Annotated in this window: 44 protein-coding genes and 3 pseudogenes (1 of these 47 running past the window's edge); 29 read left to right on the top strand and 18 right to left on the bottom strand. The window is 58.4% G+C overall.

Features of this window, described 5'->3' with window-relative positions; genetic code table 11:
* Nucleotides 1-362 carry the 5' end (the start) of a glycoside hydrolase family 1 protein gene (locus tag H6650_14310; GenBank protein ID MCB8953175.1) on the bottom strand. The gene continues 964 nt to the left of window position 1, outside the view, so the window shows 362 of its 1326 coding nt (coding positions 1-362); it begins with the start codon at nucleotides 360-362; its stop codon lies off the left edge, out of view.
* 707 nt (nucleotides 363-1069) lie between these two features.
* On the opposite strand from H6650_14310, the gene H6650_14305 reads away from it, so the two are divergent.
* The 5 genes from H6650_14305 to H6650_14285 all read left to right on the top strand — a co-directional run bounded on the left by H6650_14305 (nucleotide 1070) and on the right by H6650_14285 (nucleotide 8464).
* Nucleotides 1070-1660: a 4-vinyl reductase gene (locus tag H6650_14305; protein MCB8953174.1), complete on the top strand. Its 591-nt coding sequence runs from the start codon at nucleotides 1070-1072 to the stop codon at nucleotides 1658-1660.
* A 276-nt stretch (nucleotides 1661-1936) separates the two neighbouring features.
* Entirely contained in the window at nucleotides 1937-2788 is an 852-nt protein-coding gene (locus H6650_14300) for a response regulator (GenBank protein MCB8953173.1), read from the top strand.
* 39 nt (nucleotides 2789-2827) lie between these two features.
* Nucleotides 2828-3574 carry a polyprenol monophosphomannose synthase gene (locus H6650_14295; protein ID MCB8953172.1) on the top strand — a complete coding sequence of 249 codons (747 nt, stop codon included), beginning with the start codon at nucleotides 2828-2830 and terminating at the stop codon, nucleotides 3572-3574.
* A gap of 188 nt (nucleotides 3575-3762) precedes the next feature.
* Nucleotides 3763-7824 carry an oligosaccharide flippase family protein gene (locus H6650_14290; GenBank protein ID MCB8953171.1) on the top strand — a complete coding sequence of 1354 codons (4062 nt, stop codon included), beginning with the start codon at nucleotides 3763-3765 and terminating at the stop codon, nucleotides 7822-7824.
* Nucleotides 7825-8107: 283 nt separating this feature from the next.
* On the top strand, nucleotides 8108-8464 hold the full coding sequence (locus H6650_14285) for a serine hydrolase (protein ID MCB8953170.1): 357 nt from the start codon (nucleotides 8108-8110) through the stop codon (nucleotides 8462-8464).
* On the opposite strand, the gene H6650_14280 is transcribed toward H6650_14285, so the two are convergent.
* Nucleotides 8461-8661 carry a hypothetical protein gene (locus tag H6650_14280; GenBank protein ID MCB8953169.1) on the bottom strand — a complete coding sequence of 67 codons (201 nt, stop codon included), beginning with the start codon at nucleotides 8659-8661 and terminating at the stop codon, nucleotides 8461-8463. The genes H6650_14285 and H6650_14280 overlap by 4 nt on opposite strands.
* A gap of 1186 nt (nucleotides 8662-9847) precedes the next feature.
* On the opposite strand from H6650_14280, the gene H6650_14275 reads away from it, so the two are divergent.
* From H6650_14275 to surE, 4 genes and pseudogenes are all read left to right on the top strand, one after another.
* Complete coding sequence (locus tag H6650_14275) at nucleotides 9848-10699, top strand: serine hydrolase (protein ID MCB8953168.1); 852 nt, start codon at nucleotides 9848-9850, stop codon at nucleotides 10697-10699.
* 112 nt (nucleotides 10700-10811) lie between these two features.
* Complete coding sequence (locus H6650_14270) at nucleotides 10812-11066, top strand: type II toxin-antitoxin system HicA family toxin (protein ID MCB8953167.1); 255 nt, start codon at nucleotides 10812-10814, stop codon at nucleotides 11064-11066.
* Nucleotides 11063-11570: pseudogene (locus H6650_14265) on the top strand (toxin-antitoxin system HicB family antitoxin). Before H6650_14270 ends, H6650_14265 begins: the two are co-directional and overlap by 4 nt.
* Before the next feature lie 351 nt (nucleotides 11571-11921).
* Nucleotides 11922-12722, top strand: a complete 801-nt coding sequence (surE, locus tag H6650_14260; GenBank protein ID MCB8953166.1) for a 5'/3'-nucleotidase SurE — start codon at nucleotides 11922-11924, stop codon at nucleotides 12720-12722.
* Here the strand turns inward: surE and H6650_14255 are convergent.
* Nucleotides 12717-13958, bottom strand: a complete 1242-nt coding sequence (locus tag H6650_14255) for an MFS transporter (GenBank protein MCB8953165.1) — start codon at nucleotides 13956-13958, stop codon at nucleotides 12717-12719. The two genes, surE and H6650_14255, sit on opposite strands and share 6 nt — an antisense overlap.
* Nucleotides 13959-14042: 84 nt before the next feature.
* Nucleotides 14043-15869 carry a hypothetical protein gene (locus H6650_14250; protein MCB8953164.1) on the bottom strand — a complete coding sequence of 609 codons (1827 nt, stop codon included), beginning with the start codon at nucleotides 15867-15869 and terminating at the stop codon, nucleotides 14043-14045.
* A gap of 437 nt (nucleotides 15870-16306) precedes the next feature.
* Between H6650_14250 and H6650_14245 the strand changes: the two genes are divergently transcribed.
* The 3 genes from H6650_14245 to H6650_14235 all read left to right on the top strand — a co-directional run bounded on the left by H6650_14245 (nucleotide 16307) and on the right by H6650_14235 (nucleotide 20882).
* Complete coding sequence (locus tag H6650_14245) at nucleotides 16307-17059, top strand: ABC transporter ATP-binding protein (protein ID MCB8953163.1); 753 nt, start codon at nucleotides 16307-16309, stop codon at nucleotides 17057-17059.
* Nucleotides 17060-17066: 7 nt separating this feature from the next.
* The gene (locus H6650_14240; protein ID MCB8953162.1) at nucleotides 17067-19616 is read left to right on the top strand and encodes an FtsX-like permease family protein; all 2550 of its coding nucleotides are present in this window, start codon (nucleotides 17067-17069) and stop codon (nucleotides 19614-19616) included.
* 129 nt (nucleotides 19617-19745) lie between these two features.
* The gene (locus H6650_14235) at nucleotides 19746-20882 is read left to right on the top strand and encodes a hypothetical protein (GenBank protein MCB8953161.1); all 1137 of its coding nucleotides are present in this window, start codon (nucleotides 19746-19748) and stop codon (nucleotides 20880-20882) included.
* Nucleotides 20883-21020: 138 nt separating this feature from the next.
* On the opposite strand, the gene H6650_14230 is transcribed toward H6650_14235, so the two are convergent.
* On the bottom strand, nucleotides 21021-24059 hold the full coding sequence (locus tag H6650_14230) for a trypsin-like peptidase domain-containing protein (protein ID MCB8953160.1): 3039 nt from the start codon (nucleotides 24057-24059) through the stop codon (nucleotides 21021-21023).
* Entirely contained in the window at nucleotides 24056-24433 is a 378-nt protein-coding gene (locus H6650_14225; GenBank protein MCB8953159.1) for a hypothetical protein, read from the bottom strand. Before H6650_14225 ends, H6650_14230 begins: the two co-directional genes overlap by 4 nt.
* A gap of 662 nt (nucleotides 24434-25095) precedes the next feature.
* On the opposite strand from H6650_14225, the gene H6650_14220 reads away from it, so the two are divergent.
* The gene (locus H6650_14220) at nucleotides 25096-26568 is read left to right on the top strand and encodes an NADH-quinone oxidoreductase subunit N (protein MCB8953158.1); all 1473 of its coding nucleotides are present in this window, start codon (nucleotides 25096-25098) and stop codon (nucleotides 26566-26568) included.
* A gap of 45 nt (nucleotides 26569-26613) precedes the next feature.
* Here H6650_14220 and H6650_14215 read toward each other — a convergent pair whose 3' ends face one another.
* Both H6650_14215 and cofE read right to left on the bottom strand, forming a co-directional pair.
* Complete coding sequence (locus H6650_14215; protein ID MCB8953157.1) at nucleotides 26614-27876, bottom strand: hypothetical protein; 1263 nt, start codon at nucleotides 27874-27876, stop codon at nucleotides 26614-26616.
* 418 nt (nucleotides 27877-28294) lie between these two features.
* Nucleotides 28295-29044 carry a coenzyme F420-0:L-glutamate ligase gene (gene cofE / locus H6650_14210; protein MCB8953156.1) on the bottom strand — a complete coding sequence of 250 codons (750 nt, stop codon included), beginning with the start codon at nucleotides 29042-29044 and terminating at the stop codon, nucleotides 28295-28297.
* A gap of 622 nt (nucleotides 29045-29666) precedes the next feature.
* On the opposite strand from cofE, the gene trxA reads away from it, so the two are divergent.
* Nucleotides 29667-30008, top strand: a complete 342-nt coding sequence (gene trxA, locus H6650_14205) for a thioredoxin (GenBank protein MCB8953155.1) — start codon at nucleotides 29667-29669, stop codon at nucleotides 30006-30008.
* A gap of 209 nt (nucleotides 30009-30217) precedes the next feature.
* Nucleotides 30218-31156 (top strand): TIGR03560 family F420-dependent LLM class oxidoreductase, encoded by a 939-nt coding sequence (locus H6650_14200; GenBank protein MCB8953154.1) that lies wholly within the window; start codon nucleotides 30218-30220, stop codon nucleotides 31154-31156.
* A 318-nt stretch (nucleotides 31157-31474) separates the two neighbouring features.
* On the opposite strand, the gene H6650_14195 is transcribed toward H6650_14200, so the two are convergent.
* The 6 genes from H6650_14195 to H6650_14170 form a co-directional block, all read right to left on the bottom strand.
* The gene (locus tag H6650_14195) at nucleotides 31475-31981 is read right to left on the bottom strand and encodes a hypothetical protein (protein ID MCB8953153.1); all 507 of its coding nucleotides are present in this window, start codon (nucleotides 31979-31981) and stop codon (nucleotides 31475-31477) included.
* 193 nt (nucleotides 31982-32174) lie between these two features.
* A complete protein-coding gene (locus H6650_14190; GenBank protein ID MCB8953152.1) occupies nucleotides 32175-34247 on the bottom strand; it encodes a molybdopterin oxidoreductase family protein in 2073 nt (690 codons plus the stop codon).
* 78 nt (nucleotides 34248-34325) lie between these two features.
* On the bottom strand, nucleotides 34326-35381 hold the full coding sequence (locus H6650_14185; GenBank protein MCB8953151.1) for a hypothetical protein: 1056 nt from the start codon (nucleotides 35379-35381) through the stop codon (nucleotides 34326-34328).
* A 125-nt stretch (nucleotides 35382-35506) separates the two neighbouring features.
* The gene (locus H6650_14180) at nucleotides 35507-35995 is read right to left on the bottom strand and encodes a hypothetical protein (GenBank protein MCB8953150.1); all 489 of its coding nucleotides are present in this window, start codon (nucleotides 35993-35995) and stop codon (nucleotides 35507-35509) included.
* The gene (locus H6650_14175) at nucleotides 35992-37101 is read right to left on the bottom strand and encodes an AAA family ATPase (protein ID MCB8953149.1); all 1110 of its coding nucleotides are present in this window, start codon (nucleotides 37099-37101) and stop codon (nucleotides 35992-35994) included. The genes H6650_14180 and H6650_14175 overlap by 4 nt, the downstream gene beginning before the upstream one ends.
* Before the next feature lie 143 nt (nucleotides 37102-37244).
* Nucleotides 37245-38057 carry a metallophosphoesterase gene (locus H6650_14170; protein MCB8953148.1) on the bottom strand — a complete coding sequence of 271 codons (813 nt, stop codon included), beginning with the start codon at nucleotides 38055-38057 and terminating at the stop codon, nucleotides 37245-37247.
* Nucleotides 38058-38262: 205 nt separating this feature from the next.
* Between H6650_14170 and H6650_14165 the strand changes: the two genes are divergently transcribed.
* From H6650_14165 to H6650_14150, 4 genes are all read left to right on the top strand, one after another.
* Nucleotides 38263-39504 carry an amidohydrolase family protein gene (locus H6650_14165; protein MCB8953147.1) on the top strand — a complete coding sequence of 414 codons (1242 nt, stop codon included), beginning with the start codon at nucleotides 38263-38265 and terminating at the stop codon, nucleotides 39502-39504.
* A gap of 3 nt (nucleotides 39505-39507) precedes the next feature.
* On the top strand, nucleotides 39508-40005 hold the full coding sequence (locus H6650_14160) for a YfcE family phosphodiesterase (protein ID MCB8953146.1): 498 nt from the start codon (nucleotides 39508-39510) through the stop codon (nucleotides 40003-40005).
* 1103 nt (nucleotides 40006-41108) lie between these two features.
* The gene (locus H6650_14155; GenBank protein ID MCB8953145.1) at nucleotides 41109-41681 is read left to right on the top strand and encodes an NUDIX domain-containing protein; all 573 of its coding nucleotides are present in this window, start codon (nucleotides 41109-41111) and stop codon (nucleotides 41679-41681) included.
* Between the two features lie 18 nt (nucleotides 41682-41699).
* On the top strand, nucleotides 41700-43553 hold the full coding sequence (locus tag H6650_14150; GenBank protein MCB8953144.1) for an SUMF1/EgtB/PvdO family nonheme iron enzyme: 1854 nt from the start codon (nucleotides 41700-41702) through the stop codon (nucleotides 43551-43553).
* Between the two features lie 5 nt (nucleotides 43554-43558).
* Here H6650_14150 and H6650_14145 read toward each other — a convergent pair whose 3' ends face one another.
* The 3 genes from H6650_14145 to H6650_14135 are packed head-to-tail and all read right to left on the bottom strand — an operon-like array spanning nucleotide 43559 to nucleotide 45878.
* Nucleotides 43559-44194, bottom strand: a complete 636-nt coding sequence (locus H6650_14145) for a histidine phosphatase family protein (protein ID MCB8953143.1) — start codon at nucleotides 44192-44194, stop codon at nucleotides 43559-43561.
* 58 nt (nucleotides 44195-44252) lie between these two features.
* Entirely contained in the window at nucleotides 44253-44864 is a 612-nt protein-coding gene (locus H6650_14140) for a CDP-alcohol phosphatidyltransferase family protein (protein ID MCB8953142.1), read from the bottom strand.
* A 15-nt stretch (nucleotides 44865-44879) separates the two neighbouring features.
* Nucleotides 44880-45878: a ribose-phosphate pyrophosphokinase gene (locus H6650_14135; protein ID MCB8953141.1), complete on the bottom strand. Its 999-nt coding sequence runs from the start codon at nucleotides 45876-45878 to the stop codon at nucleotides 44880-44882.
* Between the two features lie 85 nt (nucleotides 45879-45963).
* Here H6650_14135 and H6650_14130 point away from each other — a divergent pair, with 85 nt between their 5' ends.
* The gene (locus H6650_14130; protein MCB8953140.1) at nucleotides 45964-47130 is read left to right on the top strand and encodes an aminotransferase class V-fold PLP-dependent enzyme; all 1167 of its coding nucleotides are present in this window, start codon (nucleotides 45964-45966) and stop codon (nucleotides 47128-47130) included.
* Nucleotides 47131-47173: 43 nt separating this feature from the next.
* On the opposite strand, the gene H6650_14125 is transcribed toward H6650_14130, so the two are convergent.
* The gene (locus tag H6650_14125; GenBank protein ID MCB8953139.1) at nucleotides 47174-48103 is read right to left on the bottom strand and encodes a hydroxymethylglutaryl-CoA lyase; all 930 of its coding nucleotides are present in this window, start codon (nucleotides 48101-48103) and stop codon (nucleotides 47174-47176) included.
* A gap of 24 nt (nucleotides 48104-48127) precedes the next feature.
* Between H6650_14125 and H6650_14120 the strand changes: the two genes are divergently transcribed.
* From H6650_14120 to H6650_14080, 9 genes and pseudogenes are all read left to right on the top strand, one after another.
* Nucleotides 48128-48673 (top strand): DUF1684 domain-containing protein, encoded by a 546-nt coding sequence (locus tag H6650_14120; GenBank protein MCB8953138.1) that lies wholly within the window; start codon nucleotides 48128-48130, stop codon nucleotides 48671-48673.
* Between the two features lie 103 nt (nucleotides 48674-48776).
* Nucleotides 48777-49175: a VOC family protein gene (locus tag H6650_14115; protein MCB8953137.1), complete on the top strand. Its 399-nt coding sequence runs from the start codon at nucleotides 48777-48779 to the stop codon at nucleotides 49173-49175.
* Nucleotides 49176-49360: 185 nt separating this feature from the next.
* A complete protein-coding gene (locus H6650_14110) occupies nucleotides 49361-49744 on the top strand; it encodes a nuclear transport factor 2 family protein (protein MCB8953136.1) in 384 nt (127 codons plus the stop codon).
* 661 nt (nucleotides 49745-50405) lie between these two features.
* Nucleotides 50406-51119: a hypothetical protein gene (locus tag H6650_14105; protein MCB8953135.1), complete on the top strand. Its 714-nt coding sequence runs from the start codon at nucleotides 50406-50408 to the stop codon at nucleotides 51117-51119.
* Between the two features lie 433 nt (nucleotides 51120-51552).
* On the top strand, nucleotides 51553-53115 hold the full coding sequence (locus H6650_14100) for a type I restriction-modification system subunit M (GenBank protein MCB8953134.1): 1563 nt from the start codon (nucleotides 51553-51555) through the stop codon (nucleotides 53113-53115).
* Entirely contained in the window at nucleotides 53112-53714 is a 603-nt protein-coding gene (locus H6650_14095) for a restriction endonuclease subunit S (protein MCB8953133.1), read from the top strand. Before H6650_14100 ends, H6650_14095 begins: the two co-directional genes overlap by 4 nt.
* Nucleotides 53715-53875: 161 nt before the next feature.
* On the top strand, nucleotides 53876-54145 hold the full coding sequence (locus H6650_14090; GenBank protein MCB8953132.1) for a hypothetical protein: 270 nt from the start codon (nucleotides 53876-53878) through the stop codon (nucleotides 54143-54145).
* 3 nt (nucleotides 54146-54148) lie between these two features.
* A pseudogene (locus H6650_14085) lies at nucleotides 54149-54318 on the top strand (restriction endonuclease subunit S).
* 8 nt (nucleotides 54319-54326) lie between these two features.
* Nucleotides 54327-57230: pseudogene (locus tag H6650_14080) on the top strand (type I restriction endonuclease subunit R).
* Nucleotides 57231-57671 lie beyond the last annotated feature (441 nt).

The raw sequence follows: 57671 nt of genomic DNA, 5'->3' as shown, positions 1-57671 counted from the left end.
GGATTAGAGAAGTGGTGCAGCGTGACCATGGGATCGATGCCCCGCTGGCGCATCCCCTGGATGATTTCGCGGTAGCGGCCTAGCGCATCTTCATCAAAGACACTCGGCTCCGGTTCGATGCGGCTCCATTCCAGAGATAGGCGGTGAGCGTTCGTACCCATCTCGGCGGCGCGGTCCAGATCAGATTCGGCGTTCCGCCACCAGTCGCAAGCAAGGCCAGAACGATGGCCGGCAAGAATACGCCCTTCTTGTTGTTCGAACGACCACCAGTCGCTGTTGGTGTTGTTGCCTTCCACTTGCAGGGAAGAGGTAGCCGTGCCCCAAAGAAAGTCGTGTGGGAAATACATTGTTGCCCGGGCCATGGCGGCTCCTTAATCGGATAAGGGGTGAGTCACAAGTTACGAGGAAGTGCGTTCGCGTTGGCTTTCCTCATACAACAACAAAAAATTGCAACTACTGACGCTCTCTGGAGATGGGATCAATTTCAGGCGCTCAATAACCATTTCCACCAGAGAAAATGGGTCCAATCTGACTTAGCAGGTGCAAAAAATTGACATAAAGAGTGAGGAAACAACTTCGTTGTCTGACTTAATTCCGTTCCTAAGGGTTCGCTCGGAATGAACTTTGGCCTATCCGACAAGCGAGAACCCTTCCGGCGCATCCGTTCTTTCCTTGAATACGGGCGCGCCCTAATTGTATCACCGCCGCGCGGTTTGTGCGTGGGGAGTTTGGGCGGCCAGCACGGGGAGGATGGCGCATGGCGCATATGACGATGGTCATGATTTTACATAACGGTTATTGACAGAGGCATGGGCGTGTGGTACTCTTTGCTATCTTATCGTGCAGGTCGCAACTGGCAAATGTGCTGCCGTTTCAGAGGGAGGCCGCGGGGGACAGAAGGATGCCGGCATCCTTACTCAAGTCCTGTAGGCTTCTCCGTCAACCTGCTGACAAATCACCATCACATCCTTATACTTGTGACAATGCGACGTAATGCCAGACAAACATTTGCGTGGAGGTCTCCGTGAGAAACTTAGTTCCACCAAGTGGATACTATTATCCTAACAAAATGGGCCGTATCCTCCTCATAGCCATGGAAGAGGTCATGGGGCGCAACGGCCTGAACGCTTTGCTCAACCTGACCGACGTCCGCCAGTTTATTCACGACCTTCCCGCCGACAACCTGTCCCGCGAGTTTGACTTCAGCTACATCACCAACCTGAACAAAGGCTTGGAAGACATCTACGGGCCGCGCGGTGGGCGTGGGTTAGCCTTGCGCGGTGGGCGAGCCTTGTTTGCCCGCGGTCTCAAGGGATTTGGCGCGTTAGCGGGTGTAGGCGACCTGGCCTTCAAGGTACTGCCCCTTTCCACCAAGCTAAAAATCGGCGTCCCCGCCGTCGCCCGCATCTTTACGCAGTTCAGCGACCAGACTTCGCGCGTCGAGGAGTACGACGACCATTTTCTCTACTACATCGAACGTTGCTCAATGTGCTGGGGACGCGAATGTGATCGCCCGGTTGGCTACATCGCCGTGGGCATCTTGCAGGAATCGCTGCGCTGGCTCAGCGGCGGCCTGGAATTTCGCGTCGAAGAGCTAGAATGTATCGGCGTGGGCGACCGTCAGGGCGTCTTCCGCATTGACAAGGAGCCTATCCAGTAGCACCCCGTCACGCGCACCGGCCCCTCATTTTAGATTGGTTCATTCGCCAAAAATGAACCAATCTTGGCGAGAACTACATTCTTGACGCTCACTTATGTCTCTGGTTGGCAATGCCGGCATTTTTTCCACGCCGCCCCGCCCACCAGGCACTGCCCCAGGGGTTCGCCCAAAATCAACTTTGGATCATCCAACAAGCAAGAACCCTTCCGGCGCACCCGTCAATTCCCGAGCGAAGCCTCTATAACGGATGTGCCCTAGTCATTCAAGGAAGTACCCGTGCCCACCCCCAAACAGCGCATCTTGATCGTCGAAGACAACCTGGACCTGGCGGAAATGATGAACGCCTATTTTCGCGTACAAAACTACGAAGTGATGCTGGCAACGTGGGGAGAGGATGGTTTGCGACTGGCGGCGGAGCAAATGCCGGCACTCATCCTCCTCGATATCCGCCTGCCAGACATTGATGGGTATGAAGTATGCCGGCAACTGCGCCAATCCCACCGCACCCGCGCCATTCCCGTCATCTTCCTCACCGAAAAACGCGAACGCGAAGACAAACTAGTCGGGCTAGAACTGGGCGCAGTTGATTACATCACCAAACCTTTCGACATTACGGAACTCGACCTGCGCATGCGCAACGCACTGCGGCGCGTCCAGACCAACACCACCCGCGACAATCCCGTCACCGGCCTGGCGGAAGGCATCCAGGTTGAAGAAAAACTGCGAGAGATGCTCACCCAGGAGGATTGGGGCGTCGTCCTCGCCGGACTCGACGGAATTGACCGCTTCCGCGACCAGTATGGATTCGTGGCCGCGGACGATGTCGTCCGCGCCGTGAGCGTCATGCTGAAGCACGCCATGGAAGAAACGGCGGGCAGCGGTGACTTTGTGGGACATGTAGATGCCGGCACTTTCCTTATCATCACCCCCGCCGCCCGCGCCCATAAACTCGCCGACAACTGCCTCGCCCGCCTCAACGCCGCCATCCCCTACTTCTACCCCGCCGCCTCCGACCGCCAAAACAGCCCCTCCGCCAGCGGTCAACTCACCGCCCGCGTGCGCGGCCTCACCGCCCGCGACGGCAGCTTCCGCGGCCTGGCCGACCTGCGCGCCGCCCTCGCGCACTAGAAACGGCTCCCCCAGAAAGAGGATGCCGCCCCCCCTTACATGGAAAAAATAATCGTCGTCATCCCCACCTATAATGAAGCCACCAACCTCCCCCTCATGGTCGCCGAATTGTGGGCGCTCAACATCCCCAACCTCTCCATCCTTGTCGTAGACGACAACTCCCCCGACGGCACCGGCCAGATCGCCGACGAACTCACCCAACCCCGCCCCGGCCAACTGCACGTCCTGCACCGCGTCAAAAAAGAGGGATTGGGGCGCGCCTACGTAGCCGGCTTCAAATGGGCGCTGGCCCACGGCTACGACACCATCATCCAGATGGACTGCGACTTCTCCCATTCGCCCCAGCACATCCCGGAGATGCTCACCCACATCCGCGACGCCGACGTCGTCGTTGGCTCCCGCTACGTACGCGGCGGCAAAATCGACGAACGCTGGGAAACAGGCCGCTACCTCCTTAGCTGGTGGGCCAACGCCATCTACACCCGCCTCCTCCTCAACCTCAAAGTGCGCGACGCCACCGCCGGCTTCAAATGCTGGCGCGCCAGCGCCCTGCACGGCATCAACCTGGACGAAATCAGCTCACAAGGCTACAGTTTCCAGTTTGAGATGGCCTACGTCGCCGAAAAGCTGGGATACCACATCATCGAAATCCCCATCTACTTCGAAGACCGGCGCATCGGACAATCGAAACTCACCATCCCCATCAAATTGGAAGCGGCGCTGCGCGTGTGGGAAATCATCTGGCACTACCGCAAATTCACGCCGGCGAATAGGATGGATCAATAACTAATGGGTGAATCATTGAATTGTTGAACTGAAAAAAGGCCAAAAACCGGGTTTTTACACATGAACCACTCTGGTAATTTCCGCCGGACAATCAAAAAACCCGGTTTTTTCAGTGAACTCACCATTGATCATTCAACAGTTCACCAATTCACCAATTAATTATTCCTCCCCCTCCTCCATCAACAAGCATGAAACGCATTCCCATCAAAAACGCGCGCCTGAGCATCATCATCCTCGCAGGCTACCTCGTCCTGCCTTTTTTGTTCTATGGTAGCGTCACCATTGGCGGCAAAACGATGTTGCCGGCAGATAACCTCTTCCAATGGCAGCCCTGGGCCGACCACGCCGCCGAATTGGGCATCGAACACCCGCAAAACCACCTCCTCAGCGACCTCATCCTGCAAAACTACGCCTGGAAAAATTTCATTCAAGAGAGCCTGCGACAGCGCACCATTCCTCTCTGGAATCCCTACCTGTTCGCCGGCGTGCCCTTCCTGGCCGCCGGCCAACACGGAGCCTACTACCCGTTTGGCATTGTCTTTCTCCTCCTGCCGCTGGCCCGCGCCTACGGCTGGTACACCGTGCTGCAACTGTGGCTGGCTGGACTGTCCGCCTATTTCTTGGGCCGCGTGCTGGGGCAACGACGCGGCAGCGCCTTTCTCGGCGGGTTGGTGTTCCAAAGCTGCGGCTTCATGCTGGTGAGCGCCGCCGTCTTTCCCATGATCATCGGGGCGGCGGTGTGGCTGCCCTTCCTGCTCGGCTGCCTGGAAATGGTGATACGGCGGGCGACGGATGAGGAGAGAGGGGGCGCAACCCTTCCCTGGGTCGTCGTCGGAGCCGTGGCTCTCGGCTGCCAGGTCCTCGCCGGCCACATCGAAATCACCTACTACACCCTGCTGGTGATGGCCGCCTTTGCCGCCTGGCGGCTGGCTCCGCGCCTGTGGCGCACCTGGCGCGCGCCACGCCCGCCGCGCCGCCGCCTCTTCGCCCTGCTCAAGCCGCCCGCCTGGCTCCTCAGCCTTGTCCTCCTCGGCCTCATGCTGGGGGCCATCCAGTTCCTCCCTTTCGCCGAAGTGGGCCAGACCAACTTCCGCGAAGGCTCCGCCACGCTGGCGGAGATTCGCGGCTGGGCTTTTCCGCCGCGCCGCATCCTCACCCTGGCCTTGCCCAATTTCTTCGGCAATCCCGCCCACCACGACTACACGGACGTTTTTAGCGGGCAGCGCATCCCGTTCACGGTGAACAGCAGCGGCCAGCCCAACCCCAACGGGGCGCAAAGCAGCGATTGGGGCATCAAAAACTACGTGGAAGGGGGCATCTACCTGGGCATTTTGCCGTTGCTGCTCGCGCTCCTGGGGGTCTGGTCCGCCGTGCGGGAGCGACGGCGGCGCGGTCCGATCAGCTTTTTCGCGCTGCTCAGCCTGGCGTCGCTGGCCTTTATTTTTGGCACGCCGCTGTATGCGCTGCTCTATTATGGGCTACCGGGCATCAATCAGCTTCATTCCCCGTTCCGCTGGGTTTTCCCGCTCTCCGTGGCGGTGGCCGTTTTAGCAGGATATGGCGCGGATTTCGTGGGGGAAAATGCCGGCATCTCCTCCCCCAAAAACATCATACGTTGGCTGGGCGGTCTGGCGATGGGCGCGGGCGGACTGCTGCTGCTTGGCCTCGCCATCTCCCGCCTCTTCTACAACACCCTCGCCCCCATCGTCGAGCGCGTCTTCCGCGGGCTGGCGCTGGCCGCAAACGCATTCGCCAACGCCCGCGCCTTTTACAGCTATGAATTCTGGCAACTGCTGATCCTGGGGCTGGTCCTCGTCGTCGCCGGCGGACTGCTCTGGTTCAGCCGCTCGTCGGGGCGCGCCCGCCGGCTCCTGTGGCTGGCCGCCGCCGCCGCCCTCATCGGCGCGGACCTGTACAGCGCCAGCGCCGGTTTCCACGCCGCCGTCGATCCGCAACTGCTCACCTTCCAGCCGGCGCTGCTGCAATGGCTGACCAAGCAGCCGGGTGTGTGGCGCTTTACCACGTTCGACCCACAAGGGCAAAAGCCACTCAACGCCAACGCCGGTTGGTCTTATCACCTGCAAGATGTGCGTGGCTACGAGTCGGTCATCCCCAAACAGTACACCACCTACATGGCGGCCATCGAACCGCAAAACGAACTCCCCTTCAACCGCGTGCAACCCATCAAGGATTGGCAGGCGCTGAATTCGCCGCTGCTGGACCTGCTGGGCGTGAAGTATATCGTCACGGCGGAAACGATAGACCTGCCCAAACTGCAACGAGTCTGGGAAGGGGAAAGGCTGCGCGTGTACGAGAATCTGGCGGTCGCCCCGCGCGCGTTTACGCTGCCCCAAACGGCAACGGTGCGCACGCCGGACCCGCTGGAGCGGATGGCGGCCTTCGACCCGCGCCAATACGTGCTGGTGGCGGCGGCGACGGAAGAGAGCGACGCGACCCCGGCGGCGCTCGCGCCGGCGGAGATGGTGGCGTACGGCAGCATTGAGGTGATTGTGCGGGCTGCCGTGGATGAACCCTCCTGGCTGGTGTTGGCGGACAACTACGCGCCGGGGTGGGATGCGTTTGTGCGCCCGCTGGCGGCGGATGGGGCAGAAACGGAGACGGAGATCACGCGGGTGGATGGCAATTTCCGTGGCGTGCGGCTGGCGGCGGGTACGTGGGAGGTGCGTTTCCGCTACAGTCCGCTCAGTTTCAAGTTGGGGGGGCTGGTCAGCTTCATGGGGGGGATCATTTTGTTGTTTGGCGTGGCGGTGTGGGGGTGGCGGCGTTTCTATCCGCGGCAGCGGGAGTTGACGAATACGCGCAGCATCGCCAAAAACAGTCTGGCGCCGATGGTGCTGAATTTGTTCAACCGGGCGATTGATTTTGTGTTCGCGGCTTTTTATTTGCGCCTGTTGGGTCCGGGAGATGCCGGCAGTTACGCCACCGCGATCACCATTGCCAGCCTGTACGAAATTATCGCCAATTGGGGACTAAATACCCTCATCATCCGCGAAGTGTCGCAGGATAAAAGCCAGGCGAGCCGCTACCTGTTCAACACCAGCCTGCTGCGCCTGGGCACAGGCTTCATGGGCAGCCTGCCCGTGATCATCTACCTGTTGGGGCGCGCGCTGGGGGGCAATTCGTTGGATGGGGCCACGCAGGGGGCGATCCTGCTGTTGATGGTGGGCATGGTTTTTTCCGGGATGGGACAAGGGCTGACGGGGTTGTTTTATGCGTATGAGCAGGCGGAAATGCCGGCAGCCGTCACCACCGTCACCACCATCCTCAAAGTCGCCTTCGGCGTCATCGTCCTCCTGCTGGGCTGGAGCTTCGTCGGGCTGGCCGGCGTCTCCATCGTCGTCAACCTGATCACCCTCCTCATCCTCACCGCCGCCGCCCTGCGCCAGTTCCGCCTCACCGGCCCCTGGCGCGTAGACATCCCCTTGCAGCGGCAAATGCTCAGCGCCAGCTACCCCCTCATGCTCAACCACCTGCTGGCAACCGTCTTCTTCCTCATCGACGTGCCCCTGCTGCAACAGTTCAAAGGGGATGAGCAAGTCGGCTGGTACGACAGTGCCTACAAATACGTGCGCGCCTTCAACATCATCCCCTCCTTCTTCACCTTCGCCCTCTTCCCCGTCATCTCCCGCCAGGTGCAAAGCGCCCTGGACGACGCCCGCCGCACCTTCCGCATGTCCGTCAAGCTACTCATGTTGGTCGCCCTCCCCCTGGCCGCCGTCACCACCCTGCTGGCGGACGTGCTGATCGGGCTGCTCGGCGGCAGCGCCTTCCTGCCAGACGGGGCCATCGCCCTGCGCATCATGGTCTGGTCCATCCCCTTTGGCTGGCTCAACAGCGTCACCAACTACGTCCTCATCGCCCTCGGGCAAGAACGCATGCAAACGCGCGCCTTTGCCATTGGCGTCGGCTTCAACCTGCTCGCCAACTTGATTTTCCTACGCCTGTATGGGTATCGCGCCGCCGCGGCCATCACCATCGCCTCCGAAATCGTGCTACTGATCGTCTTCCACGTCTACCTGGTGCGCAGAATGCCCGACGTGGGCTGGCGACAGCTTCTATGGAAGCCGGTACTGGTCACGTTGCTCATGCTGGCGGCCATGTGGCTGGGCGCGCAAGTGAACGTGTGGCTGGGTCTGGCGGCAGGGCTGGTTGCCTACCCCCTCGGTTTGCTGGCGCTGCGCGTCTTCGGCGAAGAGGAACGGCACATCTTAATGAGCCTGCGCAGGTAAGGGCACATCCGCTAACGGATGCGCCCTTGGCCCTGGCTTCGTTCAACAAGAATCATGCGGCTTCACAGCCGCATGATTCCTTTTTCGTTAGCCCGCCCTTCCAACCTCTACAACTATCCAGAAATTTTGTCGTATATCCCCACATCAGAATCTAAAACAACTTATGACTCTACTGAAAAAAGACCAAAAACCGGGTTTTTACACATGAACCACTCGGGTAATTTCCGCCGGACAATCAAAAAAACCCGGTTTTTTCAGTGAACTCACTTATAGGAGTCGACAAATGTCTGTGAGATCATCAAAAAAGACTAAAACTTTGTGGAAGGTGCTTTCCATTTTGGTTATCAGCGGATTGCTCATTGGGGGCATTTGGGTTAATGGAAAACTTGACAGCGTAAAAAGCGAACTATCGGACTTTATCTTGTCAAATCCAGAATCAAATGCTGTAGTTGCCTACACATTCGACGAAAATGGGGATTTAGTGGCAGATGAACAAACGATATTTTACAATGCTGATGAGCCGCTTGTTGTGGCATCAGTCATGAAAACAGTTGTATTAGCCGCCTACGCAGACGTAGTTTCAAATGGAGAGATGGATCCTGACGAAATAATCCCAATTGGAGATGTTGAAAAATACTAGTTCAATCGTTTTTTGTGGCTACACCTAAACCCCTGATTAGATGAGGCAACCAAGAGGTTTTCTAGCCAGTTTTCTCGATAAACAAATCCATTCAGCTTGTGAGCAGGTGACTGATACTCCTTGCTCACTTTTGATCGCGGACAGTAAGGGCGAAAGTTGTGCAACAACGCCCACGCACGTGTCCTCAGGTCAGCCACTTGTAGATTCCCATGAAAATATCGTCCACCCGCTAGCCAGCGAGCCATAAGCCCCATGTGGCGGTCAAGCATATTGCTGGTACGGTGGGCTGTAGGATGGTCAAATGCGAGACAGTATTGGTCAGCTCGCTGACATAGTTTGTCTATGGCCTCGATTGCATAACCACTTAACTTGTCTCGATTGTGCATCACCCACTGCTGAAGCATGGTAATGCCCTGTTTGAAATCGGGACGACTTGTCGCCTGGTAGATACCCCACACTTGCTGTTTGATTTGGGTGTAGGTGTTACCCAATCGCTTGCATCGCCCCCGTATTTTGATGAAGGCATGTAAAAAGCACAGGATAATTGTGATGGCTGGAAACAGGGTCTGCCATGCCTTACTTGTCGCTGCCCATCCATCTACATTGACCGAATCGGGTTTGTAACTGGGGTTTAGCTGCTGTGCTTCTTCTTTGAATACCTCGTAAGCAGCGGTCAACCCTTCTGCATCGGCGCTCTGGGATACAGCCGCCCCCAGTACGCAATCCTGGGCTACTGTCGTGGCTACGTACCATTTGCCGCCATGGGCTTTGGCATGTTTTTCATCTGCTAACAGATCAGTTGGCAGCTTTTCTGCTTCTTTCACGGTCGTTCCCACTAGACTGAATCGACCAAACGACTCGGTAAGACGGTACCAATAGCTATCGTTGCGCCCAAACACGTAAGTCAACGCCCAATCGGGAACACCGAACTGCTTCAAGAAGAGCGCCTTCTCTACTTCTGTTACCGTTCCTACCAGATAAGGCAGCAGGTCGCATGGGGCAATGGTGTAGGCCAGCTTTTGCCCCGCTTCATTCTCTATCTGTAACCGAATGCGGCGCAAGTGTACTTCTGGCATTTTCTTCGATGGCCTTGTCCATCCGTGCAGTTTGTATCCGGCTTGCATAGCTGGTGGAAACAATTCGGGATGGCTTGCCATTTGTTGTTCAATGTAGGTTTTGGCTTGTTGTGGGTCGGTCATCGTTTCTTGGTACTCTTCGTACTGCATTGGAATCACAATCCGTCGTGATTCCCACCGAGCGTTGTTTTTGTCTGTGCTATACTTGCGTTGCTGAGGGATTGTTGGTTCTGTCACAAGCCCAACAATGCCTCAGTTTCCTTTCAGACACAAATTCCGTTTGAACTAGGAAAAATATTACCTGCCAATGACGGACGGCGGCGCACACGCCATGGGTTTGGAAAGTCTTGGATTAGAAACCGATGATTATGGATTTGCCCGCAATAAAACAGAATCGGTAACTTTGGATGATATAGCACGCATAATGATTCACTACAGCGGAAATGCAGAAACAGATTATTTAATAGAGCGACTTGGGCTTGACAGGATTTCACTCGTAATGCAAGAATGTGGGCTAAAAAACCATACTTCCATTTACTACGCGCTTGGGTTTGCTCTTGCAACTTTCAATCACGAAAATCCCTCTTTTTCTATTGACCAAATTCAATCGTTGGTTGAACAAGTTTCGAGTGGCGACATTAGTCAAATGGAAAAACTTGTAGAACTCTACCTATATGATACAGAATGGCACTCACAACAAATAGCGTTTATGAATTCGCTGAAAGATAATTCCTTAAACGGTTTAGAAATGTGGAACTATCAGATACGAGCAGCTCAACTTCTACCAAAAGGAACTGTCAGAGAGTATGCACATATGATGGCGAAAATCGCCAGCGGAAAATTGATTTCGCCCGAAGCCAGTAAAATTATGCAAGAAAAATTGGAAAGCGTTCAATCGGATTGGATATTGCGGGCTTTTTATTATGACCGTTTTGGGGCTAAGGACGGCATGACCGCTGGTGTTCTCTCGCTTGCATCTTATGAAATACCTAAGCATGGAGAGTTACGTAACCTTTCGCGTGTTGTTGTAATAATTGCAAATCAAATGCCACCCGAAAAATGGGCAGAACAAGCACAATATCAAGGTCATTATTTGCTGCCAATAGATTTAGCGCAGGCAACAGGAGAATATTATAAATTCGGCAGGACTACAGATTAGCGTGGAGTGATTCGGGTCGGATGGCAAAGCAAAAAAGCAGTTCGCGCACGGACAAAACCTCCTCCGTCAGGCCAGCCGCCAGGGCTGGCGTTCCCCCCAAAGTCGCATGGACATGAAAGAAATTGTACACACACCCCGTCCAGAACATCGCCGCCTCCAACTGGAGCCGATGACGGGATGGCGTAGCATTGAATCTTTGCTCGTTGCTTTGGAATGCCAGGTGATTGAGGGCTGTGGTTTACGGGTCACATTCATTTTGAATGGGCAACGCGCCGATTTTCATCGGCCCCACCCTGGGAAAGAAGTGCTGCGTTATCGTGTGAAAGATGTGCGCAAATTTTCGCAGAGGGCAGGTGTAACCCCATGAACGTAATGACTTACCAAAATTATTCCGCGAAAGTCGAATACGCCCCTGTAGATAAAATCTTTGTCGGACACATTATCGGGATTCGAGACATCGTTGGCTTTCATGGCAGCACCGTTGAAGAACTGGAAGCAGCATTTCATGATGCTGTAGATCACTATCTGGAAGTATGCGAAAAAATCGGGCAACCGCCACAGCGGTCATATTCGGGCAAATTGACCCTGCGGATTCCGCCAGAGATTCATATGGCAGTGGCAACAGCAGCAGAAATCAACAGCAAGAGTATTGTGGGCTACTGATGTTTTGAAGCAAGCCGCGATGCCTGAAGCGGCTTCATGGTTTTCAATCAAGATAGGGGCAGCCGTTTTGAGCAGACGTATTAGAAATTGCTGCTCAGAAAGAGAAGAAGTCCTAACACGCCATGCAGCCGACACTGGCGCGATGCCTCGGGCGGTTACTTATTTGGTGATTGGCAAAGGCGTTGGTGACCCGCGCCAGCGCGGTTGACGGTGGTGTTGGGCGCACCCTAAAGGTGGTTGGTGGTTGGTAACAAAATGATAACGAGAAGCTAAACGAGGCTTAATCACGTCGATGTAGGATAGCGGGAAAGCGTCTATTCACGACCACCTTCCCGGAAGTTATCTTGATGCGAAATGATCGGAATGATGAGGCGTTTTGGGCTTGACATCAAGCTTCCGGGAAGGTCTCCAGGCCGAATAGATACGAGACGGAATCGTGACTCTACTGAAAAAAGGCCAAAAACCGGGTTTTTACACATGAACCACTCTGGTAATTTTGGCCGGGCACTCGAAAAACCCGGTTTTTTCAGTGAACTCAATCGTTATGAGCGAGAAAAGAATGCACATTTTGGTAACGAACGATGATGGCGTGATGGCCCCGGGGTTGTTGGCGCTGGCGCAGGCGATGCGCCAGGTGGGGGAGGTGAGCGTGGTAGCCCCGGACCGCAACTGGTCGGGGCGGGGGCATGTGAAGACGCTGCATAATCCGCTGCGGGTGCGCGCGGCAACGCTGGCGGATGGGTCGGAGGCGTTGTGCAGCGATGGCGCGCCGTCAGACTGCGTGGCGCTGGCGCTGATGGGCGTGGTGCGCAGGCCGGTGGACCTGGTGGTGTCGGGCATCAATCCGATGGCGAACCTGGGGCACGATGTGACGTATTCGGGGACGGTGACGGCGGCGATGGAGAGTATTATTGCGGGCGTGCCGGCAATTGCCTTCTCCACAGACGCCGGGGAAAAGGGGCACGGACACCTGGACTACAGCACCGCTGCCCGCGTCGCCCGCCTCATCGTGCGCACAACGCTCACGCATAGCCTGCCCAAAGGGGTGTTCCTGAACGTAAATGTGCCCTACCTGCCCATTGAGGAGGTCAAGGGCATTCAACTGACGCGCCAGGGGCTGCGCATTTATCGGGATGAACTGGAAAAGCGGCAGGACCCACGCGGCCAGGACTATTACTGGATCAGTGGCGAAGCGCCCACGGGTGTGCCGGAAAAAGGCACGGACATTGGCGCGCTGGCGGAGGGGTATGTCTCCGTGACGCCGCTGCAGCTTGATTTGACGGCCTATCACCACATGCTGGGGCTGACGGAGTGGGGATGGCGGAATGGGAGCTTGCCGCCGGAACCCGCCGCGCTATGAGTGGCCGACGGGCACGGGTCGGGGGGTCAGGTGGCCGCGGCGGATGTATTGGAGGAGGAAAAATGCCGGCACAGCCACCGCCACCGACAGACTCCCTCCCAACCAGTACGGCGTCGTCGCATGGACGGCAAACAGACTCCCCGCCACCGCCGTACTCAAAATCGTGGACAGACTCAGCGCCGACTGATACAGTCCCAACACCCCTCCGCGCAATTCATCCGCCACCGTCCGCGTAGACAGCGATTGCAGCGGCGGCATCGCTAACCCCACCCCGGCGGCAAACAACAACGAGCCAATCGGCCCCAACCAGGGCGTTGTAATCAGCGCAAACACAAACATCCCCATCCCCCGCGTCAGCGTCCCTACAATCACCAGCGCCCCATCCCCATACCGCCGTAGCAGTCGCGGCAGCAGCCAGATTTGCGTCGTGAACTGGCCGATACCGTTCACTGCCAGCAGCAACCCTACCCCCAGGTTGGTCAACCGGGCGCTGTATTCCACAAACAACACCGCTCCGCCATAGAGCGCAAACGTCGATTGCAGCAGCCCCAGGGCAAATTGCCCCACAAAGGCAATCGTCAAGATGAACAGGAGGGGCGTATTATGCACCACGCTGCCCAGGTCCATACGGCTCTGCGTAAACCGCTTATTGTGTTCCCGCTGTTCCGTGGAGAGGGATTCATCCAGCGCCCACCAGGTGATCAGGACGGTGAGCGCGGCCACGGCGGCGGCAATCAGGAACGGGATTTGCGAGCCAAACAGCGCCGACAGCACGCCGCCCGCCGCCGGACCAAAGATAAAGCCCAACCCAAAAGCGGCAAAAACCAGCCCCAACGACTGCGTGCGCCGCTCTGGTGGCGTCACGTCCGTCACGTATGCCTGCGCCACGATGATGTTGCCCCCCGTAATGCCGTCGAGAATGCGCGCGGCAAACAACATCCACACCGTATGCGCGTAGGCCAGCATGATGAAGCTGATCACCGTGCCCACCTGGCTCACAATCAACACGGGCAGCCGTCCATATTTATCAGAGAGGCGACCTAATGCCGGCCCGGCGAAGAACTGCGCCGCGAAATAGGAGGAGACGAGCAGTGTGATGACCTGCGGGGTCATTTTGAACTGGCGCTGCGCGTACAGGGGGAGAATGGGCAGGATGAGCGAGGCGCTTAATATCTGCACAAACACGATCAGAAGAATGGTCAAAAGACGACGATCAACTTGCCGAAAGGCTTTCATGAATTCATTCCTAATTGCATACTATCATCAATTTTGGAGACGCAGACAGGCGCGGCTTTTTCCGCGCCCTTATGGGAACCGCGCTCAAGCATCCTGGGTAAGCAGACGCAGTGAATCGACTATTTTGTTGATGGTGGCTTCATCGGGGGCGCGGATGATGGTGATGGTATCGGGGAGTTGGTAGAGGCAAACGCGATCATCACCTTGCCAGCAGGAGGCGTTGCCGGCATTAACAACCGCCGCACCATAAGCCAAAGCATATTCCGCATAGGCACGCACGAACTCAGCCGCATCTTGCGGCGTATCCCAGCGCGTCTGGTACACCATCACCAGCGCCTCATCCCCCGCCCGCGCATAAACCGCGTAGGCATCCCCCCCCCAGCCGGTCGCCGCCGTGTCCACCGTTTTCGTATCCAACTGCTGCCCCAGGTATTCGCGCAAGAAAAACTCGCCGAACACATCCTCATCCAACTGCCGCCAATCCAGCCCCAACGTGTCCGTGAGCGGGGGCAGCGTGACGATCTGGGGCAAATCGCCCGCCAGGTAGCGGTCCGGGTGCAAGATTTGCTCGCTGGAGCGGGGCGGATTTTGCCAGGCGGCGTCCACGGCGGCAAAGCCCCCCTGGTCGTAAAGGGCGTTCACGAAGGTGAAGCCCTGGTCGTAGGGGAAGGCGAAACTGTTTTGCAGCACGGCCGGCATTTCCGCCCCCACCTCCTCCGCCCCATTTTGCAACGTATCGTAAATCTCATTCACCTGCTTCTGTGAAAAATAGCCATCAAACAGATACAAAAGCTGCACCTGCGTCGCATCCCCCTCCGCCAGCGCCCGCAACGCCATGCTCGCCTCCGCATCCAGCGTCGCGTCACTCAGCGCCTCAAGCTGATAATGCTGGTCTTGCAGCGCGTGGACGAACTCGTGCGCGTGCGTCCACTGCTCGTTGGCGTCCAACGCCTCATCATCGCTGATCACCACGAATTCCGCCGTCTCCGGGTCATAAAAACCGAGGATTTGCTCGCTGTAGAAGCTGGCGTACGCCTCATACAGGTCCACGTCGGGCGAGACAAAATCAAACGCGCTCAGCACCAGGGCATCCTCGTGCGCGTCCGTCGGCGTGTAGTCCGCCAGGTCCGCCTCTACCCGCTGCCGCAGTTCCTCCGCCGTCAGCAGGGTCGGCGTGATCGGGTGCAAGGGAGCCAGGCCACGAATTTCGGCCACATTGGCTTCAATTTGCGCCCGCAGGGGGGCATTGGCATCGGCGGTGGCATCCACGACAGTCAGGGTGCGTTCCACGGGCGCGCTGCTGACGCCGGCGGTGTTGATGGCGGTGGCGCTGAGGGTGTAAATGCCGGCACGATCCGGATCCCACAACTTCCGCACCGTCACCAACACCTCATCCTCCGGCGAATAAGAAACCAACGACTCCCCATTCGCCGTCAAATTCACCGCCGCTAACCCCAGCGGATCGCCGGCGGAAAGTACTATCGTAACCGATTGCCCCAACGGGATGCTCGCCTCCGGCTGCGGCGCGAAAAAAGCCACCGCCGGCGGGCGCGTCCGCCACGCGGAAACGGTGGCCTCCTGCGCATCCAGCCGCGCATTTGCCTCCGTCAGCGAATTCGACAGCGCCGTCACTTCATCCCCCAAGGCTTCTCGCGTCGCCTCCACCGCCGCCAACGTCCCCTCCAGCGCCACGCCCCCTGCCGCCGTCGTCGCCAGCGCCGCCTCCCGCGTCGCCAACTCCGCTTCCGTGGACCAGAGCGTGTCGCCGAGCCGCTGTTTATCCCCCTCCAGTTGCGTCGCCGTGTCGCGCCAGGCCGCGCGTCCCTGCCAGAGAAAAATCACGGTGGCACTGAGAACGAGGAGCAGGGAGAGAAAGGTGAGCAGCGTTCCGATGATGGCGGTCTTTTTCATGGTTTGATCTCAGTAACTTGAGTCTAGTTAGCTCATTCTCCAAGAATGAACCAATCCTGGCACATCGTGATCGGCGTCGCGGCATTGGCCAGATAATGCCGGCATTGGCGTGTATGGTAACGAAAGGCGGGCACGGGGGCAACTCCTGCGAAAGTTTGAAGGAGCGGCATAACGGCCAGGCCAGCTTGGACCAATTTTCCCTGGTGGAAATGGCCCTTGAGCGCGCGAAATCGGCCCAATCTCCAGAGAGCGATAGTCGTTACGGAGCGGCAAGGAAACAACTGCGTTATCTTATCTAGTACCCGCTTCTAAGAAACGGGTGAGCGGCTACCGGCAGAATTTGCCGTGATGAGGGTGGATGCTATGCTACGGAAGCAGGCCACGCGCAATCACTTTTCACGCGGCCATTCAACCCCATTGTCTCCCAGGAGAAATTCATGCAAATGCTGAAGCCCACGATTCCCATTGTCTGGCTGGACAACCTGAGCAAGTCGTTTCAAGAAGGCGGCCAGAGCCGCCTGGTGTTGGACAACGTATCCGCGCAGTTTCAAGAAGGGGAGTTTGTGGTGTTGTTGGGCAAGAGCGGCAGCGGCAAAAGCACACTGCTGAACCTGATCAGCGGGATTGAAGCGCCGGACAGCGGCGGGGTAACGGTCAATGGCGTGACCATTACATCCCTACGCGACCGGGAGCGCACGCTGTTCCGCCGCGACCATATCGGCTTCGTCTTCCAATTCTTCAACCTGATTCCCACGTTAACGGTGCTGGAGAATGTAACGCTGCCGCAAGAATTGGCGGGGGTGGCGCAGCAAGACGTGGCTCCCAGGGCGTTGGCCCTGCTGCAGCAGGTGGGATTGGCGGAGCGGGCACGCACATTTCCCGATAGACTGTCCGGGGGCGAGCAGCAGCGGGTAGCAATTGCTCGCGCCCTGGCGCATGACCCGCTGCTGGTGCTGGCGGATGAGCCGACGGGCAATCTGGATGAGGAGACGGGGGAGGTGGTGCTACAATTGCTGCTGTCTTTGACGCGAAATGCCGGCAAAACCCTCATCATGGCCACCCACAGCCCCGAAGTCGTCCCCCTGGCCGACCACGTCTACCACATCCACGAAGGCAAACTCATCGCCGAACCGGAACCCGCCGCCACGCACACCAACGGCCACAACCGCCGCTGGTCCGTCACCCGATAATTCCCCCATGAACCTGGCCCTCTTCCGCACCGGCTGGCGGCGCATCCGGCGTCGCCCTCTGGAATACATCTTGTTTGTCCTCGGCGTGGCTTTGGGTGTCGCCATGATGGTCTCCATCGACCTGGCGAACGGCTCCGCGCGCCGCGCTTTTCAACTGTCTACGGACGCGATTGCCGGCAAAACCACGCACCGTATCTCTGGCGGCCCCACCGGATTGGACGAAACCATCTACCTCAACCTGCGCCGTCAACTTGGCTATAACCTTGCCGCCCCCATCGTCGAAGGATACGTCACCTCACCCGCATTCGGCGGGCAGTCATTACGACTCGTCGGCATTGACCCCTTCGCCGAAGCCCCTTTCCGCGCCTACCTGGGCCGTTCCCCCGATCTCAACACGCTCGCCCCCTTCCTCACCGAAGCAAACGCCATTATCCTCTCCGCGGACACCGCCCGGCAGTCTGGTCTGCGCCTCGACGACACCCTCATCCTCGACCTGGCCGGCGAAACAACCCAGGCGCGCATCGTCGGCCTCATCCAGCCCGGAGACGAAATCACCCGCCGTGGCCTCAGCAACGTGATCTTCACGGACATCGCCAGCGCGCAAGAACTGCTGCACATGACGGGCCGCCTCAGCCACATCGACCTCATCATTCCCGACACAGCCACCCTGACCCACATCGGGGACAACCTCCCCCCCGGCATCCTCCTGGAAACCGCCGCCGCCCGTAGCAACGCCATCCAGCAAATGGCCGCCGCCTTTGAACTCAACCTCACGGCGATGAGCCTGCTGGCCCTGGTCGTAGGCATGTTCCTCATCTACAACACCGTCACCTTTAGCGTCATCCAACGACGCCCCCTCTTTGGCGTCCTCCGCTGCCTCGGTGTCACCGGCGGCCAACTCGCCGGCCTCATCCTGGCGGAAGCCGCCGCGCTAGGGCTGGTGGGGGCGGTGCTGGGGGTGGGATTGGGTGTGCTGTTGGGGCAGGGCATGGTGCGCCTGGTCACGCAAACCATCAACGACTTCTACTTTGTCGTCAACGTGCAGACGGTCGCCATCCCCTTTCTCACCCTGCTCAAAGGGCTGGTCATTGGCGTGCTGGCCGCCGTGGCCGCGTCGCTGCCCCCCGCCTGGGAAGCGATGCGCACGCCGCCAAACAGCACCCTGCGCCGCTCCACGCTGGAAAGCAAGGCGCGCCAGATTGTCCCCTGGCTGTGGCTGGGCTGGCTGGCGCTGTCCGCGCTGGGCGCGTTCCTCCTCTGGCTGCGCGGCGTCAACCTCATCGTCAGTTTCATCGGCCTGTTCGCCATTCTCATTGGCTGCGCCCTGCTGACGCCGCCGCTGACTCTGTGGCTGATGGAACGATTGGCCCCACTGGGCGGGCGACTGCTGGGACCATTAGGGCGCATGGCCCCGCGCGACATCGCCCGCTCCCTCAGTCGCACGTCCGTAGCCATTGCCGCCCTGATGACGGCGGTCTCCGTAATCATCGGCGTTTCCATCATGATTGGCTCGTTTCGCGGTACGGTGGAGCAGTGGCTAAACGCCACGCTGCAGGCGGACATTTACGTCTCGCCGCCAGGAGCGACGGCGAACTCGGTGCAAGGGGCGCTACGCCCGGATGTGCTGGCGGCGGTGGCCTCGTGGCCGGGTATGACCCGCGCCGTCACGGGGCGCAGTGTGCGCATTCTGGCCCCGGATTTTGGGCGGGAGGTGGATGTGCTGGCGGTGAGTGGGGATATTGCCGGCAATTCCCGTCCCTACGTCTGGCTCTCTGATTCACAAGCCCACATCTGGCAAGCCGTGGCCGCCGGCACAGGCATCATCATCTCCGAACCGCTACTGCTGCGCCAAAACCTATCCATCCCCCCCGCCCCCATCACCTTAATGACGCCCACCGGGCCGCGTGCCTTCCCCGTCCTCGCCATCTTCTATGACTACGCCTCCGACCAGGGCACGATCTGGATGGGCAGCCAGCTTTATCAGGAGACGTGGGACGACCCGCAAATCTCCACCGTGGCCCTGTTTGTCGCCCCAGGCGTGGACGTGGACCAGACGGTGCGGGCGATGCAAACGGCGCTGGCGGAAAAACAACAGTTGACGATCAACTCCAACCAGGGGCTGCGTAATGCCTCACTGGACATTTTCGACCGCACCTTTGCCGTGACGGCGGCGCTGCAACTGCTGGCAACCCTCGTGGCCTTCATTGGCGTCCTCAGCGCCCTGCTCAGTTTGCAGTTGGAGCGGGCGCGGGAGTTGGGCGTGCTACGCGCCACGGGGATGACGTTGGGGCAGTTGTGGCGGCTGACGCTGCTGGAAACGGGCCTGATGGGCGGCCTGGCGGGCCTGCTGGCCATGCCCACCGGTTTTGTACTCGCCTGGGTGCTAATTTATGTGATTAACGTGCGTTCGTTTGGCTGGACGCTGCAAATGCGTCTGCAGCCGGGCTATTTTGCGCAGGCGTTTGTGGTGGCGGTGGTGGCGGCGTTGCTTGCCGGCATCTACCCTGCCCTCCGCCTCGGCAAAATGATGATCGCCACCGCCATCCGCCAGGAATAAAAGCGTTGTCAGTGGATAGTTGTCAGTTGTCAGAAACGCCACCCTCAAACATCATCAAGACAAATCTGCGTCATCTGCGCAATCTGTAACTCTTTTTATGACGACGCGCCCCGACTCATGGTAACTCCTATGAAACGCCTCCTCCCCCTCCTCCTCATCCTGGCCCTGGCCCTCATCGCCGCCCTCTTTGCCTGGCGCGCCCTGCCGCGCACGGAAGCCGCCCCCTCCCTCATCGGCCTCCTCGCCAGCGACGACACTGACGGCTATGCCCGCGCCACGCGCTCCGACGCCGTGCAGTTCCCGCGCGACCTGGGACCGCACGACGACTACCAGACGGAGTGGTGGTACTACACGGGCAACCTGCAAACGGCGGATGGGCGTCCCTTTGGCTTCCAGCTTACCTTCTTCCGCAGTGCCCTCACCCCGCCCGCCGCCGCACCCGCCGCCGACGGCTCGCCCTGGCGCACCAACCAGGTCTATCTGGCCCACTTCACCATCAGCGACATCGTTAACAACGCCTTCTACCCGGCGGAGCGATTCAGCCGCGGCGCAGCGGGGCTGGCCGGGGCCGCCGCCGCCCCCTATCACGTCTGGCTGCAAGATTGGACCGCGCAGGAAGTCGCCGCCGGCCAGGTGCGCCTGTTCGCCCGCGCCGACGCCGTCGCCCTCGACCTGACTCTTACGCAAACGCTGCCACCCGTGCTGCACGGAGATGGCGGCCTCAGCCAGAAGGGACCGCAGCCGGGCAACGCCTCCTATTACTACTCCATCGTGCAGCAGCAGGTCCAGGGGCAGGTGCGCATCGGGGAGCAGGCATACGCGGTGACGGGCCTGGCCTGGACGGACCACGAATACAGCACGAGCGCCCTCAATCCCGGCGCGGTAGGGTGGGATTGGTTCTCCATCCAGCTAGACGACGGCGCGGCGCTGATGTTCTTCCAAATTCGACGTCAGGATGGCTCGTTGGAACCCTACTCGAGCGGTAGTTTCATCGCCGCCGACGGCGCGGTGACGCCGCTGCGCCTGGGGGAATGGACATTGACCACGGGGCGCACCTGGACCAGCCCCACCAGCGGCGTCACCTACCCCGTTAGCTGGCAAATCGCCGTGCCCGCGCTGGACCTGCGCCTCGCCGGGGCGGCGCTGATGCCCAACCAGGAGCTAAACGTCTCCACCACCTATTGGGAAGGGGCCGTCTCCTACACGGGAACCCGGGCCGACCAGCCCATCACCGCCCAGGGGTACGTGGAGATGACGGGGTATTAGGCGCAGCACAGATTGGTTCAATCTCCGAAGATTGAACCAATCTCATGTTTGTAACGACCAACGCCGTTGCCTGAGCCTGTCGCAGGCGGCAACATGGGCTTCGACAGGCTCAGCCCGCGGGAGATTTCGCGGCGGTGGTTAGTCGAGCGCCGCCAGCAGGTCGGCGGCGTCCACCTGGCCCCAGTGGTAGCCCATCTCCCGCGACATCGTTTGCGCGCGGGTTGCTTCCTGGCGGGCGGCGGCGGGGTCGCCCGCCGCCCGCTGCGCCCAGCCGAGGGACACGCGGATGTCCGCCTCGTAGATACGGTAGCCACCATCCGTGGCGTAGCCGAGGGCTTCGCGCAGGTCGGAGAAGGCTTGCGGGAGACGGAGACCTGGCAGGTTTTGAAAACCTGCCAGGTCTGACCGCGCCGCCCACCGCCCCCGCGCCAGCAGCGCCTCGATGAGGACATCGCGCACGGAAATGCCGCGGGCCAGGATCAGCGCCGCATCAAAATGGTCGCGCGCGGATTCCTGGCTGCCCGCGGCGGCGTCCAGTTCGCCCAGGACGCGACGGCACATGCTGATATAATACGTCCAGCGGTTGCGCTCGCAAATCTCCAGGTTGGCGACTGTCACCCGCCGCGCATACGCCGCCTCCCCCGCCCGCCGCAAATGCGCCGCGTGCCTGATGCCACGCCCGGTATAGAGATATTGCCTACTGCCGTCCACTTCCCGTCCCAGCGCCTCCGCCTCGCGGAAGGCCGTCGCCGCCGCCGCCGTCTCGCCGCGCAGATGCGCCGCCCAACCCTGACACGCCAGCGCTTCGCACTCATTCCGCTTATTTGCGGAGCGGCGGGCCAGTTCCAGCGCCCGCCCGGCCGCGGCCGCACCCGCCGCCAGCCGCCCCAGGGAGACGTTCAGATGCGCCAGGTTCTGGTAGCCGGTGCTGGCGTTGTGCCACTCTTCCCGCTCTACGGCCATTTGGTTGCCGCGCTCGTAGAAGGGAACCGTCGTTCCTAATCGCCCCAGACCCATATGACATGTCCCCACCGTATTCAATATCCAGCCTTTAACGCGCGCCTGGCTCACCTGCGGTTCCTGGCCGGCATCCCCACCGGGGAAGAATTGCAGCATGATGTTCAATGACGTTTCAAATGCGCCCAGAACATGTTGGAGATAATGACGGTTTCGTTGACCGATTCGCTCGTCATATATTTCATACGCCTCGTCGTACGCCCCGGCGCGGCAGGCATGGTAAACGACCTCAATCAGCGGCGCCAACTGCGCCAGCGTCGGGTTGTGGGGCGTGTCACCCGCCAGTTCCAGGTAATACGCCTTCACCTGGTCGTGAGTCTGCGCCGCCTGCCCGCTGTGCAGCAACTGGTTCAGGTAATGGCTGCGCACCAGCGGGTGCGTCGTGTACGTCCCCGCCTCCGCGTTATGCCGCAGCAAGCGGTAGCCCGTCAACCGCGTTATCAACCCATCAAATGCAGCCGCATCCATCCCCGCCAACGCCGCCCGCAACGGGTTGTTCTCTGCCTCATCCGTGGATCGAAAAACCCTGCCCAACGCCTCCGCCGTCACGGGCGTACGGAAGGCGCTGAATAACGTCATAAAGGCGCGTTCCGCCGCCGTCAAATGCTCATCATACCGCCGCAGCACGCGATGTACGTGACTATACCGCCGCCGCGCCTCCGTGGGAGCCTCATTGTCCTCCTCCGCCGCCGCCAGCGGGTCAAACCCGTCCGCAAAGGCGGCGTCCCCGCCATGTCGCCAGGCCAGGTACGTGCCCAACAGGGAAAGCGTCAGCGCGTGCCCCTCCCACGCCGTCACCAGCCCGTCCAACGCCCCATCCCGCCCCTGAACACCCAGCGCCCGCAGCAAGGCGCGACCATCCGCCCGCGACACCGGCCCCACGTCGCGGTGGTTGTAGCTGGTGTAGGGCATCAAATCCAGCAGCGGGGCGCGGCTGGTGACCAGGCAAAAGCTATCATGCCCGGGCGCGGCAAACAGTTGCAGGAAGGTGAGCAAATCGGGGCTGGTGAGCAGGCCATAATTGTCCCCCTCCTGCCGCTGCAACACCTCCAGCCCATCCAGCACAAACAAGTAACGCCCATTGGCCAGCATCGCCGCTGTCGCCTGCGCCTTCGCGCTGCTGGACGGCATCCGCCGCGGGTCAATCAGGCCGCCGCTGATGAAATCCAGCGCCGTGGCCAGGAATTCGTCCACGTTGGCATTATCGTAAAAGCCCCACCAAAACACCCCCGTAGGACGATTTGCCAAATCGTCCACCCACCGCCGCGCCAGGCTGCTCTTCCCCTCGCCGCCAAAGCCAATCAGGCCGGTGACGCGGCGGTCGGGGTCGGCGTAGTCGCGGGTGAGGCCCTCCAGCAGGTCGGCGCGCCCCACCCACTCCGCCAGCGGCGGCGGCGCGGCGTGGAATTGGGATTCAGGCCGCGCATGGGCTACCTGCCGCGCCACGTCTTGATATTGCGGCTGGGGTTGAGCGGCGGCCTGTTTAGGTTCGGGCGCATCCTGCAACATCAAGCCCATCGGCGGCAGGCTGAGCACGCGGGCGTTGACGCCCCACGCCGTCCCCTGATCCACGCCGTCCGCGCCGGGCCGCCACACCTCGGAGACAAGGCCGACAACCAGATTGCGCTCCACATCCAGCACCCCCGCGCCGCTCATCCCTTTATTGATCTGGTTGGATTCTAGCTGCACCGGGTCGGCATGAAGCGTGGCCCCAGGCGGCGACTCTATTGCATCCAGGATCATGCCATGCGCGTGTCCCGCCTGGTATTTTGCCAGACGGCGGTAGCCGTAGCTACGAAAGGGGTGGAAGGCGGAGGGTTCGGCGGTTCCCAGTTTGGGTATCTGTTCCGGGCCGAGCGGGGGCGGGCCGTCCAGTTGCAGAATAATCACGTCGTCGTCATGCTGGGGGAAGCAGGCGGCAATGACGGCGCGGCGGTTTTTGCGCTCGTCCCCGCGCGCCTGCGGGAAGTAAACGCCCATCTCCGCCGCGCCCGCCTGGCGCGGATGCACGCCCAGCGCCGCCTTGACCACATGGGCGCAGGTGACGATTTTACCGTCGAGGGTGGCGGCAATGCCCGTCCCCACAATCGCGTCGTCTTTGAGGCGACGTATTTGCACCGTGAAGTCGCGCAGGTTTTGCAGGATGATTTCGTCAGTCATGGCAGGGGTCCAGATTGGTTCAATCTCGGAGATTGAACCAATCTCTCGTCGTCATCCTTCTTCCGCTCCCAGGTCAGCTTGACGCTAATGCTGCCTTCGGCGCCCGCTTTCGCCAGCAGCGCGCCCGCTTCGTAATCGAACTTGACGCCGAACTCAATTTCGGCCTGCGTAAACTCGCGGGGAATGCGGTCACGCAGTTGGCTGGCGCGGTAAGCCATGCCCACAATCGTCGTCATCGCTTTGTCCAGCGCCATTTGGGACTTTTGCAGCCATTCGGTGACGTCATCGCCCAGGCTGGCCTGCACCAGCCCGCCCTCGTCGGGAAAGTCTATGAGAATGGCAAAATCTGCCGGCATTTGGGGTATGTCTGTCATCACGCGCTCCTGTGTTGACTATGGGGAAATCGACTTGACGTTATGGTTAGAACTTACACAGTTGGAGAATTTTTCGACACGAATGGCACGAATTTCACGAATAAAGCCGAAAAATTCGTGTTGATTCGTGTAATTTGTGTCAAATGCGTAAGTCCTGATAGTAACAGAACAGCGGCGCGGCATCAACGAATTGGCGCGTAGCCAGAGCAATCGCCCGTTCATCCAACAGCGCCCGCAACAACCGCCATCATTACCACACCCTCATACCTCATACCTCATACCTCATACCTCATACCTCATACCTCATACCTCATACCTCATACCTCATACCTCATACCTCATACCTCATACCTCATACCTCATACCTCAAAAGTATGTGTCATCCCGCGCGAATGTGCTATCATTGTGAAAATGTAACTACTAACGCTCTCTGCTGATTAGACCCATTTCACGCGCTCAATGGTTGTTTTCAGCAGAGAAAATTGGTCCAATCTGGCCTGGTAGTTACGTAAAAATTAGATCGAATTCCGGTCGCAGCCAGTTTTCCACGCCAGTATGTCATAGTTCGTGTTCATTGTGACCGTCCAAGTCGTTGGGGGGCATGATGACGGCTGGATAGACTGGGGCGACAGCGACTTGTTTCTCAGAGGGATGACGCGCTCATGACGTTTACGATTCCGTCCATTGACACTTTTCTGCTATTACCGCTGATCTGGATGGTGGCCTGGGGCCTGATTCTGATGTTTGTGGACCTGTTCGTGCCACAGGAACAGAAAAACCGCACGGGTTGGCTGAGTCTGGTGGGGATTGTGCCGGCATTAATCATCACCCTCCTCCAATGGAACCAAACCGGCGCCACCTTCACCCCCGACGGCGGCAGCCCCATGGTCATCGTAGACCGCTACAGCGTCTTCCTCAACAGCATCCTCCTGGTCACGGGCATCCTCACCGTCCTCCTCTCCGTCAGCTATCTGGACCGCGTCAACCTGAACCGGGGCGAATTCTACATGCTGATGCTGTTCAGTCTTGCCGGCATGATGCTCATGAGCATCGCCAACGACCTGATCCTCGTCTTCCTGGCCCTCGAACTCCTCTCTATCCCCCTCTACATCCTCTCCGGGTTCGCCGTCCCCCGCCCCGACTCCGAAGAATCCGCCATGAAGTACTTCCTCCTCGGCGCCTTCTCCTCCGCCTTCATGGTCTTCGGCATCGCCCTCATCTACGGGGCCACCGGCTCCACCGCCCTGCCCCAACTGCTGACGAACATCGGCGACGGCGGCACACTGGGCACGGCAGGCGCGGCGTTGCTGCTCGTCGGCTTCGCCTTCAAAGTCGCCGCCGTCCCCTTCCACATGTGGACACCCGACGTCTACGAGGGCGCGCCCACCGCCGTCACCGCGTTCATGTCCGTGGGCGCGAAGGTTGGCGGATTCGCCGCCCTCATGCGCATCTTCATCAGCGCCCTGCCGGCCATCGCCACCACCTGGGTTCCCGCCGTGGCCGTGATTGCCGCCCTGACGATGATTTTGGGGAACGTGGTGGCCCTGGCGCAGTCCAACATCAAGCGTATGTTGGCTTATTCCAGCATTGCGCACGCGGGGTACATTTTGATGGGGGTCGCTGCCGGCATTTCCAGCCCGGAGGGGGTGAGCGCGGCCCTCTTCTACATGCTCGCCTACCTCTTCACCAACCTGGGCGCGTTCGCCATCGTCATTGCCGTGGAACGGCGCGAAAGCGTGGGCAACGCCCTCGAAGACTTCAAAGGACTGGCAAAACGCGCGCCGCTGCTCTCCCTGGCCATGGCCACCTTCATGCTCTCCCTCACGGGCGTGCCCCCCACGGGCGGCTTCTCCGGCAAATTCTACATCTTCCGCGCCGCCCTCGAAGCCGATCTGGCGTGGTTGGCCATCGTCGGCGTCGTCACCAGCATCATTTCCGGCTACTTCTACCTGCGCGTCGTCTACCTCATGTTCATGTACGAAGGCGAAGGGGAAGTCAGCACCCGCCCCGCCCTGAACACAGCCGTCGCCCTCACCGTTTTGGGCACGCTCCTCCTCGGCTTCCTCCCCACCCCCTGGTTCACCGCCGCGCAGCAGGCCATCCTGCACGGCGTGCAGGCGCTTGCCGGCGGCTAACGGCTTTATATTGGTTCAATCTTGGAGATTGAACCAATATGACATCTATCGCTCCGTCTGGTAAAAGAAATCCGTCACGACGGGATGCACGAAGTCGCGGCGGAACCACGCCTGCCACTCCCAGGCCGGGTCCGCGCTGCCCCCCTCCAGATTCGCCAAAATCCAGCCGCTAAAGGCAAAATAATACGGCTCTGCGCCACGCATGTAGGCATACTGCCACGTGAGCATCTCCTTTTCCACCTGGGGATCGGGGTGGTAGGAGCCGCCTTCCGTGCCGATGAGGGGGATGGAATGGTGTAGATAGGCGTTGACGATGGCGTCGTATTGGCGGAAAAGCAGAAAGCCATCCGCATCGTCTGGTGCGCGCAGCCCCTGGTAATTGTGGACGGAAACCCACCCCCGATTGAGCAGCCCCAGGTCCCCATTCCGCCGCAACGCTTGCAACGCGCGCGCCAGAAATTGATAGTGGTCATACGGCCCGCCGGGGCTGAGCGCGCCCAGGCCGGGATAGCCGCCATTAGCCACGACTTCGCGCGCGGCGGCGGCCCAGGCCACGGCGTAGGTGTTGGGGTTGGAAACGCCCTGGTGGTTTTCGTCGTTGACGTTGGGTTCGTTGTACAGTTGGAAGTAAAAGACGCCACGGGCGCGATAATGGCGCACCATCTGCCCCAGGTCGCCATCGTAGGGCAAAATGCCGCTGCGGTAGAGGCGCATAACGGGCATGATGCCGTGGGCGACGAGTTGATCCACCAGGTAATCGTTGCGCCCGATGTCCGTGCCGTCATTGAGGAAAACGACCCATTTGATATGCATACGGGCCACTTCGGCCACGAAGCGATCCACGATACCCGGCTCCTGGCTGGTGGTCGGTATCCAGTGGATGCCCCAGCCATTGTCGTCCGCGGGGCGTGGGTAGTAGGCCAGCGGCAGAGGTTCGTCGAGGCCATATGCGCCGGGCGGCTTTAACGTAGCGGTGGGGGTGAGGGTGGGTGTGGGCGTGATGGAGGGGGTGAGCGTGGGCGGAATGGGCGTGACGGGGGTGTTGGTGGGAATGGGCAGGGGCGTTTGCGTGGGGGGGCGGGGGGTGACGAATAGGGTGGCGGTGGGGGATGGCGAGAGGGAGGGGGGCGGCGGGGTGAAGGTGGGGGGCAGGCCGTTGCTGCTGCCGGATTGGGCGTCGTTTAACAGGGCGGCAGCGGCCAGGGTGGGGAGATCGGCGGCGCGTGCCGGCATTTGGCAGCCCACCACCATCCCCGCAAACAACAGCGCCAGATAGAACCCGACCTTATTCCCGATCCATTGCCGCACCACAACCATAGCGCGTCAAGTGTATACCGCCTGGCCTACGCCAGGGGATAGTACGTAACGACTAACGGCATACAGCAGCGATGAGGCGCGTATGGGCCGTTTCTCCTCCCTCGCCAGACAAGAAGATCCATTCAACCCCGGAAACAGCTTGTCATCATTGAGCCATGTCGCGCTGCTCCTGGACATTATGACTACTGGACACTGGCGTTTTTGACGTGGCGGCTTCAGCCGACCCACAAATGGCGTTTGGTCCGGCTAAAGCTGCGGCTCCGGCCACCCTATGTGGATTTCGCCAGACTCCCGTGTAGGATTGCCGATGAAATAAAGCACGGTGTTGCATCGTCAGTTTGAACGTGCGCACAGCAGATAGGCATTTTGAACAGGCAGGGTTCAGTTGTCTGCTGCCGCCAGAGAAAAACTAGCGGTACAAATCCATGTGCTTGGGACGCACGAGGTCGGTGGCGTGGCCTTGCGCGGCGGGCAGCCGCAGCCCGCGCACGAGAACGACGGGCGTCCCTTCCGCGGCCTGCCCCATGAGCAACCCGGCGGCGGCGGCGATTTCGTCCGCGACGCCGACATCGGTGTGCTGTAGCTGGTAGCCGTACAGATCCGCTTCGCCGCGCCGGTCCCAGAGGGCGGGAATGCCGGCAACGCCAATAGCCACCCCCACCGTCCCCAGGCGAAAAGGTCGCCCGTGGCTGTCGGTGATGATCACGCCCAGGCGCACGCCAAAAGCGGCCTCCAGGGCGTGGCGCAGGCGGGCGGCGCTGGCGTCGGGGTCGAGGGGAAGGAGGAGGACGGTTTCGTCTTCGTGGTTTTGTTGGGGGACGTTGGAGCGATCAATGCCGGCATTCGCGCTCGTAAACCCCAGCCGATGCCGCACAATCAGCACCCCCTGCCGCAGCCGCGAAATCTCCTCACTCTCCCGCAAAATCAGCTCCACCAGCCGCGCATCCTTCCCCGTCCGCGCCGCCACTTCCAGCGCCCGCGCCCCCGGCGTCACCTCCCGCAAATTCGCCTGTCGCCCCTCCGCCTTCGAAATCACCTTCTGCGCCACCGCCAGCACATCCCCCGCCTGCAAAGCCATACCCGCCTGCCGCAGCGCCGTCACCAGCAATGCCCCCACATCATCACCCGGCTGCACATGGGGCAATGCCGGCACAGCCATCAACGTTATTTGCGGCAATATCACGGCCCACGCCTCCTCAAAATAGGGCGAGCTTCCGACTCGCCTGAAAAAAGTTGACAGATGGCAGCTTGTCGTTCGTCATGTCAACAATGCTGCCCATTCGCAGTCAAAACGTAACTGCTAAGCCAGATTGGACCAATTCCGCGTCACCCGCGAAATCCGTGATTACGTTTTCATCAACGCCCACGACGCCGCATTGTAGCGATTTTACCCGTTTTTGCCGACCCCCGTGAATTCTCTGCCCTTCATTCACCTTGACAGAAGACCCGCTTACGCTAAACTCTGACTCTACTGAAAAAAGGCCAAAAACCGGGTTTTTACACATGAACCACTCTGGTAATTTTGGCCGGGCACTCGAAAAACCCGGTTTTTTCAGTGAACGTAAGATGTCCGCCGTCTAGCGCGTCTGTATTCAAGGCAAGCAATATCCTGCCCACCAACATCTTAATTGAAGGCGGCCCTTGACGCGAGAACACCCGCCTACACGTGAAAATCAGTTGTTTGCACGAACACCCCTGGAGCATTGCCTCCCCAGACAACAAAACCACCGCGCCGCCAACTGACAATCGCCAACTAAAAACTCATTTAAGGAGATTTACTCATGGCAAAACCATTTGAGGTCACTGACGAAAGCTTCGAACAAGACGTTCTCAAATCCGACAAGCCCGTATTGATTGACTTCTGGGCGGATTGGTGCGGCCCATGCCGCATGATTGCTCCCAGCGTTAATGCCATCGCCGCCGAGTACGACGGCGTCCTGCGCGTGGGCAAGGTTGATGTAGACGAAAATCCGGCCATCCCTGGGCGTTACGGCATCATTGGCATCCCCACGTTGATGCTGTTTAAAGATGGTCAGGTCGTGGCCCGCGTCACCGGAGCCATGCCCAAAGAAAGAATCCTGGCCCAGGTTCTGCCGCACATCGAAAAACCCGTCCACAATTAGATCGAACGCCTTGCCCTTACCTGGTTCGATGTTGTCTGCGGCCAACTCGCCCTGCTTGTCCCCGGATAGCTGAACAACCTGAACGCTCACCCTTGATGGGTGAGCGTTTTCGTTTCCGCCTCGCCCGCCTGTTCACTAGACCCAAGAAAATCAGGGCACGGTCAAGGTATGAATCATATCCTTGCCTGCTTCCCCCAAAGGAGGAACCTATGTCCCAAATAGAAGTCGCCATCATGATTGAGGGCCAAAACGGCCTCACCTGGCCCCGCTGGCAGCGCATTGCCCATGCCGTGGAATCGCTGGGCTACGTCGGCCTTTATCGCTCCGACCATTTCACCAACGCCAACCCACCCGATAAAGATTCACTGGAGTTGTGGGTCTCGCTCACCTGGCTCGCCAGCCACACGCAACGGCTGGAATTCGGCCCCCTCGTCTCGCCCGTCTCCTTTCGCCACCCTACGTTTACGGCGCGTATGGCTGCCGCCGTTGACGATCTCTCCGGCGGTCGCCTGACGCTGGGCATGGGCGCGGGCTGGCAGGTGCGGGAACACACCCACTTCGGTTGGGATTTGCTGGAAATGGCTCCACGCTTCGCCCGCTTTATTGAAGGCCTGGAAGTCGTCACGCGGCTGCTGCACAGTGATGATCCGGTTGATTATGCCGGCACTTACTACCACCTACAAGAAGCCATCCTCCTCCCACGCCCGCTGCGCCCTGGCGGCCCCCCCATCCTCATCGGCGGCAACGGCCCCAAACGTACCCTGCCGCTCGTGGCGCAATACGCCACCGAATGGAACGCCGTCTTCACCACGCCGGCAGTCATCCGCCAACGGAACCAGGCATTGGACGCCCTACTGCAAGAGCGGGGGCGCGCCCCCGCGGATGTACGCCGCTCCTTGATGACGGGCTGCTGGTTCGGCAAGGACGACGCTGCCGTCAACGCGCGCCTGCAAGAGCAGGGACGGTCATTTGCCCAAATGCGCGAGATTGGCATCATTGTGGGCACGGGCAATCAGATTGTGGATCAATTGGGCGAACTGGCGGAAGTGGGCGTGCAGCGTGTAATGCTGCAATGGCTGGACCTGGACGACGTAGACGGCCTGGAAGCGATGGCTCATGCCGTGTTGCCACAGGTGGGAGGGAGATAGTTGGGGGTTGTTAGATTGGACCAATTTCACGCGCTCAATAGCCATTTTCACCAGAGAAAATTGGTCCAATCTGGCTTGGGATTGACGATGAAATAACGTACGGAATTGCATCGTCAGTCCTTAGTTCGTTCAAAAACAACTTGGCGATTTGTAGATTGGTTCAATCTGACAGATTGAACCAATCTCCGCGGGCTTAATTCCGAACGATTACTTCGCAGTCACGTTAGTTGATGGTTGGTAGGTGGTGCTTGAAATGAAACAGGGGTGCGCGGGTGCGCACCCCTGTTGGATTGTGTTTGCTGTGGGTCGGAGCGGAGATCAGGCTTCTTCGCCAGAAGATTCCGGTTCCGCCGGGGCGGGGGCTTCCGGCTGTTTCTCTTTGGGGGAGAGGCTGGCAGCCAGCTTGCCTAGCTCGTCGCTCAACCAACCCAGGCCCTGAACGAGGCTGCTGCGCGCCTTCTTCGCCAGATCCGCCTCTTCCATCTTGGCCTTCAACTCCGTGGCTTCCTCGCGCATCTTTTGCGCGGCGTCGCTGTCACGCGCTTCGCGGATCACTTTGTCCACTTCGTCGGCGAAGGATTTGATACCTTCACGCACGTCTGCTTCCATTTTCTGCCGCTCCTCGCTTTCCCAGGCGGTGCGCAGCGTCTCCGCAACCTGACGTCCCAGGTTCTTCAGTTCTTCCACCACATCCATACTGGCGGGTTGGGCGGCAGGCTCTTCGCCGCCAGTGGGAGTTTCCGCGGCAATCGCTTCCACTTCCTCAACTTCAATCTTCAAGCGATCTTTGATTTCCTCAACGTTGGTGATTTCTTCGTCGGTCATTTCCGGTTCTCCTTCGAGAATAATAGTCAGGGGATGGTGGTCAGTTTGTGGCGCCGGCTTCAGTGGGTCACTACCGCGGCATCGCCAACTGAGGCCGGCACGACTAATAGCTTTCCGGCGCAAAATAATGACGCGCTCATGGTAACAATACGCAAGGCAAAGACCAGGGTTGCAGGGAATTATCACTCCGGCGTCAAGCGTCGGCGCGGCGCAGCCAGACACGGTTGTCGTGGAAGGTGCTCTGTCCGGCCAGGTCGCCGAGGGCGTCCGAGGTGGTGAAGTTGACGTTGCGCCCGCCGCTGTGTTTTTGCCACACGCCTTTGGGGGAGGCCAGCACGCCCGGCTGCACGGCGTCCGTGACGCGGGCACGCAAGGCGCACCAGCCACGCCCATTCTCGATGATAACGCGGTCGCCTTGCTGAATGTCGCGGGCGGCGGCGTCCAGTGGATGAATCTCCACAAAAGGATCGCCTTCTCGTTGGCGCAGGTGGCTCTGATTGGCCAGGCTGCTGCTGACAAAGTGATGGGCGGCGGGCGTGAGCAGGTTGAGGGCGGCGGGAGGAGGGAAGCGGGGGTCTGTCTCGTTTATGCCGCCATCGTCCTGGGGCGGGATAAATGCCGGCAACGGATCCACCCCAATCCGCGCCATGGCCTGTGAGTACAATTCCACCTTGCCACTGCCGGTGGGGAAAACGCCATCGGCAAACGGGGGCTGCGGCACAGGCAGCATGACGCTCCCCTCCGCCTGCAGCCGCCGCAGCGTGACGCCTTGCAGCAGGGGGTTGCGCCGCGCCGTGGCGGTGAGGATTTCGTCAATGACCTCGTCCGGCGTCTGATGCAGCCACGGTTCGGTGAAGCCCATCGCTTGCGCCAGCAGCCGCATCAAGTCCCAGTTGCTCTTGCTCTGGCCCAGGGGGGAGATGGCGGGGCGGTTGTAGGTGAGGAGGGTGTGGCCGTAGGCTTTGTGGAGATCGGTTTGTTCGAGTTGGGAAGATGCCGGCAATACCAAATCCGCAAAATCCGCCGTATCCGTGAGAAAAAGCTCGTGGACCACCGTGAACAACTCTTCGCGCCGTAGACCGGCCATAATCCGGCCCGCATTGGGCGCGGAAGCCAGCGGATTCGCGCCAAACACAAACAGCGACATGATCGGCGGGTCATCCACTTCGCCCAGTAACGCCTGTCCCAACCGATTCATGTTGACGACGCGACCGGGTGGGGGGCATTCCGCCCCATGGGCGACGGCCTCACCATCCCAGGCAATTGTGCTGCTCGTTGAGTAAGCCAGCCCGCCGCCTCGTTTGCCGTACTGTCCGGTTAATGCCGGCAGCGCGCAAATCGCCCGCACCGTCTGACCACCCCCCTGATTGCGATTGATCCCATCGGCAATTTTGATCAGGCTGGGGGAGGCGTGCGCGTAAAGCCGGGCCAGTTTCGCCACATCCGCGGCGGATATGCCCGTGAGATGCGCGACCCGTTCCGGAGGATATTCTTGCAGCCGTTGGCGCAACGCCGGCCAACCCACCGTATGCCGCGCCAGCCACGCCTCATCCTGCCAACCCTCGCGCGCGATCACGTGGCCGATGCCCAACGCCAGCGCCCCATCCGTACCCGGATTGGGGGCCAGATGCCAATCCGCGCCGGCGGCGGTGCGCGTGCGACGCGGGTCAATGACGACAAGCTGCGTTCCCTGGCGCTGCGCGGCGCGCAGGAAGGGCATAAAGTGGGGCGCGGTGGTCACGGGGTTGTGCCCCCAGATAATCACCAACTGGCTGTGCAGCACGTCCGCGTAATCCTGGCTGTATCGCGCGCCCAGCGTGGCCTGCACCGCCGCTTCCGCCGCCGCGCCACAAATGCTGCGCTGCAACTGGCCGGCCCCCAGGCGGTTCCAGAGGCGGGTGCTGGCGACCGTCATCTGCACCAGCCCCAGCGTGCCGCTGTAGCTGTAGGGCAGGATGGCCTCCGCGCCATAGCGGGCGATAATGTCCTGCCAGCGGGCGACGATTTCGGCAACGGCTGCCTCCCAGGTGATCGGCTGCCACTGCCCACTCCCTTTTGGTCCGATGCGGCGTAGCGGCTGCATGAGGCGGTCGGGGTGGTAGACGTGGTCCAGGTAGGGGCGCACTTTGGCGCACAACCAACCTTGCGTGATGGGATGGTCGGGGTCGGCGGAGAAGCGGATGGCGCGGCCATTCTCCACCTCGGTGACCACGCCGCAGGTGTCAGGACAATCATGCGGACACGCGCCGCGCACCAGATCAGGCATGTTGTTGATCCTTCGGGAAGCGTTGTGGTTGTTGGTTGTCGAAGATGCCGGCATTGCCGGCATCTCCCAGCAAGAGTCTCACTCACCCAGAGCGTAGCGGTCAATGGCCTCGTTGAGGATGGCGTTGATCAGCTGCTCGTAAGTCCAGCCGTCTGCCGCGGCTTCCAGGCAGAGGTCGGAGTAACCGGGGTTGAGTCCGGGCAAGGGATTAACTTCCAGAATGTAGGGTTTGTTATTGTCGTTGACATCCAGGCGGAAATCAACGCGACTCACGTCGAGGCAGCCGGTGACACGGAAGACGGCGGCGGTGAGCCAGCGCAGTTCTTCCACGGCTTCTTCAGACAAAGGCGCAGGGCAGAGGAAGCGGAAATCTTCCACCAGGTCCACCTTAATGCGGCTGGTGTAGACGCCTTTTTCCTCCGGGTAGGCGGCCATGTTCACTTCCAGCGGGGGGAAGAAATGCAGGCCGCGGCGAATGCGTGGGGCCTCCTCGTTGGCGGGGACGCGCCAGGCTACCGGTGTGACCAGGTTGCCAACGACGCCCATGGTGACTTCGCGTCCTTCAATGAAGCGTTCCACGAGGACGGGTTGGTTGTACTTCTCGAAGATGCGCTGTAATTGGGTATGAAGTTGTTCCTGGTCGTAGACGATGGATTCCACGCTGACGCCCATGCCCGTGCCTTCGCGGCTGGGTTTGACGAACATGGGGAATTGCATGTCGGGATTGAGGGTTTCGGTGAGGCGTTCGAAGACCTGGAAGGGGGGGGTGGGCAGGTCGTGGAAGGTAAGGACGCGCTTGGTCATGGGTTTGTCGAGGGTGAGGGCGAGGGTGAGGACCTGGGAGCCGGTGTAGGGGATACGCAGCATTTCGAGTAATGCCGGCACTTGCGCCTCCCGCCCATCGCCAAAATGACCCTCACAAATGTTAAAACAGATGTCGGGCTTCGCCTTAGACAGCGTTTGCGGCAGCGTCTTATCCCCTTCCAGGAACACCACATCATGCCCGCCACTGCGCAGCGCCGCCATAATCCCCTCAATTGTCTTTTCCGAATCCAAATCATCCCACTGATCTGGGGACATACCGGGCCATGTGGGGGCATTCTTCTTCAAATTTGCCAGCAGAGCAACTTTCATTTTTTTATACTCCACAGTAATACTCACCCTCATCTTCCCGGAAGTTGTTTAATGCGAAATGCGTTGCATTTTGCAGCACTTTTAGGCTGACAGAGAGCTTCCGGGAAGGTTCATAGGCTGAGTGGTTACGCTCCAAACAGGAAAGAGTTCACGGATGTGATGAACCGATCCACTTCCGAGGTGTTGTGTTCAAGAAGCTCATCAATCCAAAGTTCATTTCTTTCATCCGGGCAATCTTCGGCGAGGATGTTTCCAATTGCCTCGAAATGCTTGCCCGTTTTGCGCCGTAATTGCTCCGGTTCCGATAATACGCCCAGGACAAACACCCTGCTCCGCACATCTTCTGGAATTCGACCCCAGGCGACGTAATAGCGGGCCTGGTCGTTGTCAAAATCCATCAGCAAGACAATCCGACGCTGCGCATACTTGCGCACGCCGGCGAGATGATCCTGCTCAAATTTGTCCAACACCTTTGCCCACCCGCCCGCGGGCGGCATCACTTGCAAGGCCAGTGGATTGACGTTGAGTGCCTGGTGAAATCCGTTAGCAATCTGACGATTGGCATCATCTTCTGGCAAAACAAGAACGTGTGGTTGGTATTTGTTGACGCTCACAGTTCCAGGTCCCCCCGAATGAGCGTTTCGATCAGGTCTCCTTCTAATGATAACTCACTGAGCCGTCTGATGAGGGTTGGCTCCAGATGGCTCTTGCGATCAAGGACAAACGTATTCTCGTGCCCAAATCGCCTGATGGCTTCACCATTATGCGAAGTAGCCAGGAACTGCCCCTGACTCGCAAAAGACCGGCGCAGCGAGACAATAAAGTGCCCGACTTCTGACAGGGAAAGATAACTGTCTGGTTCATCCCAGAAGCAAAAGAGGGGGCCGTATGATTTGTTAGCGGCGAGTACAGTGGCGCAAATAAAAAAGCACTTCTCCCCATCAGAAAGATGGCCGAACTCAACCCGTAGATTCGCCTGATTGGCGGCAAAGCGCACCACCATGCTGCGGGCGTCCTTGCCCACCGGTTCGTTCAGCACATCTTGAATGTCCGGCATCACGGCGCGCAGATATTGGTCAACGTGGGCATAGGCGGCGGGATAGCGGCTGAGAACGCCTGTGAACCATTCGCCGAAGTTCGACACATCTCGCAACAGCTCCAGCGTTTCGCCCTGGGAGTCACCCGTCATCTGAGTGGGAATTGGGGAAATGATGATCATGCGCGCCAGCCATGTTCTAAAAACGTGCAGCGGATCGTTTTCGGATTGAACCTGAATGACCGGCAGGGCCACCAGATGCCAGTCCACGGAGAATTGAGCATCACGGTTTTGCTCGCTTATGTGCAGTGTCACCTGGGCTTCCTGTCGGGAATAAACGGGCTTTCCTGAGACTATTAGGGTTTCCTCAAGAACGCGCAGTTCTCGGAATCGTTCCGGGAGTTCTAAAGCCAGTTGGTATTCATACAATTGCCCGGCAAGCAGGATTTCTATTTCAAAACGGATAGGAACATCCGCTCTACTGCGCGCAGAATCAAAAGGCCGCACCAATTCCCCTACGCGGTTGACGCCGCGGCCGATGGATTGAAATATCTCCAGCGCAGCGGCTACCGTTGATTTGCCCGTGCCATTTTTCCCAATCAACAGAGCAGAGGGCATGTCTTTCAGCTTCAGTTCGAAGTTCTCAAGACATCTGTAGTTGTGGACATAAAGTTTCTGAATCATGGGATGCTTCCTTTCCGTCAGATGCGCTATGTGGGGATGCCTGTTGCATCTTAAGTCCAAACATATGACGCTTGAAAATATGCTCACGGATTATTATAGTGAGTGGTCTTCATAATACGAAAATTCCTCATACGGTTTTGTGGTTAGGGTTGGGGGCGGGGAAAGGTGTGCTGGTGGATGATGGTTTGGTGGGGCAGAAGATGGACGAAGTTGAAGCCGGGCAGGTGGTCGGGATCCAGGCGCACATCTTCGTCGGTGGGCCAGGCGGCGAACTGGGAGAAGGTGCTGGCGGCGGCGACGTAGAGGACGCCATCACGCGATGTCTGCATGTTTTGATGGACGTGCCCATGACAGACGGCGCGCAGGCGGGGGCCGATGCCGGCAAACGCCGCGTGCGTCTCTTCCCAATTGATCAGGCGCATGTTGGCATCCATCCAGGGAGCGTTCAGGGGCAGGACGGGGAAGTGCAGGAAGACGACCAACGGCGGGCCGTCCGTTTCCCTGGCTTCCTGGTGGAGATAGGCGAGTTGAGATGCCGGCATCAACCCATGGGGGTCCAGTTCATCCGGCGCGCGCGCATCCAACACCACCAGCCGATACCCCTTCACGTGAAAACGGTAGCAGAGAAAAGCGGGATCATCCAGCAGCGGCTCGTGGGGTCCCATCGGCAGCCAGGCGCGAATGTCGCTTGCCGTGTCGTGATTACCCGTCGCGTAGTAGACGGGCGGCTCCAGTCCGGCGAACAGTTCCGCGGCCAACGCATAGGAGCGAGGATCAGGGGCCGTGACGACATCGCCCGTGTGCATCACGAAATCAGGGCGCACAGGGAGGCTGTTGATGATGTCCACCGCGCGCCGGGCGCAAGAATAAGAGCGATGCCCGTGGCGGCTAAAGGCGGGCGTGGGACCAATGTGGCTATCCGTCAGATGCACAAAATAGAGCGTTTCCGCTGGCATGATTAACTCCATAGTGATAAAGTGAGCAGGAAAATAGGCAGCAATCGACTGTCAACGAAAAACGTCACCACCCGCTGACCCCCAGGGTTCGCACAGAATCAACTTTGGATTATGCGGCAAGTAAGAACCCTTTCAGCGCATCCGTCAATTCCTGAGCAAAGCCCTTGTTAACGGCTGCGCCCTATTCAGCCAGGAGGATTCACCCATGACATACATTCTCATTGAAAATGGCGCGTTGATTGATGGTCGCGGCGGCACGCCCATCAACCACGGCGCGGTGTTGATCAAGGATAATCGGATTCAAGCGGTGGGGCCGCGGGCGCAGGTAGACGCGCCATCGTCGGATGTGACCCGGATTGATGCGCGGGGGGGCGCTATTTTACCGGGCCTGATTGACACCCACGTTCATTTTACAATGGAGGGGTTCAATTTGCAGGAGCAGTTGGCAAAACCGTTTTCGCTGCGCTTTTATGAGACAATTGGAAGGATGCGGCGAACGTTGGATGCCGGCATTACCACAGTCCGTGACGCAGGTGGTTCTGATCTCGGCGTCAAGCAAGCCGTCGAGCGCGGCCTCGTCCCCGGTCCGCGCATGCAGATCAGCATCACCGTCCTCACCACCACCGGCGGCCACGGCGACGGCTGGCTCCCCTCCGGCGTGGATTTGGGACTGTTCGGCGGCTACCCGGGCGCGCCCAGCGGACGCTGCGACGGCGTGGAAGAGGTGCGCAAGAAGGTGCGCGAAGTGCTGCGCGCGGGCGCAGACGTGATCAAAGTCTGCGCCACGGGCGGCGTCCTCAGCCCCACCGACCATCCCGAATTCACCCAGTTCTCGCTGGAGGAGTTGGCCGTGATGGTCGAGGAAGGCCAGTACCGGCGGGGCATCAAGGTGATGGCACACGCGCAGGGGACGGAAGGGATTATGAATGCGGTACGTGCCGGCATTCACTCCATCGAACACGGCATCTACCTCAACGACGAAGTCATCACCCTCATGAAAGAGCACGGCACATTCCTCGTCCCCACCCTGCTGGCCCCCCTGGCCGTGCTGGAAGCCGCCGAAGGCAGCGGCAACATGCCCGAATGGGGCATCCGCAAAGCGCGCGAAGTCATCGAAATCCACAGCGCCAGCATCGCCGCCGCCTACCAGGCAGGCGTCAAAATCGCCATGGGCACCGATGCCGGCGTCATGGCGCACGGAACCAATTTGCGCGAACTCGGCCTCATGTGCGGCATCGGCATGAGTCCCATGGAAGCCATCGTCGCCACCACCAAAACCGCCGCCGAATGCCTCGGCTGGCAAGACCAGATCGGCACGCTGCAAGCAGGCAAACTGGCGGACGTCATCATCACCCGCGCCAACCCGCTGGAAAATATCCGCTCCCTGGAAGACGCGAACAACATTCGCGTCGTCATCAAAGATGGGAAAGTGGTTAAGGACGGTTGATATATGAGTAAAATCGCCATCATGTCCGACACGCATGACAACATCGCCGGCTTGCAAAAGGCGCTGGCGAGCATCCGCGAGAGCGGCGCGGAGATGCTGCTGCACTGCGGCGATCTGTGCGCTCCATTTATGATCAAGCACCTGGCGGAGGGCTTTCCCGGCCCCATTCAGATCGTTTTTGGCAACAACGATGGAGATGGACGATTGCTACACACGGTTGCCTCGCAATACGCCCATGTCACCCTCAACGGCATCTACACCGAAATCTCCTTTGCCGGGCGCCATATCGCCATGATCCACTACCCGGAACCCGCCCGCCGCATCGCCCAATCCGGCCAGTTCGACCTGGTCTGCTATGGGCACAATCACCTGCAAAACTGGGAGCAGGTGGGCGATTGCTTCCTGGTGAATCCCGGCGAAATCCTGGGCATGTACGGCGCGCCCAGTTGGGGCCTCTACGACTGCGCCACGCACAAATTCATGTTCCATAGCAACGCCTAATCCAGACTGGACCAATTTGCTCTGGTTAAATCCTGTTAATGTCTACAAAATTGGTCCAATCTCTCGGAGACGTGAATAGTTTCAGGTTCTCCAGAAATTCGCGGGGAGTGGTGGCTTTAGCCGGAATATGTGCGCAAGACCCGGCTAAAGCCTCGACTCCCAAACCATATGGCTAAAGCCTCGACTCCCAAACCATATGCGCAAGACCCGGCTAAAGCCTCGACTCCCAAACCATATGCTAAAGCCTCGACTCCCAAACCATGTGCGCAAGACCCGGCTAAAGCCTCGACTCCCAAACCATATGCGCAAGACCCGGCTAAAGCCTCGACTCCCAAACCATATGGCTGAAGCCTCGACTCCCAAACCATATGGCTAAAGCCTCGACTCCCAAACCCATATGTGGGGCAAAACCCGCGAAATCCGAAAGTGCCCACCTTCCATTGATAAGGGGTGTGTTTCATTTCAGTTGACTGCTGCTTGCTGTAGGACAATTCGCTGAATTGTCCTCCGCCGTGAAGGGACAATTTAGGCAAAGGGTGTGTTTCATTTCAGTTGACTGCTGCTTGCTGTAGGACAATTCGCTGAATTGTCCTCCGCCGTGAAGGGACAATTTAGGCAAAGGGTGTGTTTCATTTCAGTTGACTGCTGCTTGCTGTAGGACAATTCGCTGAATTGTCCTCCGCCGTGAAGGGACAATTTAGGCAAAGGGTGTGTTTCATTTCAGTTGACTGCTGCTTGCTGTAGGACAATTCGCTGAATTGTCCTCCGCCGTGAAGGGACAATTTAGGCAAAGGGTGTGTTTCATTTCAGTTGACTGCTGCTTGCTGTAGGACAATTCGCTGAATTGTCCTCCGCCGTGAAGGGACAATTTAGGCAAATTGTCCTACGGCGCGAGTAGCCTGAGCAATCCATTTGAAACACACCCATTGATAAGGTACGAACCGCGCGCCGGTCTTGCCTTCGGTATACACTCCAGTAAAATACAGTCAGACAGCCACCCATTGACTATTTATTTTCTTGGCTGTATCCCACTTCTTTCGGCGTTGGCCCGGAGCGCCGGAAGCAATACATATGGCCCGAAAAAAAGGCCAGGGCGGAACCTTATGATCGATTCGTTAGCGCAGCTACCTTTGCACCGCAGACGTCATGAGCAGCGCCATCCACTTCCGGGTGTCATCGCCATTATCCGGCGCACGATCAAGGACAAAGGGAATTGCATTTTGCTGATCAAGCGGAATGCGGACCCTTACCTGGGTTTGTGGGCGCTAATTGGGGGGAAATGGGAGTTTGGCGAGACGTTGGAAACAGCCGTCACCCGCGAGGTGCGCGAGGAAACCGGGCTGCATACCACATTCGTGGCCCTGCGGGGCATTGTCAACGAACGCATGGCCGTGGCCTCGCCAGACGCCAAAGCCGGGCACTATCTTCTTTTCGTGTGCGAGGTTATGGCCGCCGATGGCCTGGCCGTGGAACAAGATGAAGGCCAGGTTGCCTGGTTAACACTGGCGCAGATTGAGGCGCTGCACGAGGTGCACCTGGTCATCCCCAACGACTATGAAATGATGCGGATGTTCACGCGGGCCGAATCGCAGCCATTCATTGAGGCGGAAATGCTCTGCGGCAGCGCCAATGACGGGCGGCAGGCGCAGCTTTTGCGCTTCGACGTGATTGATTAAGCGCGTTGTCCTCTTCCTATGCCGCTGCTCCCTGGTGAAATCCTCAATAAGCGTTATCGTATCGTCAGCCTGCTGGCCGAGGGGCCATATGGGGCGGTGTATCGCGCCTGGGACGTGGTGGAGCGGCGAGATTATGCGATCAAGGAGTACCTGGACGCTTCTGTCCAGACGCAGCAGCTTTTCCGCGCCGAAGCCCGCCGCCTCACCGGTCTGAGCCATGCGGGATTGCCGGCATTTCGCGATCACTTCAACCTGGAAACCCACGGCCAATACCTGGTCAGCGACTACATCGACGGCATAGACCTGCAAAGCCTCCTGGACCAATACGGCCCCCTGCCCGAAGACCTGATCATCACCTGGCTGCAAGCCGCCTGCCAACCCCTCGCCTACCTCCACGGCAAAGGCCATCTCCACCTGAACATCAAGCCCGCCAACATTCGCGTCACCCCCGCCGGCGATGTTTTCCTGGTGGACACCGGGCTGCCAGGATTGGGCATCAGCGTTGGCATCAGCAGCTATGCCGCCCCCGAACAGGCCAGCCAGACAGAAACGACCGCGGCCAGCGACATCTACAGCCTGGGCGCCACCCTCTACACATTGCTCACGGGACAGGTTCCCCCGGATGCGCTGCGCCGCCAGAGCGGGTTGGTGACGATGAAGGCGGCGCGCGAGATCAACCCGGATGTTTCCCCCTACCTGTCCATTGTCGCCAGCCGCGCCCTGGACTTGCGCCCCGACGTGCGTTATGAATCGGTGGCGGATTTCGCCGCGGCCCTGGCGCGACCCGGCGGGCGGGCCGCGCCCGTCCCGCCCGATGCGCGGCGCACGCCCGCCAAAGCGGAGACCGCCGTGCCACTGCCACGGCTGCCCAGCCGCACCCGCCGCCAGATCGAACAGCGCACTATCTGGGGGCTGGTGGGGGTGTTCGTGATTGTGCTGCTGGCCGGATTGATTGTGACACGGCTCAATCGGGAGGAGGAATTGACCGGCGGCAGCGTGGCGGCGGCTACGGCAACGACACAGTCGCAAATTGTGGCCGCGCTGACGGCGCTCTCGCCGACGGAAACGCCGCTGCCGCCACCGACGGAGACGCCGGAACCGACGCCCGCGCCATTGGTGGATGAGAAAACGGGGGCGCGGATGTTGTTTATGCCGGCAGGCGTCTTCCGTCTGGGCAACGATGAGGGGGAGGCCGACCAAAAGCCCTCGCTCATCGTGCGCCTGGACAGCTTCTACATTGACGAAACGGAAGTCACCAATGGGCAATACCAGGCGTGCGTGGCCGCGGAAGCGTGCGCGCCGCCACAGAACAGGGCAGCCACCTACTACAGCAGCTACTACGGCAATCCCGATTACGACAACTACCCCGTGATTTACGTCAACTGGTATCAGGCGGACAACTTTTGCCGCTGGCGCGCGGCGCGATTGCCCACGGAAGCGGAGTGGGAACGCGCCGCCAGTTTTGACCCGGTGGCGCTGGTGAAGTTTCAATATCCGTGGGGAGACACGTTTGATGGGGAGCGGCTGAATTTCTGCGACCGCGGCTGCCCGCGCGACTATCGGGACGAAACGGTGGATGATGGCTACCAGGACACCGCGCCGGTGGGCAGCTACCCGGAGGGGCGCTCGCCCATTGGCGCGTTGGACATGGCGGGCAACGTGATGGAGTGGGTAAACGACTGGTACGCCTTTGACTATTACGAAGAGGCCACGAACGCCAACCCGTTGGGACCGCCGGAGGGGACGACGAAGGTGCTGCGTGGCGGCTCCTGGCTTGCGCCCGCCGCGGATGTGACCACCATGGGGCGGGGGAATTATGACCCCACGGTGGCCCGCGCTAATCTGGGCTTCCGCTGCGCCCTGACACCGTGATAGACTCAAATGCCGGCAAGATGCTCTTGCCGATTGTGAAAATGGAGCCGCCACGTCTCGCGGTTGGGGTGCGCCACATACTCAAAATGGGAGATACCCGTGTTGCGGTCCCAAATTTCGCAGCGCCGCCACGGACCAATGTTGAAGATGTGGTCGAAGACGGCCTCCACCACCCCGCCGTGGCAGACCGCCACTACGACCTCCTCCCGATGCTCCAACACCAGTTCCTCCACAAACAGGCCAATGCGCGTGCGGAAGTGCATCCACGTTTCCCCATGCGCCACCAGCGGCGTCACGGAGGAAAAGGGGCGCTCGCTGCTCCAATAATCGGCGTATTGCCGGGGCAGGTCGTCGTTGGGCCAGGCGGTGTGATCGTGGCGGTTGTTGCCGATCTCGCGCAAGCGGTCGTCAAAGTAGATGTTGCAGTCGTATGCCTGGGCCACGGCCTCCGCCGTCTCGCGGGCGCGGCTCATGGTGCTGGCGTACAACACATCAATGGCGGGGATGACGGTGGGCATCCAGGCCGCCAGCGCCGTCGCCTGCTGCTGACCGAGATCGGTGAGACCGGTGTCTTTGTTGCCTTCGGTCCACTCTTGTAAATTAACGTAACTTTGTCCGTGTCGAATGAGGTAAAACTGCATGATTACTCCAATACAGAAGACGGACCCTGGCGTGGGTCCGTGATAAATGCGGTTGCGATCAAGTTGGTTGGATGAAGAAGCGGCGGGATTCGATGAGAACGGGGATGCCGCGCAGCAGGTTGACGAGGACGGTGAGGGCGACGCAGATGAGGAGCAGGTTGTGCAGAGGGGGCAGGTACTGGGCGTTGGGGGTGTGCTGCCACCATTCGCGCAAGCCGATGTAGGCGACAATGCCGGCAAACGTCACCACCTTTGTCGTCCCGGAAACCGCACGCATGAACCGGTGCGATACCAGCCAGCGCCCCCAGCGCGTCTGCATCATCTCAAACGGCGTCATCCCGCGCGCCAGGGCAAACCCCCGCACCGCATCCGTAAGAATGCCCCGCGTGACTACAATCAGCGCCACCCACACCGGCACAAGCTGCAAATCGGTGAACGTAATCCAGTACACATTCTCCACCACGCGGTCAATGGCAATGTCCAGCACACTGCCCAGGGCCGACGCCTCGCCGCGCGTGCGCGCAATCGTGCCATCAACGGCGTCAATGAGAATGACGACCCAGACCAAGACGAAAGAGATCACCTTTGCGGGAAGGCCGGGCAGGTAGAGGAGCCAGATTCCGGCCACCAGGAAGCCGAGGCGGCTGAGCGTGAGGAGGTTTGCCAGCATAAGGAGGGGATATTATCACAATTCGTCGCGATCTTTCCAATACTCAAATAAATCACCAATAGATTGGCGCGCATAGTTACGCTGGATGGCTTTGCCAAAGATGGAAGCGACCGACAATATCTTCATGCTGGGTACGCGCTTGGCCGCGGGAATGGCGACGGTGTCCGTGGTGACGATTTCTTTGATCTGCGGGATGGCGGTGAGGCGGGGCAGGGCCGTGCCCATGAACAGCCCATGCGTGCAGATGACGTAAATCTCTTCGACATCACTTTCCAGCAGCAGTTGGCATAGTTCCAGGATGGTGCTGCCGGTGGCGATTTCGTCGTCGTAGATGAGGGCGCGGCGGAAGCCGTGCACCTGTCGCTGGATCAGGCGGCTCATGCGTACTTCCGTATCGGAGAGGCGCGTCTTGTTGGCGGCGGTGCTGCGCAATCCCAGCAAGTCGGCAAAGCGGGTAGCGGATTTGGCCCCGCCCATGTCGGGCGCGACGACGATGGCTTCGTCGCGGGAAAACCGTTTGTCTTCAAAGTAGCGGGCGAAGAGGGGGCGCGCCGTGAGGGGGTCGGCGGGGACGCTGAAGAAGCCATGCACCTGGGGGGAATGTAGCTGCATGGTCATGACGTGGGTGGCGCCGGCGGCGGCGAGGAGGTCGGCAATGAGGCGGGCGGCGATGGAGATGCGGGGGGCGTCTTTTTTGTCGGAGCGGGCGTAGGAGTAGTAGGGGATGATGGCATGCCGCTCGCGTGCGCCGGCGCCGCGGGCGATGTCCAGCATCATGAAGAGTTCCATCAGGTGGTCGCTAACGGGGGGGGTGAGGGATTGGACGATGTAGACGCTGCGCCCGCGCACGGATGCGCCTAGTTGTACTTCCAGGTTGTCGTTGCTAAAACGAGAGAAGTGGGTTTCTTCCAGTTGGATGCCGAGGAAGCCGGTGATGCCGGCAGCTAACTCCGGATTAGACCGCCCGGCAAAGAAACGAACGTCGCTTTGTTGTACCTGTTGTTGTGGTTCCATATTGCTCCACCGATAATCCGCCAATGCGTGCCTATTTTCCCAACGATGAGTACAATTTGACCGTATTTTAACAGATGGAGGCTCTATGTACGATGTCATCGCGCTGCGGAAAGCGGAATTTCCTCACAGCGAAGAAATTGTTTATTTGAACCATGCCGGCATTTCCCCACTCCCCGCCCGCACACACAACAGCACCCAACAAACCCTCGCCAAACTGGCCCGCAACCCCGTCCTCTTCTGGCAGCAAGAGATCACGCCGCTGCTGGTGGACCTGAAAGAACAACTGGCGCGCCTGATCAACGCCCACCACGCCGACGAAATCGTCACCGTCACCTCCACCAGCACCGCCCTCAACCTCGTCGCCCAATCCATCTCCTGGCAGCCGGGCGATAACATTGCCTTTTGCCGCCTGGAGTTCCCCGCCAACGCCTACCCCTGGATGGCCCTGGCGCGGGAGGGCGTGGAAACGCGCCTGGTCCCACCGGACAACGGCGGCCTGACAGTGGCCGCGCTACGCCCGTTTGTGGACGAACGCACGCGGGTGGTGGCCGTGAGTTCGGTGCAGTTTTTCACCGGGCATCGTTCGGACTTGATGGCGTTGGGGGAATTTTGCCGGCAGCGCGGCATCCTCTTCGTCGTTGACGCCATCCAATCCATCGGACACATCCCCGTGGACGTACAGGCCATGCACATTGACGTTCTCGCCAGCGGCGGGCAAAAGTCCATCCTGGGGCTGCCCGGTACGGGCTTCCTCTACGTGCGCGACACGGTCTGCGAGGGGTTGCGGCCACGCAGCATCCACAGCACGTCCACGGTGGACTACCTGCACTGGTTGCGCTACGACCTGACGCCGCTCCCCGGCGCGGCCCGCTTCGGCACGGGCACATCCAGCCTTGTGGGCATCGTGGCGCTGCACAGCAGCTTGCAACTCCTCATGGAACTGGGCATCCCCCACATTGACGCACACACGCGCGCCCTCAGCGCCGTCGCTATCGCCCGCCTCACCGACCTCGGTTTGCGCGTGATCACCCCGGCGGACAACCCCGGCCCCATCGTCACCTTCGCCAGCGACCGGAATGATGCGGCCACGGATCAGCTTATCGCCGATCTGCAAGCGCGCCAGATTTTTGTGGTGAAGCATCTGGATGATGCCGGCAATCCCCATATCCGCGCTTCCTTCCACTGCTACAACACACATGAGGAAGTGGCGCTTTTCGTGGAGGCGTTGGGGGAGTTGGTGGATAGTGGGTAGTGGGTAGTGGATGGTGGTTGGGGGGCGTCTCCAGTTTTTCCTTTTAGGCGAATGGGGGGACGGGGAGGGTGTCGCAGTTGGCTTCCCACCAGGAGCGAATGCGCCCGCCAATGGGTCGCCCGACCATTTCTTCCGCCTGGTAGACGACTTGCCACAGTTTGTTGAAGTCCACGCCCGTGCCCATACCCATTTTATAGGCCATAAACACGAGGTCTTCGGTTGCTAAATTGCCGGCAGCACCCGGCGCAAACGGACATCCCCCCAATCCCCCCACGCTGGAATCCAGGATACGCACACCCGCGCGAATCGCCGCCCCCGCGTTCGCCAATCCCATCGCCTGCGTATCGTGCAGATGCACCGCCAGCCGGCTCATATCCAACCGCCGCCCCAGCTCCTCCATCATCCACCCCACTTCCAGCGGATGCGCGTGCCCAATCGTGTCCGCGACGGCCAGCTCCGGCGCGCCCATCTCCCACAACTGTTCGGCGAAGGCAATCGTGCGCCGCGGCGAAACCGGCCCCTCAAACGGGCACACCCAGGCCGTAATCAAGTAGACGCGCAGCCAGACGCCATCCTGGCGCGCCCGCTCCAGCAAGCGCCGCCCCACCTGCATCGCCTGCTGGCTGGGCATGCCGCTGTTGCGCCGGCTCATGGTGTCGCTCACGGCCAGGCCAAATGCCATCCGCCGCGACCCGGTGGCATAGGCGCGGTCATACCCCTTTTCATTCAACACCAGACTGACAAACTGGATTGTGTTATCATACTGCGACAGCACGCGGGTCATCACGGCCTCCGCGTCCGCCATTTGCGGCACGAGTTTGGGATGCACAAAGCTGGCGGCTTCGATAGTGTGCAGCCCGGCGTCCACCAGGCCATCAATCAACTTGAGTTTACCTGCCGTGGGGACATGCGCCGCCTCATTTTGCAGCCCGTCGCGCGGCCCAACTTCGTAGATGTGTAGATACTCGCTCATGGGTATAAGTGTACACGCTCTTGCATGACAATAAAACCTGATTTTGGGGAAATTAACCAGTTTCGGCGGCAGGTTGACGATTTTATGCGGAACCACCCGCAATCGCCGCTAGATCACGAACAGAGGCGGGGATTCCGCGGGCTGAGTTATTTTGCGCCGGACGAGGCTTTTGTCTTTGTGGTGGAAGTGCGGCGCTTCCCCGATGATGAGCCGTTGATCCAGATGGAAACGAGCACGGGGGATGTGCGTCTCTACCGGCGGTGGGGAGAGTTCAGTGTCACGGTAGCGGGGGAGAGTGGGTCGTTGACGATCTACAGCGATCCGCAAGGGGAGGATTTCTTTCTCCCGTTCAAGGACGCCACCAACGGCGCGGAGACTTACGGCGCGGGGCGTTACCTGGACAATCACCGCCCCGGCCTGACACGGCTGCATGGGAATATGTGGGAGGTGGATTTCAATTTTGCCTACAATCCGTACTGCGCCTACAGCCCCTACTACAGTTGTCCTCTGCCCCCGCGCGAGAACTGGCTGAAGATTCCGATCCGTGCCGGAGAGAAATCATTCATGTGAGGCGTCGCCAGCAACGGAGACGCTTTCGCCGACAACGTCACCGGCTGAAGCCTCGATGCCGGCATAGGCTGAAGCCGCCACTCTGAATGAAGGAGAATCCCTGATGCCGCTTCAAATTCGTGGAATCCATCATCTCGTCTTAACCGTATCAGATCCGGCCAGGTCAGCGACGTTCTATGAAAGAGTCTTGGGTGTTAAGGCGTTCCCAGGCGATGAGAAGGTAAGATGTATTTCTTGTGAGACTTTCTTGTTGTGCTTTCAACGTCCACCCCAACAAGGTCTGCCGAATGACCGCTTCGACGAGAATCGTTTGGGGCTAGACCATGTTGGGTTTTCAGTAGCGTCACGCCAACAGCTTGAAGATTTGCTTACGGTGTTGCAAGCGTTGGAAGTGCCAACTGCTGGAATAGAATTCGATCCAGACGGAGAAGGCGAGTATGTCTGCTTTCGTGACCCGGATAATATCCAGGTGGAATTCTACGTGGGAGATTATCTCGATTGATAACTGCTAAGGGCGCATCCGTTAACAGATTTGGAATTGACGGACGCGCTGGCAGGGTTCTTGTTGATGGATAGTCCAAAGTTAATTTTGGGCGAACCCTAAGCCAGATTGGACCAGTTTTCAGAGTACGACTGAACAACCGTCAGGCAGCCAGTTGAGCCTCGGCTCAAGGAGTCTTCCCTATCATGAGTCCGATCCGTATGTCAAAACTCGAATCAGCCGTGCGCGCTGTCTTGGCGTTCAACGAAGCGTTCAATCGCCACGATGTGCCCGGTATGATGCAATTAATGAGCGACGATTGTCGTTTCGAGAACACGTATCCCGCTCCCGACGGCACGACGTATGCCGGCAGGCAAGCCGTAACCGATTATTGGCTGGCGTTCTTCCGCGGTTCGCCCCAGGCCCATATCGAAATCGAAGAGATATTTGGCCTGGGCGAGCGGTGCGTCATGCGCTGGCGCTACAGCTGGGCAGACGAATCAGGCGTAACGGGGCACGTCCGGGGCGTTGATGTTTTCCGGGCGATAAAGGGCGTCATCCACGAGAAACTATCCTACGTCAAGGGTTAACGTGGATGGTTGACGAGAAAAAGAAGCGTTGCTCGTTCTCCAGGATAAACGGGCAGAGTGCGTACACGAGAGATGAATGAACCGGCTATTTATCTCACGAGACAACGGACAAGGGCGAGCAAAGAGAAAACCAGGCGACGGGCGGGGGAGAAGGCTTGGTAAACTGGAGCCGTCTCCCGGACTGCTCCAGTTTGATAGTTTTATTAGGGGGGTGCTTGTTGTTGCCGGCATTCTCCGTTATCATTTCACCCATTACGACATCAAGGCGCAACGCGCGCATAGGGCCATAGCCATAAGTGATAAGGAGGAGGACCATAGACCATCAGGATTCATGAAAGACTGGAGAGACTGAAGCAGTCTTGGAGACTGCTCCAGTCTGGCGGAGTACGGCGGGGATCACTATTCCTGCGCGAGGGATCACTATTCCTGCACGAGGGATCACTATTCCCGCACGAGGGATCACTATTCCTGCGCGAGGGATCACTATTCCCGCGCGAGGGATCACTATTCCCGCGCGAGGGATCACTATTCCCGCACGAGGGATCACTATTCCCGCGCGAGGGATCGGTACTCCCGCGCGAGGGATCGGTATTCCTGCACGAAGGATCGGTATTCCCGTTTTCATATCTGACCCACCTATTCATATTTTGGAGACCATACCATGCGGTTAACACAAACTCAATTACAGCGACAAATGGAAATCTTCACCCGCAATGGGCTGACGGCAGAAGCACAGGCCGTTATTGCTTCCGTTGGTTATACGCCAGCGGAACTGACCAACGGTAGCACGCTGTTGCAAACGTGGATCACCGCCCGCGCGGAGACGAAGGTGCAACGGGCGGCGCAAAAACAGGCCACGAATCTGGAGGAGGCGGCGCACAAGGAAGCAAACCAGGAAGCGATTAATTTTGCCGGCACGGTCCGCACCTTCTACACCAATGATGAAGTCGTTCTCACGGCGCTGGGCTTGCAAACTCAGTATGAAACCGTCATTGATCCGGAGACGGGCGAGCCGGTGCAGCAGGCCGTGCGCCCGCCCATGGACACGGCTTCTCTTATTTCCCGCTGGACGTTGATGTTTACAAATGCCGGCACATTGGACCAGGCTGTTCAGGATACCCTGGCCGCCGCTGGCTGGGATAACACCCGCATCGCCGCCGCTCTGGCGCTCGTGCAGGCATATGCCGCCGCCGACACTGCCCAGCAGCAGGCGATCCAGGCATATCAGGCGCAATCCGCCACCGCCAAATCAGCCCAGGATGCCACCGCCACCTGGTATCGTCAGGCCGCCCGCCTGTGTAAGCTGGCTATCCAGCGCGCCGACCCGCCCAACGCCGCCCAACTGCGCGAACTTCTGGGATTTGACCCGCAATAACGCCTGACTGGAACCCCGGACTGGCCCCGGACTGGAGTGGTCTTTGAGACTGCTCCAGTCTGGGAGACTGCGCCAGTCTCCCCCTGTCACCCCTTGCCACACCGCTCTCCCTTGCCCTATAATTCCCCCCACATCAAGCCGCCGCACACTGGCATAAACACCACGTACACCTGGTATCTATCTTACTTTCATAGTAACTGCTAAGCCAGATTGGACCAATCTGGGCAGATGACCTGTATAGTCACAAAAAGACCATGTGAGGGGGAAATCCCTTACATGGTCATGAATAACCATCTCGTGCTAAAATTAGTCTCGCGTGACAATGTTCTAACATGAGCGCAACGATGGCCAGGTGGCCTGCGGGCTGCAAGTGTTGCTGCCCATCCGCCGGCATTTATCCCACCATACAACAATTAACCCATTACAAAACCCTATGACTGAGAATCACAAAAAAGCCCTCGAACGCCAGCTTTGGAACATAGCCGACCAACTACGCGGCAAAATGAATGCCGACGAATTCCGCGACTACTGCTTGGGCTTTATCTTCTACAAATACCTTTCCGAACGGCTGCACCGTTACGCCAACGACATTTTGAGCCAGGACAACGTCAACTTCACCGACCTCGACGAAACCAGCGCAGAGGGGCAAGAGATACTGGCGGCAATTGCAGAAGAGGCTGTGGCCGAACTGGGCTACTTCCTCCGCCCCGCCGAACTCTTTACCACCCTTGCCGCCCGCGCCGGCAAAAATCCCCCTGAATTTATCCTCGACGACCTGACCCAGGTGCTAAACAATATCGAAAGCTCCACCATGGGCACAGAGAGCGAAGACGACTTCGACGAGTTATTTGAAGATTTGGACCTCACATCCAGTAAATTGGGGCGCAGCGAAAAAGACAAAAATGCCCTCATTGCCCGAATTCTGGTGCATTTGGAAGCGATTGACTTTCAACTGGACGACACCGAAAGCGATGTTTTGGGGGATGCTTACGAATACCTGATCGGGCAGTTTGCCAGTGGCGCCGGCAAAAAAGCGGGTGAATTCTACACCCCGCAACAAGTCTCGACCGTGCTGGCGCGCATTGTCACCACCGGCAAAAAACGCCTCAAGTCCGTTTATGATCCCACCTGCGGCTCTGGTTCCTTGTTACTGCGTGTGGCGCGGGAAGTGGAGCAGGTGGGTAACTTTTACGGCCAAGAGATGAACCGCACCACCTACAACCTCGCCCGCATGAATATGATTTTGCACGGGGTGCATTATCGCAAGTTCAACTTACGGCAGGAAGACACGCTGGCACGCCCCCAACATCTGGACATGAGATTTGAAGCCGTGGTCGCCAATCCTCCCTTTTCCGCCAAATGGAGCGCCAACAAGCTCTTTGAATCCGACGACCGCTTTAGCCAGTATGGGCAGTTGGCCCCCCGGTCAAAGGCGGATTTTGCCTTTGTGCAGCACATGCTGTACCACCTGGACGACAATGGCATCATGGCGGTGGTGCTGCCCCATGGGGTGCTGTTTCGCGGGGGGGCCGAGGGGGCGATTCGCCGCTACTTGATTGAAACGCAGAACTGGCTGGATGCCGTCATTGGTTTGCCCGCCAATGTCTTCTATGGCACGAGCATTCCCACCTGCATTTTGGTTTTCAAGAAATGCCGCGAATATCCTGACGATGTGCTTTTTATTGATGCCAGCGCCCACTTTGAGAAGGTATCCAATCAAAACATTCTGCGCCCTGAAGACATAGACAAGATTGTGACCACTTACCGCCAACGCCTGACGGAAGATAAATACAGCTACGCCGCTCCCTTGAGTGAGATAGCCGAAAATGATTACAACCTCAACATCCCCCGCTATGTGGATACCTTTGAGCCGGAACCGCCCGTTGATTTGACAGCGGTGGTAACAGAACTCAAACAGCTTGATACGGATATGCTAACTATCGATAACACCATTCGTAGCTTTTGCGCCGAACTGGGAATTGAGGCCCCTGTATGAGCTTTCAAGCAACTTCTAAGTCTGTCCCACAGTTGCGATTTTCCGAGTTTAACTATGAATGGGAAGGAAAATTGCTGGGCAAGATTGCCAAGTTATCAAAAGGTAAGGGTATTTCAAAGGCTGATATTGAACTTGATGGGAAACATCCATGTATTCGCTATGGGGAATTGTACACTAGTTATGGAACGGTCATTGACAATATCCTATCCTTTACCAATGTAGAACATGCAGATTTGATTTTGAGTGAAGGCGGTGAAGTAATCATCCCCTCCTCTGGTGAAACTGCTTTGGATATTGCAACGGCATCAGTAGTCAAACTAGCAGGGATAGCACTTGGCGGTGACTTGAACATTATCAAGGCAAATGTCGAAGGTGATTTTCTTGCTTATTATTTGATTTACAAGAAAAGAATACCAATTGCACGGCTTGCACAAGGTATCTCGGTCATTCACTTGTATTCTTCACAATTATCAAAATTAAAACTACATATCCCGAAAATTGAGGAACAAAGAAAGATAGCGGCGTTTTTGGGGGCGGTGGAGGAGAAGTTGGGGGCGTTGCGGCGCAAGCGGAACTGCTGGAGGTATAAGCGGGGGTGATGCAAAAGGTTTTTCGCAGGAGGTGCGGTTTCGGGATAATGCCGGCAATCCCTTCCCCAATTGGGAAAAGATGGAAGTTTCCAACATTATGACAGAAAGCCGAATAATAGGAACAACGGGTGACAAGGCAAAAAAGATAACAGTGAAATTATGGAAACGGCGTGTTTGAAAAAGAAGATAAAGGTCAAGGTAGTAAGAACACACAATATTATAAAAGAAAAGCAGGTCAATTTATTTATAGCAAACTCGATTTTCTAAATTGTGCGTTTGGTATCATCCCCGAATATCTTGATGGCTTTCAAAGCACACTAGATTTACCTTGTTTTGATATTGCGCCACAAGTAAACCAAAACATTTATTTTAGAATATATCAAACAACGTTCGTTCTACATTCAATATGGTGCGAAAGCGGATGGAAGTCGAAAAGCTAAAGAATTCATGCTGATACTTTTCTTGGATTTCCCATATTGTTACCACATTTAGAGGAACAACAAAAAATAGCCAACTTTCTCACCGCAATTGATAACAGAATTGCCGCCGTTGACCAACAAATCGAGAAGATAGAAACCTTCAAAAAGGATTACTCCAACAGATGTTTGTCTAGGAACCGCCATGCCCCAAACCGAAGCCGAACTGGAAGCCAGCCTGGTCGAACGCCTCACCACCCTCGGTTATAGCCGCGTCACTATCCGCCATGATGCCGACCTGCGCGCCAACCTCAAACAACAGCTAGAAATCCACAACGCCCCTGCCCTTAACGGCACGCCTCTCAGTGAAGGAATTCGCCAAAATCCTCAACCACCTCCACAAAGGCAACGTCTTCGCCCGCGCCAAACCCTGCGCGACCGCTTCCAACTCGCCCGCGATGACGGCACATCTTGCTACATTCAATTCCTGGACACCGCACAATGGTGTCAAAACCAATACCAGGTCACTCACCAAATCACGGTTGAAGGCAGATACAAGAATCGCTACGATGTCACCCTGCTGATTAACGGCTTGCCCCTGGTCCAAATAGAACTCAAGCGGCGCGGCATGGAGCTCAAAGAAGCCTTCAACCAGATTAACCGCTATCAACGCCATTCCTTTTGGGCGCAAAGTGGGCTATTCAATTACATACAAATCTTTGTCATCTCCAACGGGGTGAACACCAAATACTTTGCCAACAACCGCCGCCAGGACTTCAAACAAACCTTCTATTGGGCCGACGCCGACAACAACAAAATCTCCCAACTGGAAGATTTCGCCGCTCAATTTTTGGAAAAATGCCACCTCTCCAAAATGATTAGCAAATACATTGTGCTGCATGAATCCGACAAAATCCTGATGGTCCTGCGCCCCTATCAGTACCATGCCGCCGAAGCTATCGCCAGGCGGGTGCGGGAAAGCGACAAGAACGGTTATGTCTGGCATACCACCGGTTCCGGCAAAACCCTCACCAGCTTCAAAACCGCCCAACTCCTCACCGCCCTCGACAAAGTATACAAAGTCCTCTTTGTGGTGGATAGGGCCGACCTCGACTATCAAACCACCCGCGAATTCAACTACTTTAGTCCCGGCTCCGTGGACGGCACAGACAACACCAGAGAACTGGTGAAGCAACTGGCAGGCGACAACAAACTCATCGTCACCACCATTCAAAAGCTCAACAATGCCATCAGCTATAATCGCTACGAAAAAGCCGTTGCCAACCTGCGCGATAAGCGCATCGTCCTTATCTTTGACGAATGCCACCGTTCTCAGTTTGGGGATACCCACCAGCGCATCACCCGCTTCTTTACCCGCGCCCAAATGTTTGGCTTTACCGGCACGCCCATCTTTGCCGCTAATGCCGTGCGCAACGTTCACGGCAAGCGCACCACCGCCGACTTGTTTGACCAACGCTTACATCAATATGTCATCACCAACGCCATTGCCGATGACAACGTTCTCCGATTCTCCGTCGAATATTGGGGCAAACTCAAGCGCAAAGATGGCACGCTCATAGATGAGCAAGTCCACGCCATCAACCGCAAAGAATTCTTTGAGAATCCCGAACGTATCGAAAATATCGTTGATTGGGTCATTGCCCACCACGACCGCAAAACCCACCAGCGGCTATTCTCCGCCATCTTCTGTGTCAGCAGCGTCCATGCCCTCATCACCTACTACGAAACATTCCAGCGTAAAAAAGAAGCGGGCGCGCATAATTTGCGTGTGGTCACTGTCTTCACCTACCAGGCCAATGAAGAAGACCTGGAGGCCGATGGCTTGATTGGCGACCCTAATTTCGACATGGCCGGCAATCAAGGCATCGGCGAAGACCCCGCCAAAGTTCACAGTCGGGAAAAGCTGGAACGCTTTGTCGCCGACTACAACGCCATGTACCATACCCAACATTCCATCAAAGATAGCCAGGCGTTTTACACCTATTACAAAGATATTGCCAAGCGCATGAAAGAGCGCGATAGAGCAGACTTTCAGGACAAAGACCGCGCCGACATCTTGCTGGTCGTCAATATGTTCCTCACCGGTTTTGATGCCAAAAAAGTGAACACCCTCTATGTAGATAAAAACCTCAGGCAACATGGGCTGATTCAAGCCTATTCCCGCACCAATCGCACCCTGGGCGAACGCAAGTCACAAGGCAACATCGTTTGTTTCCGCAATCTCAAGCAAAACACAGATGCGGCCATTGCCCTATTCGCCGACCCCAACGCCGAAGAAATTATCTTGCTTGGCCCCCTGGAAGATTACATTGCCCAATTCAATAGACAGGCTCAGGCCCTCACTGGCATCGCCCCCACGCCGCAGGCCGTTGATCAACTCATCAGCGAAGACGACCAACTCAAATTTGTGCACATATTTCGGCAGCTTATCCGCACCCTCAACGTCCTCAACTCCTTCACGGAGTTTGATTGGCAAACCCTCGCCCTCGACCGGCAACGTTTTGAAGATTACAAAAGCAAGTACCTGGACATTTACGACCGCACCCGCAACCGTCCTGATGAGGGAGCCTCTATCATTGATGAAGTTGATTTTGAGTTAGAATTGATTCAACGGGATGAAATCAACGTCGCCTATATTTTGCGGCTGTTAGCCGAACTGCACCAAATCCGACAAGATGCGGAACAGGGTGCAGCGGTCTACGAGGAAAAGAAACAGGCGATTGTGGCCTTGCTCAATCAGGAAACGCAGTTGCGCAGTAAGCGAGAACTGATTGAGCGGTTCATCAACGAGTACATGACCGCCTTCGACGCGGATGTCTCAATAGAGGATGAGTTTGCCAGCTATTGGTCAGCCCAAAAGGAAGCGGCGCTCACCGAGCTATGTGAAGCGGAAAATCTCAACCGTGAGGCCGTTAACACGCTCATTCGTGAATACCACTTCACAGGCAGACAACCCCGCCGCGAAGCTGTCTTCAATGCCCTAAATTTCAAGCCCAAAATCCTGGAACGCAGCCCCATCTATGAGCGCGTCATGGGCAAGCTCATGCAACTGATTCATACGTTTGATGATGGTGTGGGGGATATTTAGGGGGAAATGCCGGCATAAATGACAAATCGAGGAAGAACAGGATGCTCGACGGACACTAACGCGCCGAAAAACAATCGCTAATGGTGCCGGCAAAGCCACGCCATAGCTAAAGCGTTTGGCAGCAGAGTCGCTAGAGTACAGTAATGCTAGAGAGAAACACTCATGATATTTGCTATATTTGTGATTGCTATATTTGTGATTGTTTTAATAACAATTCTCTTTGTAGAAGTCAGGAGGCTAGTAAATCCGAGGTCGGAGTTGCCATCTTTTACTCTTGCACTTGCACAAATCCTCATCCTGATCCTGGTGTTATACATCCTGTTAACTCCCCTCTATTTTGCGCCTATCACACCAACTCCTACATTGGCGGCAAGTGTCATAATGCGAACTACACCAACTATTACGCCGACCCCACAACCTACAACTTCTCCTACTCTCAGA

It is taken from the genome of Ardenticatenales bacterium, assembly GCA_020634515.1.
Lineage (GTDB): Bacteria > Chloroflexota > Anaerolineae > Promineifilales > Promineifilaceae > JAGVTM01.
This window is presented reverse-complemented; position numbering and strand designations above follow the sequence as displayed.

Bases quoted from the DNA above. Each gene is read 5' to 3' on its own strand.
- H6650_14130 (MCB8953140.1), top strand. From the start codon at position 45,964: ATGTACGATGTCATCGCGCTGCGGAAAGCGGAATTTCCTCACAGCGAA.
- trxA (MCB8953155.1), top strand. From the start codon at position 29,667: ATGGCAAAACCATTTGAGGTCACTGACGAAAGCTTCGAACAAGACGTT.
- H6650_14120 (MCB8953138.1), top strand. From the start codon at position 48,128: ATGACAATAAAACCTGATTTTGGGGAAATTAACCAGTTTCGGCGGCAG.
- H6650_14285 (MCB8953170.1), top strand. From the start codon at position 8,108: ATGTCTGTGAGATCATCAAAAAAGACTAAAACTTTGTGGAAGGTGCTT.
- surE (MCB8953166.1), top strand. From the start codon at position 11,922: ATGCACATTTTGGTAACGAACGATGATGGCGTGATGGCCCCGGGGTTG.
- H6650_14135 (MCB8953141.1), bottom strand. From the start codon at position 45,878: ATGGAACCACAACAACAGGTACAACAAAGCGACGTTCGTTTCTTTGCC.
- H6650_14150 (MCB8953144.1), top strand. From the start codon at position 41,700: ATGCCGCTGCTCCCTGGTGAAATCCTCAATAAGCGTTATCGTATCGTC.
- H6650_14095 (MCB8953133.1), top strand. From the start codon at position 53,112: ATGAGCTTTCAAGCAACTTCTAAGTCTGTCCCACAGTTGCGATTTTCC.
- cofE (MCB8953156.1), bottom strand. From the start codon at position 29,044: ATGGCTGTGCCGGCATTGCCCCATGTGCAGCCGGGTGATGATGTGGGG.
- H6650_14140 (MCB8953142.1), bottom strand. From the start codon at position 44,864: ATGCTGGCAAACCTCCTCACGCTCAGCCGCCTCGGCTTCCTGGTGGCC.
- H6650_14275 (MCB8953168.1), top strand. From the start codon at position 9,848: ATGACGGACGGCGGCGCACACGCCATGGGTTTGGAAAGTCTTGGATTA.
- H6650_14225 (MCB8953159.1), bottom strand. From the start codon at position 24,433: ATGACAGACATACCCCAAATGCCGGCAGATTTTGCCATTCTCATAGAC.
- H6650_14295 (MCB8953172.1), top strand. From the start codon at position 2,828: ATGGAAAAAATAATCGTCGTCATCCCCACCTATAATGAAGCCACCAAC.
- H6650_14195 (MCB8953153.1), bottom strand. From the start codon at position 31,981: ATGACCGACGAAGAAATCACCAACGTTGAGGAAATCAAAGATCGCTTG.
- H6650_14190 (MCB8953152.1), bottom strand. From the start codon at position 34,247: ATGCCTGATCTGGTGCGCGGCGCGTGTCCGCATGATTGTCCTGACACC.
- H6650_14270 (MCB8953167.1), top strand. From the start codon at position 10,812: ATGAAAGAAATTGTACACACACCCCGTCCAGAACATCGCCGCCTCCAA.
- H6650_14100 (MCB8953134.1), top strand. From the start codon at position 51,553: ATGACTGAGAATCACAAAAAAGCCCTCGAACGCCAGCTTTGGAACATA.
- H6650_14160 (MCB8953146.1), top strand. From the start codon at position 39,508: ATGAGTAAAATCGCCATCATGTCCGACACGCATGACAACATCGCCGGC.
- H6650_14230 (MCB8953160.1), bottom strand. From the start codon at position 24,059: ATGACTGACGAAATCATCCTGCAAAACCTGCGCGACTTCACGGTGCAA.
- H6650_14110 (MCB8953136.1), top strand. From the start codon at position 49,361: ATGAGTCCGATCCGTATGTCAAAACTCGAATCAGCCGTGCGCGCTGTC.
- H6650_14250 (MCB8953164.1), bottom strand. From the start codon at position 15,869: ATGAAAAAGACCGCCATCATCGGAACGCTGCTCACCTTTCTCTCCCTG.
- H6650_14125 (MCB8953139.1), bottom strand. From the start codon at position 48,103: ATGAGCGAGTATCTACACATCTACGAAGTTGGGCCGCGCGACGGGCTG.
- H6650_14115 (MCB8953137.1), top strand. From the start codon at position 48,777: ATGCCGCTTCAAATTCGTGGAATCCATCATCTCGTCTTAACCGTATCA.
- H6650_14290 (MCB8953171.1), top strand. From the start codon at position 3,763: ATGAAACGCATTCCCATCAAAAACGCGCGCCTGAGCATCATCATCCTC.
- H6650_14155 (MCB8953145.1), top strand. From the start codon at position 41,109: ATGATCGATTCGTTAGCGCAGCTACCTTTGCACCGCAGACGTCATGAG.
- H6650_14145 (MCB8953143.1), bottom strand. From the start codon at position 44,194: ATGCAGTTTTACCTCATTCGACACGGACAAAGTTACGTTAATTTACAA.
- H6650_14200 (MCB8953154.1), top strand. From the start codon at position 30,218: ATGTCCCAAATAGAAGTCGCCATCATGATTGAGGGCCAAAACGGCCTC.
- H6650_14245 (MCB8953163.1), top strand. From the start codon at position 16,307: ATGCAAATGCTGAAGCCCACGATTCCCATTGTCTGGCTGGACAACCTG.
- H6650_14235 (MCB8953161.1), top strand. From the start codon at position 19,746: ATGAAACGCCTCCTCCCCCTCCTCCTCATCCTGGCCCTGGCCCTCATC.
- H6650_14305 (MCB8953174.1), top strand. From the start codon at position 1,070: ATGGGCCGTATCCTCCTCATAGCCATGGAAGAGGTCATGGGGCGCAAC.
- H6650_14240 (MCB8953162.1), top strand. From the start codon at position 17,067: ATGAACCTGGCCCTCTTCCGCACCGGCTGGCGGCGCATCCGGCGTCGC.
- H6650_14175 (MCB8953149.1), bottom strand. From the start codon at position 37,101: ATGATTCAGAAACTTTATGTCCACAACTACAGATGTCTTGAGAACTTC.
- H6650_14220 (MCB8953158.1), top strand. From the start codon at position 25,096: ATGACGTTTACGATTCCGTCCATTGACACTTTTCTGCTATTACCGCTG.
- H6650_14170 (MCB8953148.1), bottom strand. From the start codon at position 38,057: ATGCCAGCGGAAACGCTCTATTTTGTGCATCTGACGGATAGCCACATT.
- H6650_14105 (MCB8953135.1), top strand. From the start codon at position 50,406: ATGCGGTTAACACAAACTCAATTACAGCGACAAATGGAAATCTTCACC.
- H6650_14165 (MCB8953147.1), top strand. From the start codon at position 38,263: ATGACATACATTCTCATTGAAAATGGCGCGTTGATTGATGGTCGCGGC.
- H6650_14185 (MCB8953151.1), bottom strand. From the start codon at position 35,381: ATGAAAGTTGCTCTGCTGGCAAATTTGAAGAAGAATGCCCCCACATGG.
- H6650_14255 (MCB8953165.1), bottom strand. From the start codon at position 13,958: ATGAAAGCCTTTCGGCAAGTTGATCGTCGTCTTTTGACCATTCTTCTG.